We start from the raw sequence: 56,201 nt of genomic DNA, 5'->3' as shown, positions 1-56,201 counted from the left end.
TTCGGCGCGGATGCGCTGCTCGCTCGCCTGCGGATCGCGTGCGAGCAGCGCGGCGGCCTGCATCACCATGCCGTTGAGGCAGTAGCCGCACTGCGCGGCCTGCGCCTCTTCGAAGGCGGCCTGCACCGGGTGCCAGCTGCCGCGCGAGCCCAGGCCTTCGAGCGTGGTGATGGCGCGTCCCGCCACGCCGTGCGCCGGAATCACGCAGGAGCGCGCGGCCACGCCGTCGACGTGCACGGTGCATGCACCGCACTGTCCCAGCCCGCAGCCGTACTTGGGGCCGTTCAGCCCCAGGTCATTGCGCAGCAGGTGCAGCAGCGTCGCCTCGCGCGGCACACCTTCGATCGATTGCGCCCGGCCGTTGACCAGCAGGCGCAGCGGCTCAGCGCCGCAACTGGCCGTCACGGGTGTACATCTCCAGATCGACGAAGGTCGAGCCGTTGTGGTTCTTCGCGCTGTACTCGACGGGGAAGTCGCCGAAGCGCGTACTGCCGATGCTCTCCAGGCCCGCGATGAAGTTGTCGCGCGTGAGCGCCTTGCCCGCGCGGCGCAGGCCCTCGACCATCACGCGCGCGACGATGTAGCCCTCCAGCGCGGTGTAGCTGTCGATCTTCTCGCCGAACTCGGCGCGGTCGCGCTGGTAGTCGGCCACGATGGGCACGCGCTGCGCCTGCGGCGGCGGCACGATGCTGGCCGTGACCAGGCCCGCGAGCTTGCCGTCGAGCCGCTTGGCCGAACCGGCCGCATCGGTGATGCCGACCGACAGCGTGTACAGCGGCGAGCCCACGGCGCTGGCGCGGTAGTCGCGCATGAACACTTCCACCATCCGCCCGGCCATGATCATCACGACCGCGCCCGGCTTCGTCTCCGCAAGGCCGGCGACGACCTGCTTCGCGTCCTCGGCCGCGATGGCCAGCGGGAAGGTCTTGAGCACCTTCACCTTGTAGTCGGCCGCGAGTTCCTCGCAGGTGGCGAGGTTCGACTTGCCGAAGGCGCTGTCCTGGTAGACCACCGCGATCGACTGGATGCCGATGGTCGAGAGGTGGCTGATGATCTTGCGCAGCTCCAGGTCGTAGCCCGCGCGCACGTGGAACAGGTAGCGGTTGACCTTGGTGCGGAACGACGTGGTGCCCACCAGCGGCGCGAACATCGGCACGCCGGCCTTCTCCGCGAGCGGCATCGCGGCAGCGAGATTGCCGGTGGCCACGTAGCCGGTGAGCGCGAAGACCTTGTCCTCGTCGATCAGCTTCGCGGTGTTCACGGCCGTCTTCGCGGGGTCGTACGCGTCGTCGTAGGTCACCAGCTCGATCTTGCGGCCGTTCACGCCGCCCGACTTGTTGACCCGGTCGAAGTAGAGCTTGATGCCCGCGCGGTAATCGATGCCGAAGTCCTTGGCCGGTCCGCTGAACACGGCCGACTGGCCGATGCGGATGGTGGTGTCGGTCACGCCGGTCGTGCCGTTGTCCGCGCGCGCCGGCCGCAACAGGCCGGGGCCGAGCGCCAGGGCGGCGGCGCTCGCCACCATGGCACGCCTTGAGATCGAGGGCTTCATGCGTCGTGGGTCCCGTGTTCCTGTTGCTCTTTCGGAGTCTTGAGGCGATGCGCGCTCAGGCGGTCTGGATGTCTGCCGACTGGATGCGCTTGACGCCCCTGGCCGTCATCTGCTTCCAGGCCGCGGCCAGCGAGCCGTTGAGGTCGATGCCGCGCGTGGCGTCCTCGATCACGTAGGCCTCGAAGCCGGCCTTGCGCGCATCCATCGCGGTCCAGGCCACGCAGAAGTCGGTGGCCAGGCCGGTGACGAACACGGTCTTGATGCCGCGCGCCTTCAGGTAGCCGGCCAGGCCCGTGGCCGTCTTGTGGTCGGCTTCCTCGAAGGCCGAGTAGCTGTCCATGTCCTTGTGGAAGCCCTTGCGGATGACGAGCTGCGCGGTGGGCACCTTCAGGTCCTTGCCGAGCGCCGCGTCGTCGGTGCCCTGCACGCAATGGTCGGGCCACAGCACCTGCGTGCCGTAGCTGAGCTTGGTGGTCTCGAAGGGCTTCTTGCCGCTGTAGGTGCTGGCGAAAGATGCATGGCCCGCCGTGTGCCAGTCCTGCGTGACCACGATGTTCTCGAAGGCCGGCGCGAGCGCGTTGATCACCGGGATCACCTCGTTGCCGCCCTTCACCGCGAGCGTGCCGCCGTCGAGAAAACAGTTCTGCACGTCGACCACGATCAGCGCCGCCTTGGCGCCGGGCTTGATCTTGCCGGCCGCGAAGGCGTTGAAGGCGACACTGCCGAGGCCACCGGCCAGCCCGAGGGCGGCGGCGGATTTCACGAGGGTTCTGCGATGCATGGCGTGGACTCCTGGTAGGACTGGAAGGGGAACTTGAATCAGGACAAGAGAAACTTTCCAGGAACACCACGGAACCGGCTTTGCCGGGCCGTCGGTGTTGCCCCCTGCAAGGGGGTTGGCGAAGCGACACGAAGTGCGCGAAGACTGGGGGTGTGCTTCATGCTAGACGCTGAGGTAGGCACGGCGGACTTCGTCGTTCGCCGCCAGCTCGGCCATCGTGGCGTGATAGCGGATCTGCCCCTTCTCGAGCACATAGGCGCGGTCGGACACCAGTTCGGCGAAGTGCATGTTCTGCTCCGACAGCAGGATGCTCACGCCCTGCGCCTTGAGCTCCAGGATCATGTTCGCCATCTGCTCGACGATCACCGGCGCCACGCCTTCGGAAGGTTCGTCGAGCAGCACGAGGTAGGGGTTGCCCATGAGCGTGCGCGCGACCGTGAGCATCTGCTGCTCGCCGCCGCTCATGCGCCCGCCCGGGCGGTTAGGCATCTCGCCGAGGTTGGGGAAGAGCTTGAACAGCCGCTCGGGCGTCCACAGCGGCGCGTCGCTGCCGTCGGCCCAGCGGCGCGCGGCCTGCTTGCCGACCTCGAGGTTCTCCATCACCGTGAGGTCGGTGAACACGCGGCGGTCCTCGGGCACGAAGCCCAGGCCCAGGCGCGCCGCGTGGTGCGGCTCGCTCTTCGAGATGTCGTGACCCAGGAAGCGAACGGCGCCGCGGCGCTTGGTGAGCATGCCGATCAGCGCCTTCAGCGTGGTCGACTTGCCCGCGCCGTTGCGGCCCATGAGCGCGACCACTTCGCCGCGGCGCACTTCGAGATCGACGTCGTAGAGGATCTGCGCGGCGCCGTACCAGGCGCACAGGGCCTTGGCCTGCAGGAGGGGTTCATGTGTGCTCATCAAATTGCCTCCGTGCTTCGCACTGCGGTGCTGGCTTGCTTGGGGCGGCCCGGCGCTTCGCTCATGCGGCTTCTCCAACGGCTGCGGCCTTCTTCTCGAATGTCTTGCCGGTGCCGAAGTACACCTCCTGCACCTTGGGATGGTCGCGGATCTCCAGCGGCTTGCCCTGCGCGATGAGGCGTCCGCGCGCGAGCACGATCATGCGGTCGGCGTACGCGAACACCACGTCCATGCTGTGCTCGGTGAAGAGCACGGCCATGCCGCGCTGGATGACGAGTTCCTTGGTCAGCGCCATGAGCGAGTTGCGCTCCTTGGGCGCCATGCCGGCGGTGGGCTCGTCCATCAGCAGCAGCTTGGGCGAGTTGGCCATCGCGATGGCGAGCTCGACGCGTTTCACGTCGCCGTATGCGAGCACGCTGCAGGGCCGGTCGGCCTGCGACTTCATGCCGACCTGGTCGAGCAGCGCCAGCGCTTCCTCGCGCTTGTGGTCGGCGGCGCGGCGCCACGTGGAGAAGAGCTTGCGGTCATGCGACAGCAGCGCCATCTGCACGTTCTCGACCACGGTGAGCGAGGCGAAGGTCTCGGCGATCTGGAAGGTGCGGCCCACGCCCATGCGCCAGATCTCGCGCGGCTTGCGGCCCACGAGTTCGTGGCCGTCCAGCGTGATGGAGCCCTGGTCGGCCTTGAGCTGGCCGTTGACCATGTTGAAGGTTGTCGACTTGCCGGCGCCGTTGGGCCCGATCAGCGCGAGCAGTTCGCCGGGCGGCAGCTCGAAGCTGATGCCGTCCACCGCCTTCACGCCACCGAAGGACTTGCCGAGGTTCTCTACCTTGAGGAGCGTTCCGGTCATGCCTTCACCTCCTCGAGCTTGGCCTTGGCTTCGGTCCTTGCAGCTTCGTCTTCCTTCGGCGCGCGCCAGCGGTCTGCAAGCTGCTTGATGGAGCCCGCGATGCCCTGCGGGAACAGCAGCACCAGGATCAGGATGATGGCACCCAGCATCGCGCGCCAGTAGTCGGTGTTGCGCGCCACGGTGTCGTGCAGCCAGGTGAAGGTGACGGCACCTACCACCGGCCCCGCGAGCGTCTGGATGCCGCCGAGCAGCACCATCACGAGGCCGTCGACCGACTTGCCGACCGACAGCGTCTCGGGCGAGATGCTGCCTTTCGAGAACGCAAAGAGCGCACCCGCCAGGCCCGCCACGGTGCCCGCGATGATGAACGCCACCCACTGCATGCGCTTGACGTCGATGCCGATGGCATCGGCGCGCAGCACCGAGTCGCGGCCCGCGCGCATCGCGTAGCCGAAGGGCGAGAACAGCACGCGCCGCAGCCACCACACGCCCGCACCCACGAGCACCAGCGTGAGCCAGTAGTAGGCCCGCTTGTCGGAAAGCCACTCGGAGGGCCACACGCCGGTCAGGCCATTGCTGCCGCCGGTGAAGCTGTCCCACTGGTAGGTGATGGCCCATGTGATCTGCGCGAAGGCCAGCGTGAGCATGGCCAGGTACACGCCCGACAGCCGCACCGCGAACCAGCCGTAGACGAAGGCGCCGAGCGCGGCCACCAGCGGCGCGACGATCAGCGCCAGTTCCATGGGCAGGTGCAGCGCACGCACCAGCAGCGCCGCACCGTACGCGCCGAGGCCGAAGTACGCGGCGTGGCCGAAGGAATGCATGCCGGCCGGCCCCATGATGAAGTGCAGGCTGGTGGCGAACAGGGCCGCGATCATCAGGTCGATCATCAGCACCGTGGTGTAGGGCGAGTTCACCGTGAGGAAAGGCACCACGGCCAGCAGCAGCGCGAACGCGGCGGCCGCCACCATGTAGGCGTTGCCCGGGCGGCGCAGCGGTTCTTCCTGCATGCCCACGTAGCGGCTCGGCGCCTGCGGACGGCCGAACAGGCCCCAGGGGCGCCACACCAGCACGATGGCCATCACGAGGAAGTCGACCATCAGCGTGAGCTTCGAGAACGAGACGTCGATGCCGAAGATCTGCACCACGCCGAGCCAGATGCACACGGCCTTGATCTCGGCGATGAGCAGCGCGGCCATGTAGGCGCCGGGCAGCGAGCCCATGCCGCCCACCACCACCACCACGAAGGCGGCGCCGATGGTGTTCAGGTCCATCTCCAGCGTGGCGGGCTCGCGCGGCAGCTGCAGCGCGCCGCCGAGGCCCGCGAGCAGGGCGCCGAGCGCGAACACCGCCGTGAAGAGCCAGGCCTGGTTGACGCCGAGTGCGCTGACCATCTCGCGGTCTTGAGTTGCGGCGCGCACCAGCGTGCCGAAGCGCGTGCGGGTGAGCAGCAGCCACACGAGGCCCAGCACCACCGGGCCGACGACGATCAGGAACAGGTCATAGGAAGGAAACTGACGCCCGAGGATCTCGACCGAGCCCTTGAGGCCGGGCGCGCGCGGACCGAGCAGTTCGTCGGGCCCCCACAGCCAGAGCACCGCGTCCTTGATGACGAGGACCAGCGCGAAGGTGGCCAGCAGCTGGAACAGCTCCGGCGCCTTGTAGATGCGGCGCAGCAGCACCACCTCGATGATGGCGCCGAGCACGCCCACCGCCAGCGCGGCGATCAGCAGCGCGGGCCAGAAGCCCAGGCTCGAGCCCAGCTTGTCGACGAGCGTGTACGCGAGATAGATGCCCACCATGAAGAACGAACCATGGGCGAAGTTGACGATGCGCGTCACGCCGAAGATCAACGACAGACCGGCCGCCACGAAGAAGAGCGAGGACGCGCCGGCCAACCCGTTGAGCAACTGAACAACAAAACCTGAAAAACTCATCAAGGATCCTTTGCTCGCCCCCAGGCTTGCCCACTTCGTGTGGCCGCCACCCCCTACCGGGGGCTATACCAGCGGCCCGGCAGAGCCGGTTCCGCGGTATTCCTGGAATGGTCCGCTTTCAGTGAAGATGTTGGTCTGTTGCGCGATCAGTCCGCAGGGCGCATCTTTTTCACTTCGTCATCGCTCGGCTGGAACTTGGCGCCGTCGAGGTAGACATAGTCGACCATCACGCCCTTGCCGCCGTCGTTCTTGGTCTTGCCCACGTACGCGCCCATGGTGGACTGGTTGTCCTGCGCGCGGTAGCTGATCTTGCCGAAGGGCGTGTCGACCTGCAGGCCCTTGAAGGCGGCCACGAGCTTCTCGGTGTCGGTGCCGCCGGCCTTCTTGATGCCGGCCGCGATCGAGTGGATGGCGCTGTAGCCGACCACCGAGCCCAGGCGCGGGTAGTCCTTGAACTTGGCCTGGTAGGCATCGAGGAAGGCCTTGTGCTCGGGCGTCTTCACGCCGTTCCAGGGATAGCCGGTGACGATCCAGCCGTTGGGCGCCTCGTCCTTCAGCGGGTCGAGGTACTCGGGCTCGCCGGTCAGCACGCTCACCACCTCGCGGTCCTTGAAGAGGCCGCGCGTGTTGCCTTCGCGCACGAACTTGGAGAGGTCGGCGCCGAAGAGCACGTTGAAGATGGCGTCGGGCTTGGCATCGGCCAGGGCCTGCACCACGCTGCCCGAATCGACCTTGCCCAGCGGCGGCGCCTGCTCGGCGACGAACTCGACGTCGGGCTGCGCAGCCTTCAGCAGCGTCTTGAAGGTAGCGACCGAAGACTGGCCGTATTCGTAGTTGGGGTACACGAGCGCCCAGCGCTTCTTCTTGAGCTTGGCGGCCTCGGGCACCAGCATCGCGACCTGCATGTAGGTCGAGGGGCGCAGGCGGTAGGTGTACTTGTTGCCGTTGCTCCAGACGATCTTGTCGGTGAGCGGCTCGGCGGCGAGATAGAAGAACTTCTTCTGCTTGGCGAAGTCGGTCAGCGCCAGGCCGGTGTTCGACAGGAAGGCGCCGGCCAGCACGTCGATCTTCTCGCGCGAGATGAGCTCCTCGGCCACGCGCACGGCGTCGCCGGGGTTGGCGTTGTCGTCGCGGCTGATGAGCTCGATCTTCTTGCCGTTGATGCCGCCCTTGGCGTTGATCTCGTCGACCGCGAGCTCCATGCCCTTCTTGTAGGGCTCGAGGAAGGCGGGCTGCGCCTTGTAGCTGTTGATTTCGCCGATCTTGATCACGCCCTGCGCGTGCGCGGGAACGAGGGCCGTGGCCAGCGTGACGACGGACGCGGCGCAGAAGACATGGCGCAATGGATTCATCGAGAAGCTCCTAGGGGTTAAGGCAGAAAGAATTCGAGTTGTACGGGCGCGGGGCTTTGGATGGACGATGCGGCGCGTCTCAGCGCAGGCCGTCTTCGCCCTTGATCTCGGAGACCTGCAGGCCGCCGATGCGCGGCAGCGGACGGCCGCTGTCGGTGACGGCCACCGCCACCACGATCTCGTTGGCGCGCGGCGCGTCGCTCACGCGGGCTTCCACCGCGTCGAAATGGCTGCGCACGAAGGCGGCGTCCTTGTGGCCCAGCGGCACGTCGATGGCGGTGCCCAGCGTGCCCTGCTTCTTGGCCGAGGGCACGAGCGCCGCGCCCTTCTCCACCGCCACGCGCAGCGGCGCGCCCAGCTTGGGATGCAGGATGGCGGCGGCATGTTCGAGCTCGCCACGCTCGCCCACGATGGCGGCCTTGCCGTAGCTCTGCGCCTGGCCGGGCTCGATGCCCAGCGCCTTCACGGCCTTCTGGCCCAGCAGCGCACCGAGTTCCTCGCCGATGGCGATCAGGTCGTCGAGGTTCTCGCTGTAGCGGCCGGCGTAGGGGTTCTCGATCACGGCGATGGCGACGGCGCGGCGCGTGGGCGGCGTGATGTCCTTGCCCATTTCGCGGCGGGTTTCATCGACCTGTACTACGAGCTTGCGGATGTTGGCGGTCATGTTCTGTGTTCCTTGTCTCTGTATGGATGCTGCGGCTCAGCGCAGGCCATCCCATTTGCTGATGTCTTTGGCGAGCAGGCCACCGACGCGTGCGTGGACGCGATACCCGGTGCTCATCGCGAGGATGAAGACGATCTCGTCGGCCGCCGGCGCGCCGGGCACGCGCACTTCGATGGCGTCGAACTGGCCGCGCACATAGCTGGCGTTGATGTTGGTCAGCGGCACATCGAGCGCGGCGCCGGGCGGGCCGACCTTCTTGGTCGAAGGCACGATCGAGAGCGCATTGCCGGGCTGGCCGGTCTTCTCCTCGGCCTTGCCCGCGGTGTAGGCGGCGCGGCTGCCCTTCCAGCCGAGCAGTTCGCGCATCGCGTAGCCGCCGGGCACGTGCCACAGCGCGCCGTGCTCCAGTTCGCCGTCGGCGCCGACGATGGCACCCTTGCCGTAGGTGGCGATCTGCTCCAGCGGCACGTCCATGGCGGCATGCAGCCGGTGCGCCATGTCGACGCCCACCGGGTCGAGCAGCGCCATCATCGGCAGGATGTCGGGCTCGTAGCGGCCGGCGAACGGATTGGTCAGCACCGCGCCGATGGCACCACGCACCAGCGGGGTGTCGGCACGCGGTCCGAACTCGTGGTGAATGTGCTCGACCTGGGTGAAGACGCGGCGTATTTCGATCATGAAAAAGAACCTTGCTTTTCGTTAAGCAAATACTGAACCAACTGATTTCGGCAGCTCTGTGTCGAGCGCCTTCGAGCATAAGGGCTCGACGAGTTTCCACTGCCCCTGGCAAACGAGTAGAGCAGCCCAGACGAGCCCTCCTTTTTGCAGGACCTTGGCGCAAACCACGCCCGTATCGAGTGCGCTGCGCACCTGCGCGGGGGCCAGCTCGGGCACGTCGACGGTGACGAGCGTGTCGCCCAGGTCGCTGTCGTCCTTGCACTCGTTCGCGGGGCGGCGCGCGATGGCCTCGTCGTCCACGTCGACGGCGTTGGCGATCACTGTCGCGGCGGCATCGGCCTGCGCTGCGGTGGCGGCCAGCACCGTCACGCTGTCGGCGATGCCCAGCGAGAAGCTGCGCCCGCGCCAGCCGCTGGTGGCGACGCCGCGCACGGGCTGGTCGGCGCGCAGCTCGAACTGGCCGTCGGTGGTGAGGATGCCGCCTTCGCCGGCAAGATGGCTGCGCAGGTCGAAGCGCGCGATGTCGGCGAACACGCCCACGCGCGCGGACTGCCCCGGCGCGAGGTGCAGCGCGATGTCGCCGCCGTTGTTGATCCACGCGCGTTCGATGCCGGGGCGTTCGTAGAAGGCGATGAGCTCCTGCGCCACCGAGCCGGCCACTGCCGCCATCGGCGTGATGAACATCGGCGAGAACGCAGCGCAGGCGTCCCACATGCGGCGCGCCACCACGTTGCGCGGGCGCATCCTGTCGGTGACGGGCAGGCGCAGCAGCGGCAGCTCGCGCACCAGCTCGTCGAGCACGTGGACGAAGCGCGCCCATGCCGCATCGTGCGCAGCGGCCACGGCATACGGGTCGCCGTGCGCCTCGGCCACGATGTCGATCGGGCCGTGGTTGAAGTGCCAGCGGCTCTTGTCGAGCGCACTGCGTTGGGCGGACATGATCAGCCCAGCATCGGGGCGTGGCCCAGGGGCCACGGGTTGGCGTCGTCCACCGCGAGCCATTGGCGCGCAAGCGGTGCGCCGTCTTCTTGCCATGCACCGCGCGCGAGCGCCTGTTCGAGCGGGAAGATGTGTTCGACGTGACCGCCGAGCGCCTCGTAGTCGTCGCGCCGCATGCTGAACTCGATGGGTGCGACGATGGCAGGCGTGGGCACGGTGCCGAAGCTGTTGTCGGGCATGCGCATGACGTCGGCCATCACGGTGATGCCGCCGCCTGGCCACACATAGGCCGGCGCGCCGCCGCAGGTGACGTTGACCAGCGCGCGCTTGATGGCGCGCGTGAGCAGCACCGGGTTCTCGGTGACCCCCGCGCGCAGGCTGCCGCCCGCACCACCGAGGAACAGCACCGTGCACAGCGACGGTTCGCAGTTCTCGCCGATTCGATCGACGATGCGCTTCACCTCGGGCGGCATCGGCTGCTCGACGGGCTTGAGCGCGTCGTCGAGCACGTACCACTGCGCATGCTCGCCGGTGGTCGACGTCATGAGCAGGCGCAGGCCCGGGCGCGCGACGCCCTCTTCCCAGCCTTCGATGATCGCGAGCGGATCGGCGATGTCGGTACCGCCCCAGCCGTTGCCCGGGTTCGCCACCTGGAAGTAGCGCCCCGGCGTGGACTTGCGCCCCAGCATCTGGATGCCCGAGGGCGCCATGTCGAGGCAGCGGCCGGCCTGGTGCTCGGTGAGCACGCCGGTGATGTGGTCATCGACCACCACCACCTCGTCGGCCACGCCGGCGAACTGCCGCGCGAAGATGCCGACCGCGGCCGAGCCGCAGCCCACGCGCATGCGCTGCTCTTCCACGCCGTTGACGATGGGCGCCTTGCCGGCCTGGATGACGAGGGTGGAGCCGCCGTCGATGGTGCACTCCACCGCCTTCTTGTTGCCCAGCAACTGCATCAGCTCGGCCGTCATGCGGCCTTCCTTCTTGCTGCCACCGGTGAGGTGGTGCACGCCGCCCAGCGAGAGCATCTGCGAGCCGTATTCGGCCGTGGTCACGTGGCCCACGACCTCGCCGCGGTAGCGCACGTTGGCCTGCTCGGGGCCGAGGAAGCGGTCGGTGTCGATCTTCACCTTGAAGCTGCAGTAGCTGAAGATGCCTTCGGTGACGACGGTGACCATGTCCACGCCCTGGGCCTTGGAGGCCACGATGAAGGGCGCGGGCTTGTAGTCGGGGTAGGTGGTGGAGGAGCCCACGCCGGTGACGAAGACTTCGTCGGCGTGCAGCAGGTCGCCGTTCCAGTCGGAGGCGGCATCGCCGGCCTCGGCGCCGGGGCGGTCGAAGGGCACCAGCGCGGGCGCCTCGCTCTCGATCGTGCGGCGCAGCAGCACGACGGGATCGACGCGCACCAGCACGCCCTCCTTGTTGGCGTAGCGGTCGCAGGCGCCGCTGCGGCCCTCGGAGATCTGGCACAGCACCGGGCAGGCGTTGCACTCGACCTTGGCGGAGCTCATGCGCTCGTTGCGCAGCGGTGCCTTGCCGAAGGCGCTGCTGCCGGCTTCGGCCACCACGGGCATGTCCATGCCGGGGAGGCCGTCTGTCTTGGTGTGTTCTGTCATCGGGGCGATCTCGTGGGCGTTCGGTGTTGGGCGAAGTGCGAATCCGGGCTGTCGGGGTTTGCAACAAACGTGCCGTCCGCCCGCTTGTGCATCGACTTCCGTTTGTGTAGCATTCCCTACACTTTCATGTTGCATTCACTACATCAAAGGTCAATGTAGCAAACGGGCCCGATGCTTGCAATGGTGTTTTCTAGCGGCGTTCATCGGGGTTTCTCCGACCAACGACAATGGAGGGTTCGGAGCCGGCCGGCGGCTTTCGCCCCAAAGGCGTGCGCGCAGGCTCAGCCAACCTCCCCTGTTACCAACCAACTCTTGAGTTCCGTATGAGTGCATTCAGCGAAGAACGCGTCCTGAGCGTCCACCACTGGACCGATCGCCTGTTCACCTTCACCACCACGCGCGACCCGGCCCTGCGCTTCTCGAACGGTCATTTCACGATGATCGGCCTGAAGGTCAACAACAAGCCCCTGCTGCGCGCCTACAGCATCGTGAGCCCGAACTACGAGGAGCACCTCGAGTTCCTGAGCATCAAGGTGGAAGACGGCCCGCTGACCTCGAGGCTGCAGCACATCCAGGTGGGCGACACCATCATCGTGGGCCGCAAGCCCACCGGCACGCTGCTGATCGACTACACGCTGCCGGCCAAGCGCCTGTACCTGTTCGGCACCGGCACCGGCCTCGCACCGTTCATGAGCATCATCCGCGACCCGGACACCTACGAGAAGTTCGAGCAGGTCATCCTGGTGCACGGCGTGCGACAGGTCGACGAGCTGGCCTACCACGACCTCGTGACCGACCACCTGCCCAAGCACGAGTTCCTGGGCGAGATGATCGAGAAGCAGCTGCTGTACTACCCCACGGTCACCCGCGAGGAGTTCCGCAACCAGGGCCGCATCACCGACCTGATCGAGAGCAACAAGCTCACCGACGACCTGGGCCTGCCGCCGCTGAACGTCGAGGAAGACCGCGTCATGCTGTGCGGCAGCCCCGGCCTGCTGGTGGACCTGAAGCACATCCTGGAAAAGCGCGGCTTCAAGGAAGGCAACACTTCCACGCCCGGCGACTACGTGGTCGAGCGCGCCTTCGCCGAGAAGTAATGTCAATGTCGGCCCCCCGGCTTTTCACGCGCTTCGCGCGTGCAACTCCTCCCCCCGAGGGGGAGGCGCGGTCCGCCTTGGGGCGGCCCGGCGGCGACCGCCTGTAATGGAACGCAAGGCTGCCGTCACCAAGCCGCAGCGCCGCACGGGTGTGCGCGAGGCGGCCGCCCAGGCCACGCGCGACAGCATCCTGAAGGCCGCGACCAAGGTCTTCGCCAAGTACGGCTACGACGGCGGCAGCGTGGAGAAGATCTCCAAGGCCGCGAAGTCGTACGACCGGATGATCTACTACTACTTCGGCAGCAAGGAAGGCCTCTTCATCGCGGTGCTCGAAGGCATCTACCAGCGCATGGACGATGCCGAGGCCGCCATCGCGCTCGACACCTCGAGGCCGGTGGACGCGCTCACCGAGGTCATCCGCTTCGTGCTGGGCTACTACCGCAAGAACCCCGAGTTCGTCACGCTGCTGAACACCGAGAACCTGCACAAGGGCCGGCACATTTCGAAGTCGCTGCGCGCGCGCGAATACTCGTCGCGCGCGGTGGCGATCATCGCGGAGATCCTGGCGAGCGGCGCCTCGCAGGGCCTGTTCCGCAAGGACCTGGTGGCGCGCGACATCTACCTGCTGATCGCGTCCACGGGCTACTTCTACACATCCAACCGGCACACGCTCACCGCCTTCCTCGGCGAGCCGCTGGAGTCGCCCGACGCCATCGCGCACTGGGAAGACTTCGTGATCGAGACGCTGCTGCGCACCGTGCGCGCCGACGCCGACGAGCCGCAGGACGAAGAGAACAACTCCACCCCATCCCACGAGGACACATCGAAATGGCAGAAATCGCAACCGGCGGCAAGTCGGGCAAGGTCGTCATAAGGAACATCGGGCTGCTGCTCTCGGGCGACATCGACAAGCCCATCCTCGATGCCGACACCATCGTCGTGAACGACGGCCTGATCGTCGCGGTCGGCAAGGAAAAGGACTGCGACCTCGAAGGCGCCGTCACCGTCATCGACGCGAAGAAGACCTGCGTAGCCCCCGGCCTGATCGACAGCCACGTGCACCCGGTGTTCGGCGACTGGACGCCGCGCCAGGGCCAGCTCGGCTGGATCGACTCCACCATGCACGGCGGCGTGACGACGATGATTTCCGCCGGCGAGGTGCACCTGCCCGGCCGCCCCAAGGACATCCTGGGCCTGAAGGCACTGGCCATCACCGCGCAGCGCGCCTTCGACAACTTCCGCCCCGGCGGCGTGAAGGTGCTGGCGGGCGCGCCCGTCATCGAGAAGGGCATGGTCGAGAGCGACTTCAAGGAACTCGCCGAGGCCGGCGTGGGCCTGCTCGGCGAAGTGGGCCTGGGCTCGGTCAAGGCCGGCTACGAGGCCAAGGAGATGGTGGCCTGGGCGCGCAAGTACGGCATCCAGAGCACGATCCACACGGGCGGCCCCTCGATCCCGGGCTCGGGCCTGATCGACAAGGACGTGGTGCTCGAGGCCGACGCCGACGTCATCGGCCACATCAACGGCGGCCACACCTCGCTGCCCGAGGCGCACGTGTGCGAGCTGTGCGAGAAGAGCTCGCGCGCGATCGAGATCGTGCACAACGGCAACGAGAAGGTCGCCATCGCCGCCGCGAAGGCGGCGCTGGAACTCAAGTGCCCGCACCGCGTGATCCTCGGCACCGACGGCCCCGCGGGCTCGGGCGTGCAGCCGCTGGGCATCCTGCGCATGGTGGCGATGCTGTCGTCCATCGCGAACATCCCGGCCGAGCTGGTGTTCTGCTTCGCGACGGGCAACACCGCGAAGATCCGCAAGCTCAACTGCGGGCTCGTCGAGGTGGGCCGTGCCGCCGACTTCGTCTTCATGGACCGCGCGCAGCATTCGCCGGCGCCGGGGCTGCTCGAGAGCGTGCAGCTCGGCGACATCCCGGGCGTGGGCATGGTGATGATCGACGGCATCGTGCGCTGCGGCCGCAGCCGCAACACGCCGCCTGCGACCGAGATCCCGGTGGTCGTCTCGGGCGCGCACTGAGCGAACGCCCCTCGCCGCCGCCGGCTGGCTTCAGCCGCCGCGGTGCGAGCGGAAGACGAGATAGCGCGCCGACAGGAAGTTGGCGCCCATGCCCGCAACGCTGCCGATCGCCACGCCGAGCGCCGCAGCCCATCGGCCTTCCACCCAGTGCAGCGTGAGCACGTAGGCGCCGTAGTTGAGCACTGCGCCCGCGGTCATGGTCGCGAGGTAGCCCAGGTATTCGCGCCAGACGGAACGGCCGGATGCGGCGCCGGCCGCGCTCGCAGCGAAGGTGTAGCGGCGGTTGAAGGCCCAGGTGGTCGTCGCCGCCGAGAGGAAGGACACCACGCGCGCCGCGTACCAGCCCAGCAGCGGCGCCAGCAGGTAGAGCACCACCACGTCGACCACCAGCCCGATCACGCCGACCACGGCGAAGGCGAGGAACTCGCGGCCGATCTTCATCGCGGACCGCCCGCCGCGCGGGCCGCACGTTCGCGCACGCTGGGAATCGCGAGATAGCTCAGCCGCTTGGCCTCGCGCCGCCCCAGGGTGATGGCCTGCATGATGACGCCGCACACGAAGGACAGCATCGCCGCCAGCATTGCGCCGGTGGCCAGCACCGCGGTGGGGAGCCGGGGCACCAGGCCGGTGTGCACGTAGGTCATGACGACCGGCACGATCAGCACGATCGACATCAGCGCCAGCAGCGCGCCGATGATCGAGAAGAACTGCAGCGGCCGTTCGCTCACGAACAGCTTGCAGATCGTCTTGAGGATGCGCCAGCCGTCGCGGTAGGTCGAGAGCTTGCTCACCGAGCCTTCGGGCCGCGTGCTGTAGGCCGTGGCTTCCTCCGCATAGGGCATGCGCAGCTCGAGCGCGTGCACGGTGAGCTCGGTCTCCGTCTCGAAGCCCCGCGACAGCGCCGGGAACGACTTGGCATAGCGCCGCGAGAACACTCGGTAGCCCGAGAGCATGTCGGTGAGCCCGCCGCCGAAGAGCTGCGCCACCGCGCCCGTGAGCATGCGGTTGCCGAAGCGGTGGCCGGCGCGGTAGGTGTGTGCGTCCTGGCCGTCGTCCACGCGGCTGCCGACCACCATGTCGAGGTTGTCGCGCACCAGGCGCTCGATGAGGCGCGGCGCGGCGCCCGCGTCGTAGGTGGCGTCGCCGTCGGCCATCACGTAAACGTCGGCATCGACGTCGGCGAACATGCGCCGCACCACGTTGCCCTTGCCGCGCAGGGCAACGTGGGTGACCGTGGCGCCGGCCGCGCGCGCCACGCCTGCCGTGTCGTCGCTGGAGTTGTTGTCGAAGACGTGGATGTCGGCTTCGGGCAGCGCGGCGCGAAAGCCCTGCACCACCTGCTCGATGGCCAGCGCCTCGTTGTAGCAGGGGATCACCACGGCGACGCGCAGGCCGCCGCCGACATGGCCGCCGGGGCCTTGCCGGATGCTGTTGGAGATGTCTGCGGCGTCGTTCATGGTGCGGCGGGAAGGATACGGTAGACCCGGCTGCCGTCCTGCTGATATTGCACGGCGAAGTACTTGTCGAAATCGACGCGCGCGGTGAACACCGGCACCACCGTATCGGGCAGCACCACCGCGACGAAGCCCATGCCCGAGAGCTTGCGCGCGAGGTCGCCGCCCGACAGCTTGCCGAAGTCGGTATAGCGCCAGGGCCCGAGCGTGTCGCCCCAGATGGGGTTGGGGCCGTAGTAGATCGCCTCGTTCAGCGCGATCTGGTAGACGCGGCCCTTGGCGGTACGCCGCAGGTAGTCCATGACCGCATAGCCCGGCACGTGCTTGCGCAGCACGGCTTCGCGGGCCTCGGGGGTGGTCGCGATCAGCGCGACCTTGGTGGCCGTCTGGCGCACGGAAACCGCGGCCAGCACCGCCAGCAGCAGCACGATCGCCCAATCGCCCACGCGGGCGGGGGTGCGCGCAGTGACGACTGCGGGAGGCACGTCGGCCGCCGGAGCCCTGGCCCCCGCCAGGCGGCGAAAGCCCGCGACGATCCAGCCGAACACCACCTGCCAGCCGACGGCCGCGATGGCCGCCAGCAGCGGGAACGAGGCCGTCAGGTAGCGCGGATAGCGCGAGGTCACGACCCAGACGATCACCGAGTACAGGCAGAACCAGCCGGCCGCGCGCACGGCGGCGGAGCGCTTCCACAGCGGGCTGAACGGCGCGAAGAACACCGACCACAGCAGCGCGTTGGGCAGCTCGGCATGCACGCGCACGTCGGCCACCTGCTGCACATAGTCGGCCGGCGTCCATTCGGTGAAGCCGAACACGCGCGCGCCGATGGGGTTGAAGGGGTCGCCCGTCATGATGGCGTTGCGCGCGTACCAGTACACGCAGGGCAGCAGGAAGCAGGCGAACACCAGCGCCCAGGCCTTGAGGCTGCGCTCGTGGCGGAAGACGAAGGGCGCCACCAGCGGCAGGAAGATCAGCGCCTGGTACTTCGAGCCGGCCGCCAAGCCCAGGCAGAAGGCCGCGACACCGAGCCAGCGGATGCCGCCGTGCGCCGGCTTGCCGACCTCGGATTCGCGCCACCACCACAGCGCCACGCAGGCCGACAGCACGAAGAGCGCCACGCCCATGTCGATGAGCGCGTTGGAATAGTCGCCGAGCCCCAGCCAGATGGCCGCGCCGATGCATGCGGTGAGCCGGTTGGCGTGCAGCATGCCGAGGCGGTAGATCATCACCACCGACAGCGCGCCGGCCAGCCCGTTGAGGAAGTGCGGCAGCACGTCGTCGCCCAGCTGCAGCGCGCCGGCATACAGCAGGTTGTAGTTGTACGGGAACCAGGGGTAGCGCAGCCAGTCGTGGATGCCCAGCGAGCCCTGCTCCGCGACCTGCCGCGCATAGGGCAGGTGGTACATCAGCTCGTCGAAGGCGATGGGCGGCGCGAGCGGTGCGGCCAGCGCGGGCAGCACGACCAGCGCCAGCGCGATCGCCGCGACGCGCTCGACGTAGCTCCATGGCGCCGCCGGCGGGTTCGCAAGCAGCAGCGCGCGCCGCTCGCGCAGCCATGCAGGCAGCTGGAGCGCCGCGGCCACCACGCCCACGGCGACGACCGCCGCGGTCGCGCCGGTCCTGAAGGCGCCGAAGATGGCCAGCGCCTGGAAGGCGCAGATGAAGATTCCCACGCCCAGGGCCACGGCCATGGCGGCCTCGAGCCCCGCGTCGCGGCGCGGGGGCGGCGCGAGGCGGCCCAGCAGCGCGCGTCCATAGCCCCAGCAGCCCGTCACGAAAACCGCCAGGGCCGCGTAGTGCGCGGCTGCAAACATCAGCTTCTGAATAACGACTCCCGGTGCCGGACGGCCGCGCCGGCCGGCAGGTTCAAAGGTTGGGCGCGAGCAGGCGCTCGAGGTCGGCTTCGCTTTCCTTGCGCCGCGCAGCCTGGTCCTGCAACTGGTCGTATCCGATCTTGCCGACGTTGAAGTACGTCGAATCGGGGTGGCTCAGGTAGAACCCGCTCACGCTGGCGGCGGGCATCATAGCGAGGCTTTCCGTCAGGCTCATGCCAATGTCCGCGCAGTTCAGAAGGTCGAACATGGGCTTCTTCACGCTGTGGTCGGGGCAGGCCGGGTAGCCGGGCGCGGGGCGGATGCCGCGGTACTTCTCCGCGATCATGTCGTCGTTGCTCAGGCCCTCGTCGCTCGCGTAGCCCCACAGGTCGGTGCGCACGCGGTGGTGCAGCGCCTCGGCGAAGGCCTCGGCCAGCCGGTCGGCCAGGGCCTTGAGCATGATGGCGGAGTAGTCGTCGAGGTCGTCGACGAAGTACTTCTCCTTCTTCTCCACGCCCAGGCCGGCGGTGACGGCGAACATGCCGACGTAGTCCTTCACGCCGCTGCCCTTCGGTGCGACGAAGTCGGCCAGGCAGCGGCTCGGGCGCATCACGCCGTCGATCTCGTGTTTCTCGGTCTGCTGGCGCATGCCGTACCAGGTGAGCGCCACCTCGCTGCGCGACTCGTCGGTGTAGAGCTCGATGTCGTCGTCGTTCACCGTGTTGGCGGGCCAGAAGCCCACCACGCCGCTCGCGCTGAGCCAGCGGCCCTCGATGAGCCGCTTGAGCATGCGCTGGCCGTCGGCATACACGCGCACGGCCTCGGTGCCGACGATCTCGTCCTTCAGGATGGCCGGGAAGGGGCCGGCCAGGTCCCAGGTCTGGAAGAACGGGCCCCAGTCGATGTACTTCGCGAGCTCGGTCAGGTCGAAATTCCTGAACACGCGCCGGCCGATGAACTTGGGGCAAGGGGGCAGGTAGTTCGCGAAGTCGATGGGCGTCTTGTTGGCGCGCGCCTTCGCGAGCGGCCACAGGGGCACCTGCTTCTTGTTGGCGTGCTGCTCGCGCACCTTGACGTAGTCGGCGTTGATCTCCTCGATGTAGGCGGCCGCCTGGTCCGACAGCAGCGACTGCGCCACGCTCACGCTGCGCGAGGCGTCGGGTACGTAGACCACGGGGCCCTCGTAGTGGGGCGCGATCTTCACGGCCGTGTGCACGCGGCTGGTGGTGGCGCCGCCGATCAGCAGCGGGATCTTGCGGATGCGGAAGTGGTCGTCCTTCTGCATCTCGCCGGCCACGTACTGCATCTCCTCGAGGCTCGGCGTGATGAGGCCCGACAGGCCCACGATGTCCGCGCCCTCGACCTTCGCCTTCGCGAGGATCTCGTGGCACGGGACCATCACGCCCATGTTCACCACCTCGAAGTTGTTGCACTGGAGCACGACGGTGACGATGTTCTTGCCGATGTCGTGCACGTCGCCCTTCACGGTGGCGATGATGATCTTGCCCTTGGAGCGCACGTCGCGCCCTGCCGCCTCGTCCTGGCGCTTCTCCTCCTCGATGTAGGGAATGAGGTGCGCCACGGCCTGCTTCATCACGCGCGCCGACTTCACCACCTGCGGCAGGAACATCTTGCCCTGGCCGAACAGGTCGCCCACGACGTTCATGCCGTCCATCAGCGGGCCTTCGATCACGTGCAGCGGGCGGCCGCCCTTGGCGAGGATCTCGCGGTAGGCCTCTTCGGTGTCCTGCGTGATGAACTCGGTGATGCCGTGCACCAGCGCGTGCGACAGGCGCTGCGCCACCGGCACGGGCTGCTCGGGCGTGCCGCGCCATTCGAGCTTCTTGCTGTCGTCCTTGGCCGCGCCCTTGGCGCTCTCGGCGATCTCGACCAGGCGCTCGCCGGCGTCGGGGCGCCGGTTGAGCACCACGTCTTCCACGCGCTCGCGCAGCGTGGGCTCGACCTCGTCGTACACGCCCACCATGCCGGCGTTGACGATGCCCATGTCCATGCCCGCCTTGATCGCGTGGTACAGGAACACGGTGTGGATCGCCTCGCGCACCGGGTCGTTGCCGCGGAAGCTGAAGCTCACGTTCGAGACGCCGCCCGACACCTTGGCGCCCGGCAGGTTCTGCTTGATCCAGCGCGTGGCCTCGATGAAGTCGACCGCGTAGTTGTCGTGCTCCTCGATGCCGGTGGCGATGGCGAAGATGTTCGGGTCGAAGATGATGTCCTCGGGCGGGAAGCCCACCTCGTCCACCAGGATGCGGTAGGCGCGCTCGCAGATCTCGATCTTGCGCGCGTAGGTGTCGGCCTGGCCCTTCTCGTCGAAGGCCATCACCACGGCGGCGGCGCCGTAGCGCTTCACCAGCATGGCCTCGTGCTTGAACTTGTCGACGCCCTCCTTCATGGAGATGGAGTTGACGATGCCCTTGCCCTGGATGCAGCGCAGGCCCGCCTCGATGACCTCCCACTTCGAGCTGTCGACCATCACCGGCACGCGTGCGATGTCGGGCTCGCTGGCGATGAGGTTGAGGAAGCGCACCATCGCGGCCTTGCTGTCGAGCATGGCCTCGTCCATGTTCACGTCGATCACCTGCGCGCCGTTCTCGACCTGCTGGCGCGCCACGGCCAGCGCTTCTTCGAACTGGCCGTTGAGGATCATGCGCGCGAAGGCCTTGGAGCCCGTGACGTTGGTGCGCTCGCCGATGTTGACGAACAGCGTGCCTTCGCCGATGGAGACCGGCTCCAGGCCTGAGAGCTTCATGGGAGGCGGCATTGGGGAAGACATGGTTGGACTCGGAGGCAAAAGCGGTTATTCGTGCGCGGGTTGGGGGAGTCTATCGCCCTCGCCTGCGCCGCAGGTGCTGCAGGAGTAAGTCCGATTCATGAAAGGGAAAGTCCGGATCGATCCTGCCCGGTCGGTTTCGCAGAATGAAAAGTGCACGCTCGTTCGTTTTTGCGTGCCCCCAAACCGATCAACCCACAAGGGAGTTCCGATGATTCGACTGGCGAAGAGGATTGCGGCTTCGAGGACAAGGACGACGGACAGCAAGGACGGCACGGTCCGGCGGATGGCCGGCGCGCTGCTCGTGGGCGGCATGCTCGCGCTCGCGCCCCTGGCGCAGACGGCGCAGGCGGCCGGCACCAGCGCGCAGACGGCCTATCCGATCGTGCTGGTGCACGGCATGCTGGGCTTCGACACCATCGCCGGCATCGACTACTGGTACGGCATTCCGGGCGAGCTGCGCGCGCAGGGCGCGAAGGTCTTCGTCGCCGAGGTGGCGGCCACCAACAGCAGCGAGGTGCGCGGCGAGCAGCTGCTCAAGCAGGTCAAGGACGTGCTGGCGCTGACCGGCGCGAGCAAGGTCAACCTGATCGGCCATTCGCACGGCGGCCCCACGGCGCGCTACGTCTCGGGCGTGGCGCCGCAGCTGGTGGCCTCCGTCACCACGGTGGGCAGCCCGCACAAGGGCAGCAAGGTGGCCGACCTGCTGGGCAACACGCTGCCCGAAGGCAGCCTGAGCCGCGCGGTCGTGGTGAGCGCGGTGAACGCCTTCTCCAGCCTCATCGGCATCCTTTCGGGCAACAACACGCCGCAGAGCGGCCTGGGCGCCCTCGAGTCGCTCAACACCGCCGGCTCCGCGAAGTTCAACGCCAAGTTCCCCGACGGCGTGCCCACCACCGCCTGCGGCAACGGGGCCGAGCTGGTCAATGGCGTGCGCTACTTCTCCTGGTCGGGCACGCAGCCGCTGACCAACGTGTTCGACGCCTCGGACTACCCGCTGTCGCTGCTGAGCGTGGTGCACGGCGAGGCCAACGATGGCCTCGCCTCGGCCTGCAGCTCGCACCTGGGCACCTACCTCGGCAGCTACAGGCAGAACCACCTGGACGAGGTCAACCAGATGCTCGGGCTGCGCGACCTGTTCTCGGTGAGCCCGGTGACGCTGTACGTGAACCAGGCGGCGAAGCTGAAGCAGCTCGGCCTCTGAGGAGACGATGCCCCGCAAGCTCCTGTGGCCGCTCGCGACGGCGTTGGTGGTGGCTGCGGGCGCGGCGTGGTGGCTGGCCGGGGGCGAGGAGGCACCGGCTCCCGCGGTCGCATCCGCGGCCCTGCCGGCCGCGTCGTCCGCCCAGCCGGCCGTTTCCACCGCCGCGTCCGGCACGAGCCCCCACGCCCCCGATCCGCTGCTGACGCCCGCCCTGCTGCGCACCTTCGAGCAGATGCTCGACGGCAGCCAGGCCCGCGACCGGGAAGGCCTGATGGCCGAGATGCGCGCGAAGATCGACAGGTACCTGCCGCCCGAATGGCGGGTGCGCGCGCTGGGCCTGCTGGAGCGCTACATCGACTACCGCATCGCGCTCGAAGCGCTGCCCGCGGCCAGCATCGGAGACCCTGCCAGGCTGCGCCGGATCCTCGATGCGCGCGCCGGCATCCGCTCGCGCTACTTCGCACCCGAGGAGGTGGAGGGCCTGTTCGGCGCCGAGGAGAAATTCGACCGCTTCAGCGTCGAGAAGCTGGAGATCGAGCGCAACGCGAACCTCACGCCCGAGCAGAAACGCCAGGCGCTCGTCAAGACCGAGGAAACCTGGCTCACGCCCGAGCAGCGCGCCGACCGCACGGCCTCCGTCGCGCAGCTGGCCGTGGGCGAGCAGACCGCCGCGCTGGAAGCACGCGGCGCCAGCCCGCAGGAGCGCTTCGAGGAACGCTCGAAGCAGTACGGCCACGAGGCGGCGCAGCGGCTCGCCGCGCTCGACCAGCAGGAGCAGGACTGGCAGAGCCGCCTCTCGCGCTACGCGGCCGCCGACGAGGCCACACGGGCGCAGCTGCAGGCCGAGCTCTTCACGCCGCAGGAGGCGCTGCGCCTGCAGGCCGCGCTGGAGATGCGGGCGGCCGGCACAAGGAAAAAGGCGGCCGCGCCGCCTTGATTTCTGTTCCTTCCCGAACGGCGATCAGGCCGCCACCGGCACCTTCGCCGCGGCCGAAGCCGGCAGGCCGAACACGCGGTCGAAGGCCCAGTTGAAGACGAAGGTGTAGACCAGGAAGAACACCACCAGCCCCAGGTCCATCACCAGCGCCTGCCAGAGCGACACGCCCAGGCCCCAGGCGAACATCGGCACCAGGAAGGCGATCAGGCCGCCCTCGAAGCCGATGGCGTGCGCGATCCGGCGGCGCAGGCTGCGTCCGCGCACGGCCTGGCGCGACTCCCAGCGCTCGAAGAGCGAGTTGAAGACCAGGTTCCAGATCACCGCGATGACCGACGCTGCCACCGCCAGGACGCCCGAATGGCCCAGGCCGGCGTCCGTCATCAGGGCCAGCCCGGCGCTGGCGGCCACGATGGCGATCCCTTCATAGAGGGTGATGTAGACGATGCGGCGCTGGATCCCTTGCATGACTTTCTCTCTGTGTTCGTTGATGCGATGACCGGACTTTATTTGTCATCTGCTGATATAAAAAGTTAACTTATTTCAGTTTTACTGATAGATCGGGCGCCATGGCTTTTTCCAGCGACAACGTCGAAGTCTTCCTGGCCGTGATCGACCACGGCTCCTTCTCGGCCGCCGCGCGGGCGCTGCGCCGGGTGCCGTCGGCGGTGAGCATGGCCATCGCCAACCTCGAGGCCGAGCTCGACCTGCAGCTCTTCGACCGCAGCGGCCGCGAGCCCCAGCCCACGGCCGCTGCGCGCTCGCTGGAGCCGCAGGCGCGGCTGCTGGCGTCGCAGCTCAAGCAGCTGCAGGTGCAGGCGCTCGCCCTCACCCAGGGACTGGAAGACCGGCTCACCCTGGCCATCGCGCCCGAGCTGCTGGCCGCCCCGTGGACGGGCCCGCTGTCGGAGCTGGCGCGGGAGCATCCGCTGCTGCAGGTCGAGGTGCTTGCCGCGCCGCAGGCCGACGCGCTGGCGCTGCTGCACAGCGGCCGCGCGCAGCTCGCGCTGGTGTTCGAACGGCCCAGCCTCGACGGGCGCGAGGGCTTCCAGGAAGTGGGCAGCGAACTCATGGTGGCGGTGATGGCGCCCGACCACCCGGTGCTCGCAGCCAACGGCGGCCGGCTGCGCGAGGACCACCTGACCAACACCCGCCAGATCGTCGTGGCCGGGCGCGACCTCGCCACCAGCGACCCGCGATTCGTCTTCGCGCGCCACGTCTGGCGCTCAGACAACGCGTTGGCCGCGCTGAGCCTGATCACCGCCGGACTGGGCTGGGGCTGGCTGCCGCGCAACTTCGCGCGGCCGCACGTGGCGGCGGGTGCGCTGGTCGAGATTCCCTTCGAGAACCTCAGCAATGGACTCGACCTGTGGGTGGACGTGGTGTGGTCACGTGAGCGCCCACTCGGCCTGGGAGCCCAGCATTTCGTGAATCTGATCGCCAAGGGACGGGCCGCGGCGGGCGAGTGCAGCCCCAAGGTCAGCGGCGAAACTGCCGGCCCGACGAGCTAGACGACTGGTCTAATAGACGCTAGAGTGCGGCCCATGAACGCCGCCGCTCCCACCACCGACGTCCGCCAGCACATCCTCGACGTAGCCCATCCGCTGCTGCTGCGAAAGGGCTTCACCGGCGTCGGGCTGGCCGAAGTGCTGGCCGCGGCGAAGGTGCCGAAGGGCTCGTTCTATCACTACTTCGGCTCCAAGGAAGTGTTCGGCGAGGCGGTGCTCGAGGCCTACTTCGGCGAGTACCTCGGGCGCACCGACGCCCTGCTGACCGAGGGTTCCGGCACCGCCGCCCAGCGCCTGATCGCCTATTTCGACGACTGGCTCGACTCCCAGACCGGCGAGGAAGCGCAGAGCCGCTGCCTCGTCGTGAAGCTCGGCGCCGAGGTCTGCGACCTGTCCGAGAGCATGCGCGCGGCGCTGGCGCGCGGCACCCGCGGCATCACCGAACGGCTCGCCAGCTGCATCGAGGCCGGCCAGGCCGACGGCTCGATCAAGGCGATGCCGCAGGGACAGGACGCCCAGGGGGTCGCCGTCGCGCTCTACCAGCGCTGGCTCGGCGCCAGCCTGCTGGCCAAGATCACGCGCGACCGCTCGTCCCTGGACGCGGCGATGCGCGACACCCGGCAGCAGCTGGGCCTGTCTTCGGACCACTGAAGGAAATCACCAGGCGGGAGGCAAACGCGCTCCCGCTTTTTTTCGGCCATCCACTAGACGACTGGTCTATTAACCAAGGAGCCACGCTACATGTCCCAGCCCGCCACTGTCGACACCGTCAACCGCCGCATCGTCCTCGCCGCCCGGCCGCGCGGCCTTCCCACGCCGGAGAACTTCCGCCTCGAGAAAGCCGCCGTTCCCGTGCCCGGCGAGGGCCAGGTGCTGCTGCGCACGCTGCACCTGTCGCTCGATCCATACATGCGCCAGCTGATGGACGAGGTGCCGCCGCTCTACGCGCCCGCCTCGGTGCAGGTGGGCGAGCCGATGCCGGGCGGCACGGTCAACCGCGTCGTCGAGTCCCGGAATCCGCGCCTGCTGCCCGGGGATCTCGTGCTCGGCAACGCCGGCTGGCAGGACTACGCGCTGTCCGACGGCCAGGACCTGATGCCGCTCGGCGACATGGCCCAGCCCTCGCTCGCGCTGGGCGGGCTCGGCATGCCGGCCTTCACCGCCCACGTCGGCCTGCTCGACATCGGCCAGCCCAAGGCCGGCGAGACGGTGGTGGTGGCCGCCGCGACCGGCGCGGTCGGCTCGGTGGTCGGGCAGATCGCCAGGTTGAAGGGCGCGCGCGTGGTCGGCATCGCCGGCGGTGCTCAGAAATGCCGCCACGCGGTCGAGGTGCTGGGCTTCGACGCCTGCATCGACCGCCACGATCCGGAGTTCGCAGCGCGCCTCGCGGCCGCCTGCCCCCAGGGCATCGACGTGTACTTCGAGAACGTCGGCGGCGCGGTGTTCGACGCGGTGCTGCCGCTGCTCAACATCGGCGCGCGCGTGCCGGTGTGCGGGCACATCGCCGACTACAACAGCGAGGCGCTGCCCCCGGGGCCCAACCGGCTGCCGCTGCTGACGGCGGCGCTGCTGCAGAAGCGCATCCGCATGCAGGGCTTCGTCATCCTCGACCACTACGGCGAGCGCTTCGATGCGTTTCGGCGCGAGATGGACGGATGGGTGGAGGCCGGGAAGATCACGCTGCGCGAGGACCGCATCGACGGCCTGGAGAACGCGCCGGCCGCATTCATCGGCCTGCTCCAGGGCCGCAACGTCGGCAAGCGCGTGGTGCGCGTCGCCGGAGATTGAGACGGACGGGCGGTGCCGTCAGTGCCGGTGCCCGCCGCCGTGGCCGCCGCCGCGGCCTTCTCCATGTCCACCATGGCCGCCCCCGCGATGCCCTCCCCCGCCGGGATGCGGATGCGGCATGCCCGGCGGCGGCCCCGGGCGGAACCCCGGCTGCGGGCGCGGCGGCCTGACGCCGGGATCGATCGGCGGACGAACGCCGGGCGGATGCGGCGGCCGGAACCCGGGACCGGGCGGCGGGCGGAACCCCGGACCGGGAGGGCGGAAACCGTGCCCCGGCTGCCACGGATGCGGCTGCCATCCCGGACGCACCGGCGGCGGCGGACGCCAGCCCGCCACGGGCGGCGGGGGCGGCCGGTTGCCCCACCAGCGCCGGTCGCCGTACCACGGCCGGTCGCGGTAGTAGTCGGCCCAGTAGCTGCCGATCGCGAAGCCGATGATCGGCACGCCGATCAGCGCGCCGTACGTGGCCAGCGGCACGCGCTGCTCCTGGTAGGCGTAGTCGATGCTGCGCGCCCAGACCCAGCCGCGCCCGCCGTCGGGCAGCACCACGTCGCACCAGCCGTAGCCGCTCGTGCAGCCGACCACCTCGAGCGGCTGCCCCGGCCCGAGCCGCGCCACCAGCGGATAGTCGCCCGAGGGACCCGCGCGCAGGTTGACCCCGCCGCGCGTGAAAGCCTGCTGCGCCTGCGCCGCGAGCGGAAGCGCCAGGGCCAGCGCGCCCACGGCAGCCCAGCGATGTGCGAGTGAGTTCATCGCCCCAGCCTAGGCCGGGGGCTCCAGCCCGTCAATCAGCGCACACCTGATTCCAGAAACACCGAGGAACCGGCTCCGCCGGCCCGCAGACGTCCCCCCCCGGAAGAAGGCCGCGCAGCGCCATGAGGTGCACGAAGCCTGGAGGAGAGCCAGAAGGAGAGCCAGAAACACCGCGGAACCGGCTTCGCCGGGCCGCAGGTGTTGCCCCCGGAAGGGGGTTGGCGCAGCGACACGAAGTGCGCGAAGCCTGGGGGAGAACCAGCTACGCCGCTTCCTTGTAGAAACCAGCCGCGCTGCTGCCCAGCACCCGCCCGGCCATCGGCTCGACCGCCTTGCCGATCGCCGCGATGTGGTCGGGCGTGGTGCCGCAGCAGCCGCCCACGATGTTCACCAGCCCTTCCGATGCGAACTCGTGCAGCAGGCGCGAGGTGACCTCGGGCGTCTCGTCGAAGCCGGTGTCGCTCATCGGGTTGGGCAGGCCGGCGTTCGGATAGCAACTGATGAAGGTGTCGCCGGCCACGCGCGCCAGTTCCTGGATGTAGGGGCGCATCAGCGCCGCGCCCAGTGCGCAGTTCAGGCCGATGGCCAGCGGCTGTGCGTGGCGCACGCTGTGCCAGAACGCGGTGACGGTCTGGCCACTGAGGATGCGCCCCGACGCGTCGGTCACCGTGCCGCTGATGATGAGCGGCAGGCGCTGGCCGCTGTCGTGGAAGTACTCGTCGACCGCGAACAGCGCGGCCTTGGCATTGAGCGTGTCGAAGATGGTCTCGACCAGGATCACGTCGGCACCGCCTTCGACCAGCGCCGCGGTCTGCTCGTAGTAGGCCGCGCGCAGCTCCTCGAAGTTGACGTTGCGCGCGCCCGGGTCGTTCACATCGGGGCTGATGCTCGCCGTCTTGGGCGTCGGGCCGAGGGCGCCGGCCACGAAGCGCGGCTTGTCGGGCGTGCTGAACTTGTCGCAGGCCGCGCGCGCGAGCCTGGCGGATTCGAGGTTCATCTCGCGCGCGAGATGCGCCATCTTGTAGTCCTCCTGCGCGATGGTGGTCGCGCCGAAGGTGTTGGTCTCGATGAGGTCGGCGCCGGCCGCGAGGTAGCCCTCGTGGATGTCGCGGATCACGTCGGGCCGCGTGAGCGACAGCAGTTCGTTGTTGCCCTTCACGTCGCGCTCGAAGTCCTTGAAGCGCTCGCCCCGGTACTGCTCCTCGGTGAGCTTGAAGCGCTGGATCATCGTGCCCATGGCGCCGTCGAGGATGGCGATGCGCTTGGCGAGGATGCCGGGCAGGGCCTGGCCGCGGGTGTAGACGAGGGGCTTCATAACCTCATATTCTCGCTCGCCCCCAGGCTACGCGCACTTCGTGTCGCTTCTCCTCCCCCCTACCGGGGGCAACGCCAGTCGCCCGGCAAAGCCGGTTCGACGGCGTTCCACCTGAACACCCAAGGCCGTTGACGTCAACGGCCTTCGACGAAGGCCAGCACCGCCTCGATCATCCGCCGCACGTGCGGCTGCACGCCCGCCGCCACCTCGGGCAGGTAGTCGAAGGGCAGCTTCTCCTGCATGTAGCTCGACTGCGTCATCTCCAGCTGCACCGCGTGCACGTTCTGCGCGGGGTTGCCGTAGTTGCGCGTGATGTAGCCGCCGGTGAAGCGGCCGTTGAGCACGCCCGTGTAGCCGGTGGCGCTCTCGGCGATGCCCAGCAGCGTCTGCGCCAGCGCCGGGTCGCAGCTGATGCCCTTGCCGGTGCCCAGGTTCAGGTCGGGCAGCTTGCCGTCGAAGAAGCGCGGCAGCACCGAGCGGATCGAGTGCGCGTCCCACAGCGCGGCCACGCCGTGCTGCGCACGGATGCGGGCGAGTTCCTCGGCCAGCCTGGCGTGGTAGGGCTGCCAGATGGCGTCGCGGCGCTCGGCGATCTCGGCCTCGCCCGGCACGTCGGCAGGGTTCGCGTACAGCGGCGTGTCGTCGAAGGTGTCGACCGGGCACAGGCCCGTCACGCTCTGGCCGGGGTAGAGGCTCGCGCCGTCCGGCGGACGGTTCAGGTCGATCACGTAGCGCGAGTGCGTCGCCACCAGCACCGAGGCGCCCAGCTCGTCGGCGAAGTCGTAGAGGCGCTCGAGGTGCCAGTCGGTGTCGGGCACCTGGCGCGCCTCGTCGGTCAGGCGCGCGGCCAGCGCGGGCGGCACGTGCGTGCCGACGTGCGGCATCGAGATCAGCAGCGGGCGGGTGCCCTGGCGGAAGCGGAAAGGCGGTTCGGCGGTTGTGAAGGCCATGGTGGGGTCGATCAATCCTGGAGTAGTTGGGTGCGCGCGGCCACGAAGGCGGCGGCGGCTTCGTCGTGCAGCGCGTGGCGTCCGGCCGAGACGCGCGGGCGGCCTGCCACCCAGACGCTGTCGATGGCCGAGGTGCGGTGGCTCGCGAAGACGTGGGCGGAAAGCATATCGGGCGCGGACAGTCCCTGCAGCGCGATGTGCGAGGCATCGAGCACCGCGAAGTCGGCCTGCTGCCCTGCCGCAAGCCCGCCCGTGGCGCGGCCCGAGGCCCTCGCGCCGCCCTGCACCGCCTCCAGCGTGAGCGCGGTGGCCACATGCGGCTGCGCCGCGCTGGCGCCGACGTTGCGCTGGCGTCTGGCCAGGCGTTGGCTGTATTCGAGCATCAGCAGTTCCTCTGCCGCGTTGACGCTGGCGTGGCTGTCGGAGCCCACGCCCCAGGCGCCGCCGTGGCTGCGCCACTTGGCGAAGTCGAAGATGCCGTCGCCCAGGTTCGCCTCGGTGGTCGGGCACAGGCCCGCGACCGCGCCGCTGCGGGCCGCGTATTCGTACTCGGCGTCGTTCATGTGCGTGGCATGCACGAGGCACCAGCGCTCGTCCACCGGCGCGTGGTCGAGCAGCCATTCGACGGGGCGCAGGCCGCTCCAGGCCACGCAGTCGTCCACTTCCTTGGTCTGCTCGGCGATGTGGATGTGGATGGGCGCGGTGCGGTCGATGGCCTCGAGCCCCGCGACGGCCTCGCGCAAACCTTCCGGCGGAACGGCGCGCAGCGAGTGCGGCGCGAGGCCCAGTCGCGCGCCCTGCGCGTCGCACTGCGGCTTGAGCGCTTCGAGCAGGCGCAGCATCGATTCGGTGGAGCGCACGAAACGGCGCTGCCCCTCGGTGGGCGGCTGCTCGCCGAAGCCGCCGGTCTGGTAGAGCACCGGCAGCAGCGTGAAGCCGATGCCCGCCTTCTTCGCCGCGCGCAGCAGCGCCAGGCTCAGCGTGGCGTCGTCGGCGTACGGGCGGCCGTCCACGTCGTGGTGCACGTACTGGAACTCGCACACGCCGGTGTAGCCGGCTTCGAGCATCTCGGCATAGAGCCAGGTCGCGATGGCTTCCATGTGCTGCGGGCCCAGGCGCGCGGCGAAGCGGTACATCAGCGTGCGCCAGCTCCAGAAGCTGTCGTGCTGCTCGGCGCGGTGTTCGGTGAGGCCCGCGAAGGCGCGCTGGAAGGCGTGCGAATGCAGGTTGGGCATGCCGGGGATCACGGGGCCGGTGGCGGCCTGCGTGTCGACGGGGCGCTGCGCGCCGGGCTGCACCTGCGTGAGCCGGCCCGCGTCGTCCCACGCCAGCAGGACGTCTTTGGCCCAGCCCTCGGGCAGCAGCGCATCGGCCGCGAAAAGAGTTTGTGTCATGCGTTGCCTCCAATGGCGATGCGCCCCTGCCGCACCACGGTGCGCACGGGCTGCTGTCCGAACCAGTAGGCGAGCTCGGCCGCTTCGCGCACGTTCCACAGCACGAAGTTGGCGGGCATGCCGGGGGCGATGGCGCCGTGCATGTCCTGCAGGCCCAGCGCGCGCGCGGCGTGCACGGTGACGCCGTCGAGCGCCTCGGGCACCGTGAGGCGGAACAGCGTGCAGGCCATGTTCACCATCAGCAGCAGGCTCAGCGCGGGCGAGGTGCCGGGGTTGTGGTCGGTGGACACCGCCATCGGCACGCCCGCGGCGCGCAGCGCGGCGATGGGCGGCAGGTGGGTGTCGCGCAGCGTGTAGTAGGCGCCCGGCAGCAGCACGGCCACGGTGCCCGAGCGGCGCATCGCCTCGATGCCCTCGGCCGACAGGTGCTCGATGTGGTCGCACGACAGCGCGCCGTAGCGCGCGGCCAGAGCGGCGCCGCCCATGTCCGAGAGCTGCTCGGCATGCAGCTTCACCGGCAGGCCCAGCGCCTTCGCGGCCTTGAAGACCTGCTCGGTCTCGGCCAGCGAGAAGGCGATGCGTTCGCAGAACACGTCCACCGCGTCGACCAGCCCTTCGGCCGCGAGCGCGGGCAGCATCTCGTTGCAGACGAGGTCGATGTAGTCGCCACTTCCATTGGCTCGACCCGCGTACTCCGGCGGCAGCGCATGCGCGCCGAGGAAGGTGGTGCGCACCGTCACGCCATAGGCCTCGCCCAGGCGCCGCGCCACGCGCAGCTGCTTGCGCTCGTGCTCCAGGGAGAGGCCGTAGCCCGACTTGATCTCGATGGCGCATACGCCGTCGGCCAGCAGCTGCTCGAGCCGCGGTGCGGCCTGCGCGAAAAGCGTGTCTTCATCGGCCTCGCGCGTGGCGCGCACCGACGAGACGATGCCGCCGCCGGCCTTCGCCACTTCCTCGTACGTGGCGCCTGCCAGGCGCATCGCGAACTCGTTGGCGCGCTGGCCCCCATAGACCAGGTGCGTGTGACAGTCGACCAGCCCCGGAGTGACGAGTGCGCCGCCGCCGTCGTGCGGCTTCAGTCCGGCGAATTCAGCCGGCAGCGCGCTTCGGGCGCCGACCCAGCGGATCGCGCCCTGCGCCACCACGATGGCGCCTTCCACGTTCGCATCGGTGGCGAGGCGGATGCCGCTCCAGAGGCCGTCGGCGGAGGGAAATTCGTTGATGACGGGTTTCATCGTCGTTCCTGTTGTTGCGCCTGCAGGTTACGCCGGCAGGATGCGCACCGCGAGCAGCCGCGCGTCGGCGCCTTCGGGCGTCGCATGCCAGGCCCGTGTCGCATCGGACCACTGCAGGCCCTCGCCTTCGCTGCAGGCTTCATCGTCGAGCCGCCATGCGCCGCGCAGCGCCAGCAGCACGCCATGCGGCGCGGCCTCGATGGCCGTGGCGCGGTCCAGCACGCGCACGTCGGCGCGCCACTGGCCGCGCCGCGTCATCACGTTGAAGTCGTTGGAGGCGCCGCCGAGCAGCGTGCAGTCGATCGGCTCGTCGCCGCTGAAGGCGAAGGGCTGCAACGGAACGTCGAGCCGGTGCTCGATGCGCCCGTCGTGCGTGAAGAGCCGAACGCCGTCGCCTTCGAGCAGCGTGATGCTGCGGTCCACGCCCGCGAACACCGAGAACGGCCCCGCCGCCGCGATGGTGGCGATGCTCACGCGCCAGCCGAAGCTGTCGAGCCCTGCGCCCTGCGGCCAGCTGGCGACTTCCTGCGTGGTGCCACCGCCGTTCTTCCATGGCGTGGCGGGCAGCGAGGCGCGCGAGAACCGGAACACGCTGCTCATGAGCGCCCCTCTTGCTCCTTGCCCCTCTGGGGGAAGGTTGGGATGGGGGCAGTGCCCAACGAGCGCTGTGATTGGCTAGAGGCCGTCGTGCCCCCACCCCTGCCCTCCCGCAGCGGGGGAGGGAGAAAGACAAATTCCATCGCGCCGCTCATCGCACCATCCCGCCCTGGCGCAGGCGCTGCTCGAAGTGCCTCAGCACCAGCGTCATCGTCCCGGTGAGCACGAAGTACACGACCGCGATGGCCAAGTACACCTCCAGCGAGCGATACGACACGCTGATGATCTTCTGCCCCTCGTGCATCACGTCGTGAATCGTCAGCAGCGACACCAGCGCCGAGTTCTTGATCAACGCGATGAACTCGTTGCCCAGCGGCGGGATCATGCGCACCACCGCCTGCGGCAGCACGATGTGGCGCATCGCGAGGCCGGGCGTCATGCCCAGCGATTGAGCAGCCATGGTCTGGCCCTTGTCGATCGACTGGATCGCGCCGCGCACGATCTCCGACACGTAGGCGCCCGAATACACGCCGAGCCCCAGCACGCCGCACACGAAGGCCGGCAGCAGGATGCCGAAGTGCGGCAGGCCGAAGAACAGGATGAACAGCTGCACCAGCAGCGGCGTGCCACGAATCGCCGCCACGTAGGCCGTGCATGCGCCGTAGAGCCAGCGCCGCTTCGGGTTCAGCCGGCCGATGCCGACCAGCAGGCCCAGCACGCAGCCCAGTGCGAGCGCGCAGGCGGTGATCTCCACCGTGACCAGCGCGCCGCGCAGCAGGTCGGGCCAGCCCTGCCAGACTGGCGAGAAATCGAGATCCATGGCGGGCTTACTTGGCAGCCGTGCTGAACCACTTCTTCACGATCTGGTCGTAGGTGCCGTCGGCCTTCAGCTTCTCGATCGCGCCGTTCACCGCCTTGGTCAGCTCGGGCGTGTCCTTGCGGATGGCCATGCCGTATTCCTCGGTGGTGATCTGCTCGGGCAGCACCTTCAGGCCGCCGCGCGTGCGCACGTACTGGTAGGCGGCGGGCTTGCCGGTCACGGCGGCGTCGGCGCGGCCGATGTCGACGAGGTTGAACATCTCCTGGTTCTTCTCGACTTCCATCAGTTGCACCTGAGGGAATTTCTCCTTGGTGTAGCTCACCGACTTGGTGCCCACCTGCACGCTGACCTTCTTGCCGTTGATGTCGGCCGGCGTCTTGATCGCCGTGTTGCCGTCCTTCACCATCACGACGAGGCCGCCCGCGTAGTAGGGCACGGTGAAATCGACCACCTTCCTGCGCTCGTCGGTGATGTAGATGGCCGAGACGGCCATGTCGAAGCGCTTCGAGATGAGCCCCGGCACGAGGCCCTTGAAGTCGATGTCGATCCACTCGACCTTGCGGCCCAGCGTCTTGCCGATGGCCTCGACCAGTTCCACGTCGAAGCCGGTGCGCTTGCCGTTCTCCACGAACTCCATGGGCGGGAAGGTGGCGTCGGTGGCCACGCGCAGCGGCTCGCCCTGTGCGTGCGCGGCGCCCGCGAAACCGAGGATGGCAAGGCCGGAAAGAGCGGCGGCGACGATGGTGCGGCGGGTGTTCATGGCAGGGGACTTTCGTGGTGGGAATGAAGGAAGAAGAAAGAAAAAGGCAACGCGGCTACTGCAGCGCCCGCGAGATGCGCGCCGCCGTGACGACGGTCATGTGCAGCAATGCAGCTTCCATGCCCTCGACGCGCGTGAGCGGCGCCATCAGCGTGATCGCGCCGCGCAGGCGCCGGCCCGAAGAGAGCACCGGCGCGCTCGCACCCCACACGCCGGCGTCGACCTCGCCGTGGGTCACGGCATGGCCGGCCTCGCGGATGGCGTCGAGTTCGGCGGCGCGCTCGGCGCGGCGCTCGGCGCTTTCGCCGAGGCCGTCGAGCAGGGCGTCGCGCTGGTCGACCGGCATGTGGGCCAGCAGGCACTTGGCGCTGGCGCCGTCGCGGGCAGGTACGCTGCGGCCGCGGTCGAAGGAGCAGCGCAGCGACTGTTCGCTGTCGATCATCTCCAGGCACACGACGCGGTCGTTCACCGCCGTGACCAGCGCCACGCTCTCGTGGCTTTGCTGCGCCAGCAGGCGCATGTCGGCGCGCGCGGCGATCACGAGGTCGGAGTTGCCGTCGAAGCCGGTGGCCAGCTGCACGCTGACCGGGCCCGGCGAGTAGCGGCCGTCGGACTCCATCACGAAGCCCCAGCGGCGCAGCGTGGCGATCTGCCGGTACAGCGTGCTCTGCGACAGGCCGGTGGCCCGCACCAGCTCGGCCGCCGTCATCGCCGCCTTGCTCTGCGCCAGCACCGACAGCACCAAGAGCGCGCGGTCGTTGGCGGGGGCGTCGGTCGGGGGCGTCATGCGATCGGTCGGAGGAATGGAACCGGCGTGCAGTATCTTGCCCGCCGTTCCCACTTCCAAGCCCATATTCCCAGAGAGTGGGAATGGGCCTGCTTTTTCTTTCTACCTTCGGCTTAAGGTCGCGCCCTTCTTCATGGCGGCGCCCGCCCTCACTTCACCATCGGCAGCTTCAGGCCCTGCTTCTTCGCGGTGGCCACGGCGATGTCGTAGCCCGCGTCGGCATGGCGCATCACGCCGGTGGCGGGGTCGTTGAAGAGCACGCGCTCGATGCGTTTTGCAGCGGCGTCGGTGCCGTCGCAAACGATCACCACGCCCGAGTGCTGCGAGTAGCCCATGCCCACGCCGCCGCCGTGGTGCAGGCTGACCCAGGTGGCGCCGCCTGCCGTGTTGAGCAGCGCGTTGAGCAGCGGCCAGTCGCTCACCGCGTCGGTGCCGTCCTTCATCGCCTCGGTCTCGCGGTTGGGGCTGGCGACCGAGCCGGTGTCGAGGTGGTCGCGGCCGATGACGATGGGCGCCTTCAGCTCGCCCTTGCGCACCATCTCGTTGAAGGCCAGGCCCGCGATGTGGCGTTCTCCCAGGCCCAGCCAGCAGATGCGCGCCGGCAGGCCCTGGAAGGCGATGCGTTCGCGCGCCATGTCCAGCCAGCGGTGCGTGTGCTTGTTCTCGGGGAACAGCTCCTTGATCTTGGCGTCGGTCTTGTAGATGTCCTCCGGGTCGCCCGACAGCGCCACCCAGCGGAACGGGCCCTTGCCCTCGCAGAAGAGCGGACGGATGTAGGCCGGCACGAAGCCGGGGAAGTCGAAGGCGTTCTTCACGCCCTCGTCGAAGGCCACCTGGCGGATGTTGTTGCCGTAGTCGACAGTGGGGATGCCCATGGCCTGGAAGTCGAGCATGGCCTGCACGTGCACGGCGCATGACTTCGCGGCGGCCTTCTTCAGCGCATCGTGCTGCGAGGCGTCCTTCATGGCTGCCTGCCACTGCGGCACGCTCCAGCCGGCGGGCAGGTAGCCGTTGATGAGGTCGTGCGCGGAGGTCTGGTCGGTCACGAGATCGGGCTTCAGGCCGCCGGCCTTCGCGCGCTTCACCAGCTCGGGAAGGACCTCGGCCGCGTTGCCCAGCAGCGCGATCGACACGGCTTCCTTCGCGTCGCAGTGCTGCTTGATGAGCTCGAAGGCGTGGTCGATGTCGCGCGCCTGCTTGTCGACGTAGCGGGTGCGCAGGCGGAAGTCGATGCTCGACTGCTGGCACTCGATGTTCAGCGACACCGCGCCGGCCAGCGTGGCCGCCAGCGGCTGCGCGCCGCCCATGCCGCCCAGGCCGGCCGTGAGGATCCACTTGCCCGCGAGGCTGTTGTTGTAGTGCTGGCGGCCGGCCTCGACGAAGGTCTCGAAGGTGCCTTGCACGATGCCTTGGCTGCCGATGTAGATCCAGCTGCCGGCGGTCATCTGGCCGTACATGAAGAGGCCTTTGCGGTCGAGCTCGTTGAAGTGCTCCCAGTTGGCCCACTTCGGCACGAGGTTGGAGTTGGCCAGCAGCACGCGCGGCGCGTTCTCGTGCGTCTTGAAGACGCCCACCGGCTTGCCCGATTGAATCAGCAGCGTCTCGTCGTCGTTCAGTTCCTTCAGCGAAGCGAGGATCTGGTCGAAGCAGGCCCAGTCGCGCGCGGCGCGGCCGATGCCGCCGTACACCACCAGGTCCTGCGGGCGCTCGGCCACCTCGGCGTCGAGGTTGTTCTGCAGCATGCGGAAGGGGGCCTCGGTGAGCCAGCTCTTGCAGTTGAGCTCGCTGCCGCGCGGGGCGCGGATCACGCGCGTGGGATCGTGGCGCGGGTCGGTGGCGGTGTTCAGGGCGAATTTGTCGGGAGCGTTCATGGCGGGTTCTCCTAATCGGGGTGTGTTTTACGAGTGGCTGGGCAGGATGTCGAGCAGCGCGGCCGGCAGATCGGCCTTCAGCGCCCACTGGCGCATGGCTTCGATGTCGGGGGCGAGGTAGCGGTCGGTTTCGAGGAAGGCGACCTGCTGGCGGATGGCGGCGAATTCGGCTTCGACCAGCGGCGAGCTCCTGAGCTTGCGTTTGAGTTCAATGCCCTGGGCGGCGGCCATCGCTTCGATGCCCACCACCACGGCCGTGTTGTTGACCATGTCGGCCAGGCGGCGACCTGCGAAGGTGGCCATCGACACATGGTCTTCCTGGTTGGCCGAGGTCGGCAGGCTGTCGACGCTGGCGGGGTGCGCGAGCGACTTGTTCTCCGAGGCGAGCGCCGCGGCCGTGACCTGCGCGATCATGAAGCCCGAGTTGAGGCCGCCGTCGCGCACGAGGAAGGGCGGCAGGCCCGACAGGCCGCTGTCGAGCAGCAGCGCGAGGCGGCGCTCGGAGATCGCGCCGACTTCGCTCACGGCCAGCGCCACGATGTCGGCCGCGAAGGCGACGGGCTCGGCGTGGAAATTGCCGCCCGAGATGACCTCGCCGGTGTCGGTGAAGACCAGCGGGTTGTCGGATGCGGCATTGGCCTCGATGACCAGCACGCGCGCGGCGTGCGCGAGGTTGTCGAGGCAGGCGCCCATCACCTGCGGGATGCAGCGCACGGAATACGGGTCCTGCACGCGGCCGCAGTCGGCGTGCGAGGGGACGATCTCGCTGCCTTCGAGCAGCGTGCGCACCGCGCCCGCCACCGCGATCTGGCCCGGTTGGCCGCGCGCGGCGTGGATGCGCGCGTCGAAGGGCTTGATGGAGCCCTGGATGGCTTCGAGCGACAGCGCCCCCGACATCAGCGCCGAGGCGAACACGTCTTCCGCACCGAAGAGGCCCGCCAGCGCGAGCGCGGTCGACACCTGCGTGCCGTTGAGCAGCGCAAGGCCTTCCTTGGGGCCGAGCACGAAGGGCTCGAGGCCGATGTGCTTCATCGCCTCGGCGCCGCTGACCACGCGGCCGTCGGGCAGCGTCGCCTCGCCTTCGCCGATGAGCACGCAGGCGAGGTGGGCCAATGGCGCGAGGTCGCCCGAGGCGCCGACCGATCCCTTGGCGGGGATGCGCGGCATCACGCCCGCGTTGAACAGTGCCAGCAGCGCATCGGCCAGTGCCGGCCGCACGCCGGAGTGGCCGCGCGCCAGGCTCACGGCCTTGGTCGCGAGGACCATGCGCACCACCGGCGCGGCCAGCGGCTCGCCCGTGCCCACGCTGTGCGAGAGCACCAGGTTGCGCTGCAGCTCGGCGAGGTGGTCGTTGCCGATGCGCGTGCTCGCGAGCTTGCCGAAGCCGGTGTTGATGCCGTAGACGACCTGGTCGTTCTCGACGATGTGGCGCACGGCGGCCTCGGCGCGCTGCATGCCTTCGCGCACCGATGCGTCAAGCGCGAGCTTCACGCCGCCGGCCTGGATGCGGCGCAGCGTCGCGAGGTCGACCTGGCCGGGCACGAGGATCAGGGTGGCGTCTGGATGGGCGGTGTGTTTGCTTGGCATGTGAACCTGTCTATACAAGTAGTTGCGAGTGAAAGCTGAGTCGATGGCGACGACAAAAAAAGACCTACGGCCCTTCGCGGAACACCGCGGAACCGGCTTTGCCGGGCCGCACGTGTTCCCCCCGGCGAGGGGGTCGGCAAAGCGACGTGAAGTGCGCGAAGACTGGGAGAGAGTTCATTGCGTCAGCCGAAGCTGGGGTTGCCGTCGGCCTTGAAACGGCTGCCCAGGCTGTAGCGCGAACCGGGGTGCAGACAGCGCACCCACGTCACGGGAACGTTGCGCGACCAGGTGCGGCGCGTGAGCAGCAGGCAGGGGTCGGTGGGCGTCATCGCGAGGCGCTCGGCCTGCTCTGCGTTGGGCAGCACGGCGTCGACCACGTGCTCGATCTGGTCGAACGGCACGTTGCGCACCAGGTACTCGCTGGGCGGCATCGCGGTGAAGTCCTGCTCGAGGTAGTCGGGCACCACCTGCGGGTTGACGTAGCGCTCCTCCAGCTGCACCGGCGTGCCGTTCTCCAGGTGCAGGCACACGCTGTGGAACACCGAGTCGCCGGCGCGCTTGTCGAGCCACGCGGCCACGTCGGTCGAGGCGGCCAGGCGCTCGACCGCGATCATCTCGCAGCGGTAGTCGTGCCCGCGCTGGCGGATCTCGCTGGCGATGTTGGCGATCTGCAGCAGCGTGGACTGCGGCTTGTTCTCCGCCACGAAGCTGCCGACGCCGGCCACGCGCACGATGCGCCCCTGCTCCACCAGCTCGCGCAGCGCGCGGTTCACCGTCATGCGCGCCATGCCGAACTGCGCGACCAGCTCGTGCTCCGACGGCAGGCGGTGGCCGGGCGGCCACGTCCCGTCCTGGATCTTGCGGGAGATGTGATCCATGACTTGCGCGTAGAGCGCGAGGGTCGGCAGGTCGCGTTTCATCGTGTCTTCGTCAGTGCTCCGCCGCGGCCATCGATTCGGCGCGGATCTCTTCGGTCAGGCGTGCCTTGATCTCCATGAACTCCGGCGAGGTCTTGATGGTGTAGCTGCGCGGGTGCGGGAAGTCGACCGCGATCTCGGTCTTGATGCGCCCGGGCCGCGCGCTGAACACCGCCACGCGGTTGGCCATGAAGATCGCCTCGTCGATGTCGTGCGTGACGAACAGCACCGTCTTCTGCGCCGACTCCCAGATGCCCAAGAGCAGCTCCTGCATGAGCACGCGAGTCTGGTTGTCGAGCGCGCCGAAGGGCTCGTCGAGCAGCAGCATCTTGGGGTCGTTGGCCAGCGCGCGCGCGATGGCGGTGCGCTGCTGCATGCCGCCGGAGAGCTGCTTCGGGAAGTGGTTCTCGAAGCCGCGCAGGCCCACCTTGGCGATGAAGAACTCGCTGCGCTCCTTCTGGTCTGCCTCGCTCATGCCGCGCTCGCGCAGGCCGAAGCGGATGTTCTGCGCCACGGTGAGCCACGGGAAGAGCGTGTAGCTCTGGAACACCACGCCGCGGTCGGCGCCGGGGCCCTCGATGCGCTGGCCGTCGAGCAGCACCTGGCCGCTGGTCGGGAAGTCGAGCCCCGCCACGATGCGCAGCAGCGTCGACTTGCCGCAGCCCGAGGGGCCGAGGATGGTGACGAAGTCGTTCTCCTTCACCTCGAAGTCGATCGGCTGCAGCGCCTGCGTGCGCTGGCCCTTGGTGCCCGTGAAGACGCGCGAGACGCCCTGGATGGAAAGCTGATTGCTCACAGCGCGTCCTTCGTCTGCGATTCATTCGGGGAGTGCCGCGGAACCGGCTTTGCCGGGCCGCAGGCGCTGCCCCCTGCAAGGGGGTTGGCGAAGCGACACGAAGTGCGCGAAGACTGGGGGTTGTTCATAGTGACGCCCATGCAAACAAGCGGCGGTTGATTGCCTTGAAGGCGAAGTCCGAAAGCAGGCCGATGACGCCGATCACGATGATCCCGAAGATGATCTGGCCGGTGTTCAGCAGCGCCTGGCTGTCGGTGATCATGTGGCCGATGCCCGAGGAGGAACCGATCAGCTCCGCCACGATCACGTAGGTCCATGCCCAGCCGAGCACGAGGCGCAGCGTCTCGGCGATGCCCGGCGCGGCGCCCGGGATGAGCACCCGCGCCACGATGCCGCGGCTGCTGGCGCCCAGCGTGTAGGCGGCCTCCACGAGGTCGCGCCGCGCGCCGCCCACGGTGACGGCCACCATCAGCACGATCTGGAAGAAGGAGCCGATGAAGATCACCAGCAGCTTCTGCATCTCGCCCAGGCCCGCCCACAGGATGAGAAGCGGGATGAAGGCCGAGGCCGGCAGGTAGCGGCAGAAGGAGACGAAGGGCTCGAAGAAGGCCTCCACGGCCTTCCAGGTGCCCATGGCGATGCCCAGCGGCACCGCGAACACGGCCGCCAGCAGGAAGCCGCCGAACACGCGCCACACGGTCATGCCGATGTCGCCGATGAAGCCGTACTCGGTGAAGAGCAGCCAGCCTTCCTTGACCATGGTCGGCGGGCTCGCGAGGAAGGTCGGCGGCACGAAGCCTCCGAGCGTGGCGATGGCCCACACGAGCACGAAGACGACGAAGAACGCGAGCCCCAGCAGCACGCGCGCCCGCGTGCCGATGGGCTCCAGCGGCGCGAGCGCGCGGCGGCGGGCCGGCGTGGCGACGGGCGCCGCGGCCTTGGCGGCCTGCTGCGGCGCAGGCGCCGCGACCGCTGCGGCGGAAGGCATCTGCTGCATCTGGGCCACGTTCTTACTTGACGAAGCTTGCATCGAAGGTGGCCGAGAAATCTTCCGGCGCCTTGCGGATCACGCCGGCTTCCAGAAGGATGGGCGTGGCCTCCTTCATGAAGCTGGTGAGCTCGCCCGCGAAGAACTTCTGGTTGGCCGCCTTGTCCTGCCAGCGCAGGAAGGCCGCCGACTTGGCGAACTGCTCGCCGCTCTGCTTCACGGCGGAGCCCATGAGTTCGTTGGACTTCTCGGGCTCGGCCTTGATCATGTCCAGCGCGTCGAAGTACGACTTGGTGAGCGCGGCGGCGGCCTTGGCATTGGCCTTGAGCCAGGTGGGCGCACAGCCGACGGTGTCCATCACCATCGGGTAGTCGAGCGTGGTGGCCAGGATCTTGCCGGCGGCGGGATTGGCGCGCACCGTCGAGAGGTAGGGTTCGTAGGTCATGGCTGCGTCGTTCTGGCCGGCCACGAAGGCCTGGGCCGAGGCCTGCGGCGACAGCGTGGTGGTCTTCACGTCCTTCAGCGACATGCCGTTCTTGCTGAGCATCCAGGCCAGGCCGAAGTAGGGCGCGGTGCCGGGCGCGTCGACGCCGATGGTCTTGCCCTTGAGGTCGGAGAACTTGGCGATGTCGCCGCGCACCGCGAGGCCGTCGGCGCCGTAGGACTTGTCCATCTGGAAGATCTGCACGATCGGCACGCCGTTGGCGTTCCAGGCCACGTGCGTCTCGACGGTGGTGGCCGCGCACTGGATGGCGCCGGAGGCCAGCGCGAGGTGGCGGTCCTTCTGCGGGATCATCTTGAGTTCGACGTCGAGCCCGTTCTTCTTGAAGATGCCGGCCTTGTCCGCCAGCGAGAGCGGCGCGAAGCCGGTCCAGCCGGACATGCCGAGCGAGATCTTCGTCAGATCCTGGGCGGCGGCCGTTCCGGCCATGCCCGCCGCACATGCGCCCGCTGCAACCAGCGAGGCGAACTTCACAACTACCGTCTTGACCATGGGTACTCCTGGGGTCTGTTCTTGGGGAAAGGCTCGGCGGTGCCGCCCGATGGCCGGGTCACGCACGCCTCGCATTGTTGCCAGGCGCCCCAACTTGTATATACAGGATAACCCGAAAGCTCGTTTCTGGTGCATTTGCCTGGGAAATGCACCTTTTTGCTGTCTAGACAAGAAGGGCGCAGGACGGCGGCAACCATTGCAAAGCTCGTGCCACAGTCATATCGGCGGCACTGGGGGACAATCGACGGCCGCCCTCCTCCCTCTTCTTTTCCGACCTCCCCCGCCCGCCGCCTGTGTCTTCCCTCGCCCCCCGCCCCATCGACATCTCCGGCAGCAGCGCCCCCTCCGACATCCTCCACGAGGTCTTCGGCTACGCGCAGTTCCGGGGGGCCCAGCAGGACATCGTCGACCACGTGGTGGGCGGCGGCGATGCGCTGGTGCTGATGCCCACGGGCGGCGGCAAGTCGCTGTGCTACCAGATCCCGGCCATCGCCCGGCAGCGCGCGGGCAAGGGCGTGGCGATCGTGGTGTCGCCGCTCATCGCGCTGATGCACGACCAGGTGGGTGCGCTGCACGAGGCCGGCGTGAGCGCGGCCTTCCTCAACTCCACACTCGACTGGGAAGAGACGCAGGACGTCGAGCGCCGCATGCTGCGCGGCGAGATCACGCTGCTGTACGCGGCGCCCGAGCGGGTGAACACGCCGCGCTTCCTGTCGCAGCTCGATTCGCTGAAGGAGCGCGGCAAGCTCTCGCTCTTCGCCATCGACGAGGCGCACTGCGTGAGCCAGTGGGGCCACGACTTCCGACCCGAGTACCGCGCGCTCACCGTGCTGCACGAGCGCTATGCGGGCGTGCCGCGCATAGCGCTCACCGCCACGGCCGACGCGCTCACCCGGGCCGACATCGTCGAGCGGCTGCAGCTGGAGGACGCGCGCCAGTTCGTCTCCAGCTTCGACCGGCCGAACATCCGCTACACCATCGTCGAGAAGAAGGACGCCACCACGCAGCTGCTGCGCTTCATCGAACGCGAGCACGAGGGCGACGCGGGCGTGGTCTATTGCCAGTCGCGCAAGCGGGTGGAGGACGTGGCGGTGCAATTGCGCGACGCGGGCATCAACGCCCTGCCCTACCACGCGGGCCTGGACGCCGCGGTGCGCCAGCAGCACCAGGACCGCTTCCTGCGCGAGGAAGGCATCGTGATGGTCGCGACCATCGCCTTCGGCATGGGCATCGACAAGCCCGACGTGCGCTTCGTCGGCCACCTCGACATGCCCAAGAACATCGAGGGCTACTACCAGGAGACCGGCCGCGCCGGCCGCGACGGCGGCCCCGCCGACGCCTGGATGGCCTACGGCCTGCAGGACGTCGTCAACCAGCGCCGCATGATCGACGAGAGCCCCGCCGGCGAGGAGTTCAAGCAGGTGATGCGCGGCAAGCTCGACGCGCTGCTCTCGCTGGCCGAGGCCAGCGACTGCCGGCGCGTGCGCCTCCTGGGCTACTTCGGCGAGAAGAGCACGCCCTGCGGCAACTGCGACAACTGCCTGAACCCGCCGCAGGTGTGGGACGGCACCGATGCCGCGCGCAAGCTGCTGAGCACGATCTACCGCGTGCAGCAGTTGAGCGGCATCAGCTTCGGCGCCGGGCACATCATGGACATCCTGCGCGGCAAGAGCACCGAGAAGGTCAAGCAGTTCGGCCACGAGCGCATCAGCACCTTCGGCATCGGCGCCGAGTTCAGCGAGGTGGCGCTGCGCGGCGTGCTGCGCCAGCTGATCGCCACCGGAGCGCTGGCGGTGGACGCCGAGGCCTTCAACACGCTGAAGCTCACCGAGGGCTCGCGCGCCGTGCTCAGGGGCGAGACGCCGGTGACGCTGCGCGAATCGGTGTCGTCGCCCGCGGAGCGCAAGCCCCGGCGCGAGAAGGCCGCCAAGGGCGCGCCGCCGCCGGCCGCGGCCAAGCTCGACGAGGCGGGCCGCAAGCGCTTCGACGCGCTCAAGGCATGGCGCGCCGAAGTGGCGAAGGAACACAACCTGCCGGCCTACGTGATCTTCCACGACGCCACGCTGGCCGCCATCGCCGAGCGCGCCCCCGCCTCGCTCGAAGACCTGCAGGGCATCAGCGGCATCGGCACCAAGAAGCTCGAGGCCTACGGCAGCGAGGTGCTGCGCGTCTGCGAGAACTTCTGACGGCCTGAAGAACAGAAAAAGGGGCGCCGCGATGGACACCCGCCAGATGCGCTGCGTGATCGCGATCGCCGAGGCGGGCAGCCTCACGAAGGCGGCCGAGCGGCTGGGACTGGCACAGCCGGCACTCACGCAGACGCTGAACCGGCTCGAGAAGGAGCTCGGCACGCCCCTCTTCACGCGCACGCGCCGCGGCGCCGCGCTCACCGATGCGGGGCAGGCTGTCATCGACGACCTGCGCGCCAGCCTGGCCTACGGCGATGCGGCCACCGAGCGTGCACGCGCGATGGGCGCGGGCCGCGCGGGACGGCTCACGATCGGCTTCGTCACGCATGCGGTCTACGAGGTGCTGCCGAACGCGCTGCGCCGGCTGCGCGCCGAACATCCGCAGCTCGACGTGGTGCTTCGCGAGATGAGCAATGCCGAGCAGGTGGCGGCGCTCGAAGGCGGACGCATCGACATCGCGCTGCTGCATCCGCCGGTGTCGGTCACGGCCCGGGTGCACGAACTGCGGCTGGGCGAGGAGCCGCTGATCGCCGCGCTGCCCGCCGCCTGGGCGATGGATGACGACGGCTGCGTGTCGCTCGCCGACGTCGCGCGGCACGGCCTGGTCTGGTTCCCTGAGCAGCAGATCCCCGCACTGCGCGCGCAGCTGCTGGGCGCACTGCGGCGCGCCGGCCATGAGACGCGCGTGGTGCAGGACGCCAACCGCACGCTGACCGTGCTCTCCTGCGTGGCCGCGGGGCTGGGCTGGTCGCTGCTGCCGCGCTCGGTGCGCGCGCTGCAGCACGAGGGCGTGCGCTATGCCGAAGTGCGCGACGGCGCGGGGCTGCCGGCCTTCGAGCTGTCGGCGCTGTGGCTGGCGCGCTCGCGGCCCACCTTCGCCGACGCGTTCGCCGCCATGCTGCGCGGCTGAGGCGGCGGCCTCAGCCCACTCAGTCCAGCTGGATCCTGTTGTCCTTGGCGAGCTTGGTCCACTTGGCGATCTCGGCACGGCGGAAGCTGTCGAGCTCGGCCGGCGTCGAGCCGATCACCTCCGCTCCCAGGGCTTCGAGCCGGCCGCGCACTTCCGGGTCCTTGAGCGCGGCGGCGAATTCCTTCGACAGGCGCTGCGCCACCGGCGCGGGCGTGCCGGCCGGCACGAACACCGCGTTCCACTCGTAGACCTCGTAGCCGGGCAGGCCGGCCTCGGCCACCGTGGGCAGCTGCGGCAAGGCGGGCGAAGGCGCCTTGCCGGTGACCGCGAGCGCGCGCAGCTTGCCGTCCTTGATGAAGGGCATGCTGGAGGCCAGGCTCGCGAAGAACACCGGCACATGCCCCGACATCACGTCGGTGAGCGCGGGCCCGCCGCCCTTGTAGGCCACGTGCGTCATCTGCACGCCCGCCATCGATGCGAACAGCTCGCCCGCCAGGTGCTGCGCCGAGCCGTTGCCCGACGAGGCGTAGTTGATGGCGCCCGGCTTCGCCTTGGCCTGCGCGATCAGGTCCGAGACGTTCTTGAACGGCGCCGACGGGTTCACCACCAGCACGTTGGGCACCCTCACCAGCAGCGACACCGGCGCGAGCTCGCGCAGCGTGTCGAAGGGCATCTTGCGCAGCGCCGGGTTCTGCGCGTGGTTGGACGCGTCGAGCAGCACGGTGTAGCCGTCGGCCGGGCTCTTGGCGACGAGGTCGCCGCCGATGGCGCCGCCCGCGCCGCCGCGGTTGTCGATCACCACCGGCTGGCCCAGCTTCGCCGAGAGCTTGGGCGCGATGATGCGCGCCACCGCGTCGACGGTGCCGCCGGGCGGATAGCTCACGACCAGCCGCACGGGCTTGGACGGCCACGCCTGGGCGTGCGCGCCCAGACTGCCCAGCAGCAGGGCAGCACCGGCGAGTGCGAGCGGAACGGCGCGCAGCAGCCTCGCTCGAGTGATTTCGCGGGTGATTTCATTGGTCATCGGTGATGTCTCCTGTCTTGAACTTGAAAAGCCGCGCCGGCGTGTCGACCAGGATGCGGCGGCGCTCGGCGGCGTCGGGCACCCAGTCGGCCAGCGCTGCATGGGCGGCGGTGTAGTTGGCGATCTCGCGGTGCTGGGTATGCGGCCAGTCGCTGCCCCACACGAGGCGCCCGGCGCCGAAGGCCTTCAGCAGCGCCTGCGCGGCATCACGCGCGTGGGCTTCGGTGGCCGTGGGCCAGTTGCGGTAGGCGGCGGAGAGCTTGACCCAGATGCGCCCGCAGTCCGCGGCGCGCAGAAGCCAGGCGAAGCCTTCGTCGTCGGCGGGTGCCGATGCGGGACGGCCGAAATGGTCGACCACCAGCGCGCACCCGGCATCGAGCACCGGTTGCGCGGCCAGCGCGAGATCGCGCGATTCGCGATGCAGCTCCACATGCCAGCCCAGCGCATGCACGCGGGCGAAGAGCCGTTGCCAGTCGGGACGGGCGAGATCGGGCAGCGGCATGCCCACGATATTGAGGCGGATGCCGACGACGCCGGCTTCGGCCATCGCCTGCAGCGTGGCGTCGTCCACCATCGGATCGACCACCGCGACGCCGCGCAGGCGCTCCGGGGCAGCGCGCAGCGCGTCGATCAGGAAGCCGTTGTCGGTGCCCAGGAAGCTGGGCTGAACCACCACGCCGTGCGAGACGCCGTGCGCGCCGAGCAGCGCGAGGTATTCGGCCAGCGTCGCGTCGTAGTCGGGTGCATGCCGCCGCGCCGCGGCCAGCGGCAGGCCGCGCACGAACACGTGGGCGTGGCCGTCGATGGCGGTGATGGGAGCGGAAGGCACTGCGTCGTTGTCTCTGTCGGATTCTTCGTGCGTCCGCCGCAAAGCGGACGTGGGCGAGTATCCGGAGCACGGCGCCTTCCGGGAACCTGTCTCCCGGTTGTGTTTGGATAAGCGCGGCTTATGACGCCGTTCAGTTCACCGTGGCGGGAAGCGTGATGGGCACCGGCCGCGTCAGCAGGTCGACGTACAGCTCGAAGAAGCGCGCGTTGTCGAACTTCTTCACCACGGTCATCTTCTGCAGCGTCGGGCCGGGCGGCTGCGACGAATAGCCGATGGAGCGGCCGTTGTCGGCGGCGCCCGGCTTGGCGATCACGTCGACGTAGCGGTCCACCGTCTGCGTGGCATAGCTCGAATCGATCAGGTAGGCCAGGGTGAGCGTATCCCAGATGTTCTGCGTGTAGTTCGGATTGGTCTCGAAGCCGTTCTTGCCGTCGAAGCCGTAGCCGTTGAGCTTCTGGAACACGTCGGTCACAGCCGTGGGCTTGGCCGGGTGGGCGATGCGGTCGTAGATGGGCTTGGTGAGGAACACGGTGTCGGTCACGTCCAGCGGCACCACCACCTGCGGGATCGGCAGCCGCACCACGAACTGCGCGGCATCGGGGTCGAACCACCAGTTGAACTCGGCGGCCTTGGTGGTGTTGCCGGGCACGTCGATGGCGCCGCCCATGTAGATGATCTTCTTGATGAGCGGCACGATCTCGGGGTTCTGCTTCACCGCGAGCGCGATGTTGGTGAGCGGGCCGATGGCCAGGATGGTGATCTCGCCGGGGTTGGCCTTCACGGTGTCGACGATGAAGTCGACCGCCGTCTTGCGCTGCACGACCGTGTGCTTCGCGAAGCCGTCCGGCGAGGGCTTGAGGTCGGCGTCGGTCTTGGGCTCGGGGCCGCCCCAGGCGCCGAGGTAGCCGTCGCCGCCGGCACCGGCGGCCATCTCGGCCTGGACGTCGGCATAGGTGTGGTTCAGCGCGTAGTTCGCGCCCGAGTAGATGCCGATGCGGTCGCCCACGCCCAGGCGCTCCACCGACATCAGCGCGTCGGCCACGCCCTGCTTCAGCCACTGGTTGCCCGAGACCACGCTGATGCCCATCACGCGCACCTTGCCCTCGGCCTGCAGCTGCGCGGCCATCACGCCGAGCTGGCCGTCGTCGCTCATGGTGTTGTAGTCGCTGTCGATGATGATCTTCTGCGGGCCGGCGCCGCCGCCTCCCGATCCTCCGCCCCCGCCGCCACCGCCCCAGCCCGGGCCCGGGCCGAGGCCGATGCCCGAGCCTCCGTTCCCGCCGCCTCCGCAGCCCGCCAACGTCGTGATGACGGCGATCAACATCGCCCCGATCCATTTGCGCATCGTCTCTCTCCTGGTACTAGGAAGTTGGTTCTCAGGCGGGGCAAATCCCGCCGCTCCGAGATACAAACGTTTGCGCAAAGCTTTGCGCAAACGTTTCACCCACTCTACGGCGCGAGCGACAGGGGTGGCAAGCACCGGCGCTAGGGGTTTTCCGCGAGCCCGAAGGAGAGCCCGGGCCGCCTTTCAGAACAAGAACGGCTCGGGGCTGCGCAGAGCAGTTCGTGGGCGGGCAGCTTGGGGGCGGCTCAGGCCGGATCGGACAGGCCGATCAGCCTGTTCTCGCGAAGCGGCGAGCGGCCCGGCAGATAGGGCAGCTCCGCTTCGGGCTCGGCCGCCTTCTCCAGGCCCTGGACGGTCGTCTTGGCGGAGACGGCGCAGGAGCCCGAGCTGCGCAACGCGAGCGCCGCAGCGAGGCGCGCCTCGGCCTTGTCGCCGAGCTGGTGGTTGAAGTCGTCGGCCACGACGCACCCGGCATTCGGTGCCATGCCGTCGCCGTAGTCACCGTAGCCCTGCTGGTTCACGCCCTTGAACTGGATCGCGAAGTAGGTGGTGCCGCAGTTGTCCTGCGGATAGAAGCCGTAGGGCTTGCCGCAGGTGGTGCCGCCGACGAGGTTGACGGTGACGCCCACGCCGCGCAGGCTGTTGACGACGGACTCGCTCGCCGAGCAGGTGTCGGGGCCGGTGAGCACGGTCACGCGCGACAGGCCCAGCGTGGGCAGCGGCTGCCCGCTGCGGCTGGTGCTGACGAAGGGCGTCAGGGTCTGCGCGACGGAAAGCCGGAACGGGTTCTTGTCGTTGAACACAAGCTGCTCGAAGGTCTTGCCCGCGGTCACGGACGGCGAGGCGATCATGTAGGCCAGCCGGCTCGCGATGAGCAGCTGCCCGCCGCCGTTGTAGCGCATGTCGAGCACCAGGTCCTGGATGCCGGCGCCCTGCTTGAAGCTGTTGACGGCGTTGATGAGCTGCGTCTCCGACGTGGTGATGTGGTCGTTGAACAGCAGGTAGCCCACACGGCCGCTGCCGGTGTCGATGACCTGCACGTTCTGCACCGGCACGCTGGTGACATTGGCGGCCGTCAACTGCACCGGCGATTGCGCGACGCCGTTCACTTCGAAGGTGAAGGTGTGCGATTCGCCGACGGCCTTGGGCGACAGCGCCCCATTGATCGCGTTGACGTTGGCCGTGCCGGTGCTGTTGACGACGTCGACTCCGTCGATGTTGAGGATCTTCGCGCCGCGTGCCAGGTTCTTGCCGGCGGCCGGTGAGCCCGGCTCGACGAGGGCGATGCGGATGTCGCGCGGCGGCGAGCTGCGGATCGCGGCCGTCTCCATGCCGTAGCCGGCGGAGACGCCGCCCTGCGTGAGCTGGCGGTAGGCCTCGGTGTCGTAGGTGAAGTGGAAGCGGTCCTTGGCGCGGCCCGAGGGCGTGGTGGCCGTCGTCTTGAGCACGTTGAACCAGGTGATGGGCGTGGCGTAGTCGGCGGCCTTGAGGGTGGTGGGCACTTCGCCGTACCAGAGGTAGGTTTCGTCGATCCAGCCGCGCACCCAGCTCTTCTCGTTGTCGAGCGTGCCGCTGCGGTCGGGGTACGCGCCGCCGGTCTCGGGGTTGATGCCGGTGCGCGGCGACGCGCACAGGCCGGCCACCGTGGCCGAGGCGACGATGCCGCTGCCGGAACCGCTGCCATTGCCGCCATCTCCGCTCGCAGGCGGGGGCGTCGTGGTGGCGCCGGGGATCAGGCCGATCGGCAGGCCGCCGCCGCCCCCGCCTCCTCCGCCGCCCCCGCAGGCCGACAGCAGGGCTGCCGCCGCGAGCACGGCGCCGGCGGCGGTCCATGCGCCAGGACGCGGCAATCGCCGCGCGTCGTCGATCTTGCGAGACTCCAGCATGCGTTCTCCTCCTCGTGTCCGTGTCCGCACCGGCGGACGGATGTTCTCTTTCTGCGCGGCGGCGGCGGACGCCGCCACAGGGTGCCGCTACTGCACGAAGCCCATGCCGCGCGACTCGCGCACTTCGGGCTTGATGCGATGCTCGGCTTCGAGCTGGTCCAGAAACTCGCTCGCGGAGAACTCCACCGCGAGGATATCGGTCTGCCGTTTCACCGCCGCGAAATCGCCGGGGCACAGCTGCCCCAGCGCCGCAAGCCGCGAGCGCATCGATGCCGTCATGAGCGCGGCATCGCCGGCGAGCGCCTCGGTGACGAACATGCGCTCGCGCTGCGCGGCCGTGAGCGGCATGAACTTGATCTTGAAGGTGAAGCGCCTCAACGCCGCCTGGTCGAGCCGGTCGAGCAGGTTGGTGGTGCACACGAAGATGCCGTTGAAGCGCTCCATGCCCTGCAGCATCTCGTTGACCTCGGTGACCTCGTAGGTGCGCTGCGCGCCGCGGCGGTCCTGCAGGAAGCTGTCGGCCTCGTCGAGCAACAGCACGGCTTTCTCGGCCTCGGCCTCGCGGAACATGGCGGCCATGTTCTGCTCGGTCTCGCCGACGTATTTGCTCATCAGGTCGCTGGCCTGCTTCACGATGAGCGGACGGCCCACCGCCTTGGCGATGTGCTCCGCCAGCGCCGTCTTGCCCGTGCCGGGGGCGCCGTAGAAGCACAGCGAGCCGTGGCCGCGCGCCTTCAAGGCCTCGACGATCCGCGGGATCTCGAAGCGGGTCTCGACGTTGAGCATGTCGAGGTCGTAGGTGGTGACGCTGCGGCGCTCGCCGCGGCCGGAGTCGGCGGTGCCGAGCGCCAGATCGGCATTGCGCAGCTGGCGCTCGATGAGCGCTTCCGTCGAGGCGCCTTCGGCACCGGCCAGTCCGGCGAAGCGCACCGCGGTGCGGATCTGCGCGGGCGTGAGCCCCTTGCGCTCCGCGAGCTTGGCGGTGAAGGCCTCGGACACGACGACGCCTTCGAGCGTCTTCTTCACGAGCTGCTCGCGCGCGCCGGGCGGCGGCGACTTGAGCTCGAGGTGATACGCGAAGCGGCGGCGGAAGGCCGGGTCGATCTGCTCGATGCGGTTGGTGACCCACAGCGTGGGCACCGGATTGGCCTCGAGGATCTGGTTGACCCAGGCCTTGCCGCTCACGCTGCCGCTGGTGGGCGCGGGGATCTGCTCGGCGCGCGCCATGAACTGCGCGGCCTCGGTGCTGATCGGCGGGAACACGTCCTCGACCTCGTCGAACAGCAGCGCGGCCTGCGCGCTGCCCTTGAGGAACACCTGCGCGATCTGCAGCGAGCGGTAGCGGTCGCGGCCGCTCAGCGAATTGCCGTCGCGGTCGGCGTACTCGACCTCGAAGAGCTCGAGCCCTGCGGCCTGCGCCACGACCTTCGCGAGCTCGGTCTTGCCGGTGCCGGGCGGGCCGTAGAGCAGCACGTTGACGCCCGGCTCCTTGCGAGCGACCGCTGCGCGCAGCAGCGTGACGAGCATCTGCACGTCTTCCTGCACGAAGGAGAAGTCCTGCGGCGCGAGCGCGCTCTTGGCGGAGGGGCGCGTGAAGACGGCCATCAGCTCGTTGTGGTCGCGGTACTCGCGCATGAGCACCGGCGGCAGCTTCTCGCTGACCTTCATGAGGTCGGCGAGGTCGGTGATGTTGTGCTCGGAGATGAGGTTCTCGACCAGCCCGATGCGCTCGAGCCTGGAGCCCGCGCGCAGCGCCTCGCCCACGTCGCTCGCACTCACGCCGGCGATGTCGGCGATGGCGGCGTAGGCTTCGGGCGCGTTGTTGACCTTGAATTCGACCAGCAGCGAGCGCAGGTCGCGCTGGTAGCGTGCGAGCGTGCCGTACAGCAGCAGCGCACGCTCGGCCTTGTTGAGCTGAAGCAGGCCCGCGAGCGCGTCGATGTTCTTCTCGACCAGCGTCGACTGCTTGCGAAGCGCATGCGTGAGCCAGTCGCGCGTGACGGCCAGCACCGAGAGCAGGTCCTTCGGCTGGTCTTTCGCGTATTCGTCGAGATAGAAGAAGAGCGTGCCTTCCTCGTACGGGCCGCGCCACACGCCGTGGCGCTCCAGCAGCGTGCGGCCGTCGAGGTCTTCGACGCCCTTCCAGGCTTCATTGCCCGCGCAGCGCCGTCCGAGGAACTCGCGAAGCCGCTGCAGCACGGCAGCGGGCCATACGAGATGCCGCCCGGTGAGCGAGAGCAGGCCGTTGATGTCGCGCCGCACGTTGAAGCGCGGGCCCTGCTTGGCAGCGAGCGTGAGCACGAAGTGCGAGCACATGAGCTCGAGCACCGGGGCTTCCTTGAGTCCGGGCGACGGCAATGCCTGCCCGCGTACCGCAGCAGCCACCACATCGACACCCGCACGCTTGGCCATCAGGCAACCTCCAACGAGGACAATTTCGGACAGACCATAACGCAGACTTTTGGCTTCGGGAAGACCGTGAAACGGGAAAAACCCTGATGGTTGCGATTCCAGCCACAATGCGCGCCATGGTCGGAATCCAGGAAATCGAACGCGCCGCGGCGCGCCTCCAGGGGCAGGTGCTCAACACGCCGTGCGTGGAATCACGCACCCTTTCGGAAATCGTCGGCGCCCAGGTGTTCCTGAAATTCGAGAACCTGCAGTTCACATCCTCGTTCAAGGAGCGGGGGGCGTGCAACAAGCTGGTCGATCTTTCCGAGAACGGTACACGCGGAGTGATCGCCATGTCTGCGGGCAACCATGCGCAGGGTGTGGCCTATCACGCGCAACGCCTCGGGCTGCGGGCGCTGATCGTGATGCCGCGGTTCACGCCAGGCGTGAAGATCGAACGCACGCGCGGCTTCGGCGCAGAGGTGGTGCTGCACGGCGACACGCTGGAAGCCGCCCGCACCCATGCATTCGAGCTTGCGCAGCGCGAGGGACTGACTTTCGTGCACCCCTACGACGACGAAGCGATCATCGCCGGCCAGGGCACCGTGGCGCTGGAGATGCTCGATGCCGTGCCCGATCTCGACGCGCTGGTGGTGTCGGTCGGCGGCGGCGGGCTGATCGCTGGCATGGCGGTGGCCGCGCGCGAACGCAAGCCGGACATCGAGATCGTCGGCGTGCAGACCACGCGCTTTCCGGCGATGGTCAACGCAGTCAAGGGTACACATCACGCGCAGGGCTCGAGCACCATCGCCGAAGGCATCGCGGTCGGTACGCCCGGCGTGCTGACGCAGCAGATCATCGCGAGCAAGGTCGACGACCTGCTGCTGGTGGACGAAGGCGACATCGAGCAGGGCGTGCTGATGCTGCTGGAGATCGAGAAGACCCTGGTCGAAGGTGCAGGCGCCGCCGGGCTCGCCGCGCTGATCCGGCACCCGGAGCGCTTCCGCGGCAAGCGCGTGGGGCTGGTGCTGTCGGGCGGCAACATCGATCCGCTGCTCTTGGCGGCCATCATCGAGCGAGGCATGGTGCGGGCCGGGCGGCTGGCGCGCATCCGGGTGAGCGCGCGCGACGTGCCGGGCTCGCTGGCCCACATCACGGCCACTGTGGCCGAAGCGGGCGCTAACGTCGACGAGGTTCACCATCAGCGCGCCTTCACCATGCTGGCGGCGCAGAACGTCGATGTCGAGCTGGTGCTGCAGACCCGTGGACGCGCCCATCTGGCCAGCGTGCTGGCCGCGCTGAAGGACGCCGGGTTCGAGGCCGAAGAGCAGCATTGAGCTGCAAGATCAAGCCCGGAATGCTCCATTCGGGGGCTCGCATCCCCCTAGACCGGCTGCCGGCGGCCCGCCGGTAAAATGCCATCAGTTTGTCAATTGCGTATTCGAGGAATTTCCCGATGTCCAATCCCACTCCCGTCGAGCCGAGCCATGGCGCGGCCGTCGAACAAGACGCTGTCGAGTCGGTCGTTCACCTGATGCCGCTGGTGCTTCCGCTGGCCGGCGGCGTGCTGATGCTGCTGCTGGCATCCATCGCCGTCTACATGGCCTGAAGCTGACGCGCGTTAGCGCCTTTGTCCGCGGGCGGTGCGGCCCGCGCCGACGCAATCTCCCGAAGCGAAACGTTTTCTCAAACGGACCTTCGTGCCTGAGCCGGCACGGCGTCCCGTTCGGAAAGACGATTTTTCAACTTAGGAGATTTTCCGATGAACGCACCCACGATGAAGGGCCTCACCATTCAGGCGCCCTCATACGTCAAGAACGCAAAGCTGATCGCCTGGGTGGCCGACATGGCCGCGCTGTGCAAACCCGAAACCATCCACTGGTGCGACGGAAGCAAGGAAGAGTACGACCGCCTCTGCCAGCAGCTGGTCGACGCAGGTACCTTCAAGAAGCTCAACCCTGCCAAGCGGCCCAACTCGTTCCTCGCGCTGTCTGACCCGAGCGACGTGGCGCGCGTGGAAGACCGCACCTACATCTGCTCCGAGCAGAAGGAAAACGCCGGCCCCACCAACAACTGGATGGCCCCGGCCGAGATGCGCGCGACCCTGCAGCCGCTGTTCGATGGCTGCATGAAGGGCCGCACGATGTACGTCGTGCCCTTCAGCATGGGACCTCTGGGTTCGCCGATCGCCCACATCGGCATTGAGCTTTCCGATTCGCCTTACGTCGCGGTCAACATGCGCATCATGACCCGCATGGGCAAGGCCGTTTACGACGTGCTGGGCGCCGACGGCGAATTCGTGCCCTGCGTGCACACCGTGGGCGCCCCGCTCGAGGCTGGCCAGAAGGACGTGGCCTGGCCGTGCAACAAGACCAAGTACATCGTCCACTATCCCGAGACGCGCGAGATCTGGAGCTATGGCTCCGGCTACGGCGGCAACGCGCTGCTGGGCAAGAAGTGCTTCGCGCTGCGCATCGCTTCCAACATGGGTCGCGACGAAGGCTGGCTGGCCGAGCACATGCTCATCCTGGGCGTGACGAATCCCGAAGGCAAGAAGTACCACGTGGCGGCAGCGTTCCCCAGCGCCTGCGGCAAGACCAACTTCTCGATGCTGGTTCCGCCGGCGGGCTTCGAAGGCTGGAAGGTCACGACGATCGGCGACGACATCGCATGGATCAAGCCGCAGGCCGACGGCACCCTGCGCGCGATCAACCCGGAGGCCGGCTACTTCGGCGTTGCGCCGGGCACCAACATGCTGACGAACCCCAACTGCATGCGCAGCCTGGACCAGGGTGTGATCTTCACCAACGTCGCACTGACGGACGATGGCGACGTCTGGTGGGAAGGCATGGAGCAGGACGCGCCTGGCAAGGCACTGCCGGCTCACCTGATCGACTGGCAAGGCAAGGACTGGACGCCGCAGATCGCCAAGGAAACCGGCGCGAAGGCGGCCCATCCGAACGCCCGCTTCACGGTCGCCGCGACCAACAACCCCGCGCTCGACGAGGCATGGGACGACCCGAAGGGCGTGACCATCGACGCTTTCATCTTCGGCGGACGCCGCTCGAACACCGTGCCGCTCGTGACCGAAGCCCGCAACTGGGTCGAGGGCGTCTACATGGCGGCGACCATGGGCTCCGAGACGACTGCTGCCGCAGCTGGCCAGCAAGGCGTCGTGCGCCGCGATCCCTTCGCGATGCTGCCCTTCATGGGCTACAACATGAGCGACTATTTCCAGCACTGGCTCGACCTGGGGATGAAGCTCGAGGCGTCAGGCGCCAAGCTCCCGAAAATCTACACGACCAACTGGTTCCGCAAGGGCGCCGACGGCAAGTTCGTCTGGCCCGGCTATGGCGAGAACATGCGCGTTCTGAAGTGGATGATCGATCGCGTCGAAGGCAACAAGACCGAGGGCGTGGAGCACATCACCGGCATCAGCCCGCGCTACGAAGACCTCAACTGGACTGGCTTGAACTTCAGCGCCGAGCAATTCGCCACAGTGACCAGCATCGACAAGGCGGCTTGGCAGGCTGAGCTTAAGCTGCATGCCGAGCTGTTCAAGCAGTTGGAGCACCATCTGCCGAAGGAGCTGCCGGAGACGAAGGCGGCTATCGAGCAACGCCTGGCTGCTTGATAACCAGCTGCTTCAAAACAAAAAAGCCCGATGGAGAGTCCATCGGGCTTTTTTTTATTTTCCGCGGGCTTTCAGTGGAGTAACTCGATTCAGCCAATCTATTGTCCTCAAAGACGCCGGACTGGATACCTGGATGCGCCAGACAGCCTGTCTCGAGACGATCCGATCAAGGCAACATTGAACTGGATTGCTTGGCGGATGGTGTCTTTGAGAGCTGATTGCCGTAGGTGCAGCCAGATAAAGGGTTCGATTCTTCGCAATTGCTAGCACTCGGCACCGACGGATTTAGCCTCTCAGCTAGCCCGAGATATGTTGGAGGAGTTGGTAGCTGCGGGAGGTGCCGAAGTG

49 protein-coding genes (1 of these 49 running past the window's edge) are annotated in these 56,201 nt (G+C 68.6%); 13 read left to right on the top strand and 36 right to left on the bottom strand.

Translation table 11 applies throughout. From position 1 onward, the window contains the following. The 11 genes from ACTJLF_RS17260 to ACTJLF_RS17210 form a co-directional block, all read right to left on the bottom strand. Positions 1-405, bottom strand: partial view of a (2Fe-2S)-binding protein gene (locus ACTJLF_RS17260; protein ID WP_440883577.1) — the 5' portion only. It extends 96 nt beyond the left edge of the window; 405 of the gene's 501 nt are visible here — the first part of the coding sequence; the start codon lies at positions 403-405; its stop codon lies off the left edge, out of view. Next, a complete protein-coding gene (locus ACTJLF_RS17255) occupies positions 383-1,552 on the bottom strand; it encodes an ABC transporter substrate-binding protein (protein ID WP_416492615.1) in 1,170 nt (389 codons plus the stop codon). The genes ACTJLF_RS17260 and ACTJLF_RS17255 overlap by 23 nt, the downstream gene beginning before the upstream one ends. A 55-nt stretch (positions 1,553-1,607) precedes the next feature. Next, the gene (gene pncA / locus ACTJLF_RS17250) at positions 1,608-2,333 is read right to left on the bottom strand and encodes a bifunctional nicotinamidase/pyrazinamidase (protein ID WP_019658422.1); all 726 of its coding nucleotides are present in this window, start codon (positions 2,331-2,333) and stop codon (positions 1,608-1,610) included. 162 nt (positions 2,334-2,495) lie between these two features. Then, on the bottom strand, positions 2,496-3,230 hold the full coding sequence (locus ACTJLF_RS17245) for an ABC transporter ATP-binding protein (RefSeq protein WP_126184188.1): 735 nt from the start codon (positions 3,228-3,230) through the stop codon (positions 2,496-2,498). 61 nt (positions 3,231-3,291) lie between these two features. After that, entirely contained in the window at positions 3,292-4,080 is a 789-nt protein-coding gene (locus ACTJLF_RS17240; RefSeq protein ID WP_132751848.1) for an ABC transporter ATP-binding protein, read from the bottom strand. Continuing rightward, on the bottom strand, positions 4,077-6,017 hold the full coding sequence (locus ACTJLF_RS17235; protein ID WP_019658425.1) for an ABC transporter permease: 1,941 nt from the start codon (positions 6,015-6,017) through the stop codon (positions 4,077-4,079). Before ACTJLF_RS17235 ends, ACTJLF_RS17240 begins: the two co-directional genes overlap by 4 nt. Positions 6,018-6,163: 146 nt before the next feature. Further along, positions 6,164-7,369 carry an ABC transporter substrate-binding protein gene (locus ACTJLF_RS17230; protein ID WP_019658426.1) on the bottom strand — a complete coding sequence of 402 codons (1,206 nt, stop codon included), beginning with the start codon at positions 7,367-7,369 and terminating at the stop codon, positions 6,164-6,166. Between the two features lie 79 nt (positions 7,370-7,448). Continuing rightward, positions 7,449-8,033, bottom strand: a complete 585-nt coding sequence (locus tag ACTJLF_RS17225) for an amino acid synthesis family protein (protein ID WP_126184190.1) — start codon at positions 8,031-8,033, stop codon at positions 7,449-7,451. A 36-nt stretch (positions 8,034-8,069) separates the two neighbouring features. Further along, entirely contained in the window at positions 8,070-8,711 is a 642-nt protein-coding gene (locus tag ACTJLF_RS17220) for an amino acid synthesis family protein (RefSeq protein ID WP_019658428.1), read from the bottom strand. 21 nt (positions 8,712-8,732) lie between these two features. Further along, a complete protein-coding gene (locus tag ACTJLF_RS17215; RefSeq protein WP_132751847.1) occupies positions 8,733-9,650 on the bottom strand; it encodes a UPF0280 family protein in 918 nt (305 codons plus the stop codon). Positions 9,651-9,652: 2 nt separating this feature from the next. Then, positions 9,653-11,266: a 6-hydroxynicotinate reductase gene (locus ACTJLF_RS17210; protein ID WP_440883576.1), complete on the bottom strand. Its 1,614-nt coding sequence runs from the start codon at positions 11,264-11,266 to the stop codon at positions 9,653-9,655. A 323-nt stretch (positions 11,267-11,589) separates the two neighbouring features. On the opposite strand from ACTJLF_RS17210, the gene ACTJLF_RS17205 reads away from it, so the two are divergent. From ACTJLF_RS17205 to ACTJLF_RS17195, 3 genes are all read left to right on the top strand, one after another. Then, on the top strand, positions 11,590-12,363 hold the full coding sequence (locus tag ACTJLF_RS17205) for a ferredoxin--NADP reductase (protein ID WP_019658431.1): 774 nt from the start codon (positions 11,590-11,592) through the stop codon (positions 12,361-12,363). A gap of 106 nt (positions 12,364-12,469) precedes the next feature. Beyond that, the gene (locus ACTJLF_RS17200) at positions 12,470-13,237 is read left to right on the top strand and encodes a TetR family transcriptional regulator (RefSeq protein ID WP_126184192.1); all 768 of its coding nucleotides are present in this window, start codon (positions 12,470-12,472) and stop codon (positions 13,235-13,237) included. Continuing rightward, the gene (locus ACTJLF_RS17195) at positions 13,192-14,391 is read left to right on the top strand and encodes an amidohydrolase family protein (RefSeq protein ID WP_132800293.1); all 1,200 of its coding nucleotides are present in this window, start codon (positions 13,192-13,194) and stop codon (positions 14,389-14,391) included. Before ACTJLF_RS17200 ends, ACTJLF_RS17195 begins: the two co-directional genes overlap by 46 nt. Positions 14,392-14,421: 30 nt before the next feature. Here the strand turns inward: ACTJLF_RS17195 and ACTJLF_RS17190 are convergent, their stop codons facing one another. Genes ACTJLF_RS17190 through metH form a run of 4 tightly spaced genes read right to left on the bottom strand, consistent with a single transcriptional unit; the run spans position 14,422 to position 20,450 of the window. Continuing rightward, positions 14,422-14,832, bottom strand: a complete 411-nt coding sequence (locus tag ACTJLF_RS17190; protein ID WP_126184193.1) for a GtrA family protein — start codon at positions 14,830-14,832, stop codon at positions 14,422-14,424. Continuing rightward, the gene (locus tag ACTJLF_RS17185) at positions 14,829-15,848 is read right to left on the bottom strand and encodes a glycosyltransferase family 2 protein (RefSeq protein ID WP_354425823.1); all 1,020 of its coding nucleotides are present in this window, start codon (positions 15,846-15,848) and stop codon (positions 14,829-14,831) included. Before ACTJLF_RS17185 ends, ACTJLF_RS17190 begins: the two co-directional genes overlap by 4 nt. Next, the gene (locus ACTJLF_RS17180; RefSeq protein WP_440883575.1) at positions 15,845-17,659 is read right to left on the bottom strand and encodes an ArnT family glycosyltransferase; all 1,815 of its coding nucleotides are present in this window, start codon (positions 17,657-17,659) and stop codon (positions 15,845-15,847) included. Before ACTJLF_RS17180 ends, ACTJLF_RS17185 begins: the two co-directional genes overlap by 4 nt. 52 nt (positions 17,660-17,711) lie before the next feature. After that, positions 17,712-20,450 carry a methionine synthase gene (gene metH / locus ACTJLF_RS17175; RefSeq protein WP_080647970.1) on the bottom strand — a complete coding sequence of 913 codons (2,739 nt, stop codon included), beginning with the start codon at positions 20,448-20,450 and terminating at the stop codon, positions 17,712-17,714. Positions 20,451-20,733: 283 nt separating this feature from the next. Between metH and ACTJLF_RS17170 the strand changes: the two genes are divergently transcribed. Beyond that, positions 20,734-21,651, top strand: coding sequence for an esterase/lipase family protein (locus ACTJLF_RS17170; RefSeq protein ID WP_019658438.1), 918 nt, complete (start codon positions 20,734-20,736; stop codon positions 21,649-21,651). A 7-nt stretch (positions 21,652-21,658) separates the two neighbouring features. Further along, positions 21,659-22,588: a lipase secretion chaperone gene (locus ACTJLF_RS17165; RefSeq protein WP_440883574.1), complete on the top strand. Its 930-nt coding sequence runs from the start codon at positions 21,659-21,661 to the stop codon at positions 22,586-22,588. 24 nt (positions 22,589-22,612) lie between these two features. Here the strand turns inward: ACTJLF_RS17165 and ACTJLF_RS17160 are convergent, their stop codons facing one another. Continuing rightward, positions 22,613-23,053 carry a PACE efflux transporter gene (locus ACTJLF_RS17160; protein ID WP_019658440.1) on the bottom strand — a complete coding sequence of 147 codons (441 nt, stop codon included), beginning with the start codon at positions 23,051-23,053 and terminating at the stop codon, positions 22,613-22,615. A gap of 101 nt (positions 23,054-23,154) precedes the next feature. Here ACTJLF_RS17160 and ACTJLF_RS17155 point away from each other — a divergent pair, with 101 nt between their 5' ends. The 3 genes from ACTJLF_RS17155 (at position 23,155) to ACTJLF_RS17145 (ending at position 25,881) form a co-directional block, all read left to right on the top strand. Next, positions 23,155-24,096 carry a LysR family transcriptional regulator gene (locus ACTJLF_RS17155; RefSeq protein WP_440883573.1) on the top strand — a complete coding sequence of 314 codons (942 nt, stop codon included), beginning with the start codon at positions 23,155-23,157 and terminating at the stop codon, positions 24,094-24,096. A 33-nt stretch (positions 24,097-24,129) separates the two neighbouring features. Further along, entirely contained in the window at positions 24,130-24,744 is a 615-nt protein-coding gene (locus ACTJLF_RS17150; RefSeq protein WP_132800307.1) for a TetR/AcrR family transcriptional regulator, read from the top strand. A gap of 90 nt (positions 24,745-24,834) precedes the next feature. Next, positions 24,835-25,881: an NADP-dependent oxidoreductase gene (locus ACTJLF_RS17145; RefSeq protein WP_440883572.1), complete on the top strand. Its 1,047-nt coding sequence runs from the start codon at positions 24,835-24,837 to the stop codon at positions 25,879-25,881. Positions 25,882-25,899: 18 nt separating this feature from the next. On the opposite strand, the gene ACTJLF_RS17140 is transcribed toward ACTJLF_RS17145, so the two are convergent. The 15 genes from ACTJLF_RS17140 to ACTJLF_RS17070 form a co-directional block, all read right to left on the bottom strand. Further along, complete coding sequence (locus ACTJLF_RS17140; RefSeq protein ID WP_440883571.1) at positions 25,900-26,634, bottom strand: SH3 domain-containing protein; 735 nt, start codon at positions 26,632-26,634, stop codon at positions 25,900-25,902. Positions 26,635-26,896: 262 nt separating this feature from the next. Next, positions 26,897-27,949 carry a homocysteine S-methyltransferase family protein gene (locus tag ACTJLF_RS17135; RefSeq protein WP_440883570.1) on the bottom strand — a complete coding sequence of 351 codons (1,053 nt, stop codon included), beginning with the start codon at positions 27,947-27,949 and terminating at the stop codon, positions 26,897-26,899. Positions 27,950-28,083: 134 nt separating this feature from the next. Further along, the gene (hutG, locus tag ACTJLF_RS17130; RefSeq protein WP_440883569.1) at positions 28,084-28,899 is read right to left on the bottom strand and encodes an N-formylglutamate deformylase; all 816 of its coding nucleotides are present in this window, start codon (positions 28,897-28,899) and stop codon (positions 28,084-28,086) included. Between the two features lie 11 nt (positions 28,900-28,910). Then, a complete protein-coding gene (locus ACTJLF_RS17125) occupies positions 28,911-30,293 on the bottom strand; it encodes a formimidoylglutamate deiminase (RefSeq protein WP_132751837.1) in 1,383 nt (460 codons plus the stop codon). After that, complete coding sequence (hutI, locus tag ACTJLF_RS17120; RefSeq protein ID WP_440883568.1) at positions 30,290-31,528, bottom strand: imidazolonepropionase; 1,239 nt, start codon at positions 31,526-31,528, stop codon at positions 30,290-30,292. Before hutI ends, ACTJLF_RS17125 begins: the two co-directional genes overlap by 4 nt. Before the next feature lie 27 nt (positions 31,529-31,555). Then, positions 31,556-32,128, bottom strand: a complete 573-nt coding sequence (locus tag ACTJLF_RS17115; RefSeq protein WP_354327320.1) for a HutD/Ves family protein — start codon at positions 32,126-32,128, stop codon at positions 31,556-31,558. A 148-nt stretch (positions 32,129-32,276) separates the two neighbouring features. Then, entirely contained in the window at positions 32,277-32,945 is a 669-nt protein-coding gene (locus ACTJLF_RS17110; RefSeq protein WP_026346849.1) for an amino acid ABC transporter permease, read from the bottom strand. A 7-nt stretch (positions 32,946-32,952) separates the two neighbouring features. Further along, complete coding sequence (locus ACTJLF_RS17105; protein ID WP_354327319.1) at positions 32,953-33,705, bottom strand: transporter substrate-binding domain-containing protein; 753 nt, start codon at positions 33,703-33,705, stop codon at positions 32,953-32,955. Between the two features lie 55 nt (positions 33,706-33,760). Continuing rightward, positions 33,761-34,492: an IclR family transcriptional regulator gene (locus tag ACTJLF_RS17100; protein WP_440883567.1), complete on the bottom strand. Its 732-nt coding sequence runs from the start codon at positions 34,490-34,492 to the stop codon at positions 33,761-33,763. 149 nt (positions 34,493-34,641) lie between these two features. Further along, positions 34,642-36,363 (bottom strand): urocanate hydratase, encoded by a 1,722-nt coding sequence (gene hutU, locus ACTJLF_RS17095; protein WP_126184207.1) that lies wholly within the window; start codon positions 36,361-36,363, stop codon positions 34,642-34,644. Positions 36,364-36,390: 27 nt separating this feature from the next. Continuing rightward, positions 36,391-37,950 carry a histidine ammonia-lyase gene (gene hutH, locus ACTJLF_RS17090; RefSeq protein ID WP_440883566.1) on the bottom strand — a complete coding sequence of 520 codons (1,560 nt, stop codon included), beginning with the start codon at positions 37,948-37,950 and terminating at the stop codon, positions 36,391-36,393. A 182-nt stretch (positions 37,951-38,132) separates the two neighbouring features. After that, entirely contained in the window at positions 38,133-38,870 is a 738-nt protein-coding gene (gene hutC / locus ACTJLF_RS17085; protein WP_019658455.1) for a histidine utilization repressor, read from the bottom strand. A gap of 10 nt (positions 38,871-38,880) precedes the next feature. Next, positions 38,881-39,663: an ABC transporter ATP-binding protein gene (locus tag ACTJLF_RS17080; RefSeq protein WP_126184210.1), complete on the bottom strand. Its 783-nt coding sequence runs from the start codon at positions 39,661-39,663 to the stop codon at positions 38,881-38,883. Positions 39,664-39,787: 124 nt separating this feature from the next. Beyond that, positions 39,788-40,693 carry an ABC transporter permease gene (locus ACTJLF_RS17075; RefSeq protein WP_440883565.1) on the bottom strand — a complete coding sequence of 302 codons (906 nt, stop codon included), beginning with the start codon at positions 40,691-40,693 and terminating at the stop codon, positions 39,788-39,790. Next, positions 40,674-41,645 (bottom strand): ABC transporter substrate-binding protein, encoded by a 972-nt coding sequence (locus ACTJLF_RS17070; protein WP_019658458.1) that lies wholly within the window; start codon positions 41,643-41,645, stop codon positions 40,674-40,676. Before ACTJLF_RS17070 ends, ACTJLF_RS17075 begins: the two co-directional genes overlap by 20 nt. Positions 41,646-41,938: 293 nt before the next feature. On the opposite strand from ACTJLF_RS17070, the gene recQ reads away from it, so the two are divergent. After that, a complete protein-coding gene (recQ, locus tag ACTJLF_RS17065) occupies positions 41,939-43,831 on the top strand; it encodes a DNA helicase RecQ (RefSeq protein ID WP_019658459.1) in 1,893 nt (630 codons plus the stop codon). 31 nt (positions 43,832-43,862) lie between these two features. After that, the gene (locus ACTJLF_RS17060) at positions 43,863-44,744 is read left to right on the top strand and encodes a LysR family transcriptional regulator (RefSeq protein ID WP_019658460.1); all 882 of its coding nucleotides are present in this window, start codon (positions 43,863-43,865) and stop codon (positions 44,742-44,744) included. Between the two features lie 19 nt (positions 44,745-44,763). Here the strand turns inward: ACTJLF_RS17060 and ACTJLF_RS17055 are convergent, their stop codons facing one another. The 5 genes from ACTJLF_RS17055 to ACTJLF_RS17035 all read right to left on the bottom strand — a co-directional run bounded on the left by ACTJLF_RS17055 (position 44,764) and on the right by ACTJLF_RS17035 (position 52,240). Next, positions 44,764-45,768: a tripartite tricarboxylate transporter substrate binding protein gene (locus tag ACTJLF_RS17055; protein ID WP_440883564.1), complete on the bottom strand. Its 1,005-nt coding sequence runs from the start codon at positions 45,766-45,768 to the stop codon at positions 44,764-44,766. Beyond that, positions 45,758-46,597, bottom strand: a complete 840-nt coding sequence (locus ACTJLF_RS17050; RefSeq protein WP_440883563.1) for an amidohydrolase family protein — start codon at positions 46,595-46,597, stop codon at positions 45,758-45,760. The genes ACTJLF_RS17055 and ACTJLF_RS17050 overlap by 11 nt, the downstream gene beginning before the upstream one ends. A gap of 130 nt (positions 46,598-46,727) precedes the next feature. Next, a complete protein-coding gene (locus ACTJLF_RS17045) occupies positions 46,728-47,942 on the bottom strand; it encodes a nucleoside hydrolase (protein ID WP_440883562.1) in 1,215 nt (404 codons plus the stop codon). 245 nt (positions 47,943-48,187) lie between these two features. Beyond that, entirely contained in the window at positions 48,188-49,828 is a 1,641-nt protein-coding gene (locus ACTJLF_RS17040; RefSeq protein WP_440883561.1) for a S41 family peptidase, read from the bottom strand. An 87-nt stretch (positions 49,829-49,915) separates the two neighbouring features. Continuing rightward, a complete protein-coding gene (locus ACTJLF_RS17035) occupies positions 49,916-52,240 on the bottom strand; it encodes an ATP-binding protein (RefSeq protein ID WP_145760351.1) in 2,325 nt (774 codons plus the stop codon). Positions 52,241-52,356: 116 nt separating this feature from the next. On the opposite strand from ACTJLF_RS17035, the gene ACTJLF_RS17030 reads away from it, so the two are divergent. From ACTJLF_RS17030 to ACTJLF_RS17020, 3 genes are all read left to right on the top strand, one after another. Then, on the top strand, positions 52,357-53,556 hold the full coding sequence (locus tag ACTJLF_RS17030; RefSeq protein ID WP_026346853.1) for a threonine ammonia-lyase: 1,200 nt from the start codon (positions 52,357-52,359) through the stop codon (positions 53,554-53,556). 119 nt (positions 53,557-53,675) lie between these two features. Then, a complete protein-coding gene (locus tag ACTJLF_RS17025) occupies positions 53,676-53,828 on the top strand; it encodes a hypothetical protein (protein ID WP_019658467.1) in 153 nt (50 codons plus the stop codon). A 153-nt stretch (positions 53,829-53,981) separates the two neighbouring features. Continuing rightward, entirely contained in the window at positions 53,982-55,853 is a 1,872-nt protein-coding gene (locus ACTJLF_RS17020; RefSeq protein WP_440883560.1) for a phosphoenolpyruvate carboxykinase (GTP), read from the top strand. Positions 55,854-56,201: the final 348 nt, after the last annotated feature.

The organism is Variovorax sp. 22077, assembly GCF_052044195.1.
Classification (GTDB): domain Bacteria; phylum Pseudomonadota; class Gammaproteobacteria; order Burkholderiales; family Burkholderiaceae_C; genus Variovorax; species Variovorax atrisoli.
This window is presented reverse-complemented; position numbering and strand designations above follow the sequence as displayed.

What these genes read in the sequence shown, in the direction of transcription:
- ACTJLF_RS17195 (WP_132800293.1), top strand. Translation starts at nt 13,192, where the DNA reads ATGGCAGAAATCGCAACCGGCGGCAAGTCGGGCAAGGTCGTCATAAGG.
- pncA (WP_019658422.1), bottom strand. Translation starts at nt 2,333, where the DNA reads ATGCATCGCAGAACCCTCGTGAAATCCGCCGCCGCCCTCGGGCTGGCC.
- ACTJLF_RS17180 (WP_440883575.1), bottom strand. Translation starts at nt 17,659, where the DNA reads ATGTTTGCAGCCGCGCACTACGCGGCCCTGGCGGTTTTCGTGACGGGC.
- ACTJLF_RS17215 (WP_132751847.1), bottom strand. Translation starts at nt 9,650, where the DNA reads ATGTCCGCCCAACGCAGTGCGCTCGACAAGAGCCGCTGGCACTTCAAC.
- ACTJLF_RS17240 (WP_132751848.1), bottom strand. Translation starts at nt 4,080, where the DNA reads ATGACCGGAACGCTCCTCAAGGTAGAGAACCTCGGCAAGTCCTTCGGT.
- ACTJLF_RS17145 (WP_440883572.1), top strand. Translation starts at nt 24,835, where the DNA reads ATGTCCCAGCCCGCCACTGTCGACACCGTCAACCGCCGCATCGTCCTC.
- ACTJLF_RS17115 (WP_354327320.1), bottom strand. Translation starts at nt 32,128, where the DNA reads ATGAGCAGCGTGTTCCGGTTCTCGCGCGCCTCGCTGCCCGCCACGCCA.
- ACTJLF_RS17055 (WP_440883564.1), bottom strand. Translation starts at nt 45,768, where the DNA reads ATGACCAATGAAATCACCCGCGAAATCACTCGAGCGAGGCTGCTGCGC.
- ACTJLF_RS17075 (WP_440883565.1), bottom strand. Translation starts at nt 40,693, where the DNA reads ATGCAAGCTTCGTCAAGTAAGAACGTGGCCCAGATGCAGCAGATGCCT.
- ACTJLF_RS17210 (WP_440883576.1), bottom strand. Translation starts at nt 11,266, where the DNA reads ATGACAGAACACACCAAGACAGACGGCCTCCCCGGCATGGACATGCCC.
- ACTJLF_RS17225 (WP_126184190.1), bottom strand. Translation starts at nt 8,033, where the DNA reads ATGACCGCCAACATCCGCAAGCTCGTAGTACAGGTCGATGAAACCCGC.
- ACTJLF_RS17170 (WP_019658438.1), top strand. Translation starts at nt 20,734, where the DNA reads ATGGCCGGCGCGCTGCTCGTGGGCGGCATGCTCGCGCTCGCGCCCCTG.
- hutU (WP_126184207.1), bottom strand. Translation starts at nt 36,363, where the DNA reads ATGAACGCTCCCGACAAATTCGCCCTGAACACCGCCACCGACCCGCGC.
- ACTJLF_RS17155 (WP_440883573.1), top strand. Translation starts at nt 23,155, where the DNA reads ATGGCTTTTTCCAGCGACAACGTCGAAGTCTTCCTGGCCGTGATCGAC.
- hutC (WP_019658455.1), bottom strand. Translation starts at nt 38,870, where the DNA reads ATGAAACGCGACCTGCCGACCCTCGCGCTCTACGCGCAAGTCATGGAT.
- ACTJLF_RS17125 (WP_132751837.1), bottom strand. Translation starts at nt 30,293, where the DNA reads ATGACACAAACTCTTTTCGCGGCCGATGCGCTGCTGCCCGAGGGCTGG.
- ACTJLF_RS17160 (WP_019658440.1), bottom strand. Translation starts at nt 23,053, where the DNA reads ATGCAAGGGATCCAGCGCCGCATCGTCTACATCACCCTCTATGAAGGG.
- ACTJLF_RS17205 (WP_019658431.1), top strand. Translation starts at nt 11,590, where the DNA reads ATGAGTGCATTCAGCGAAGAACGCGTCCTGAGCGTCCACCACTGGACC.
- ACTJLF_RS17190 (WP_126184193.1), bottom strand. Translation starts at nt 14,832, where the DNA reads ATGAAGATCGGCCGCGAGTTCCTCGCCTTCGCCGTGGTCGGCGTGATC.
- hutH (WP_440883566.1), bottom strand. Translation starts at nt 37,950, where the DNA reads ATGCCAAGCAAACACACCGCCCATCCAGACGCCACCCTGATCCTCGTG.
- ACTJLF_RS17235 (WP_019658425.1), bottom strand. Translation starts at nt 6,017, where the DNA reads ATGAGTTTTTCAGGTTTTGTTGTTCAGTTGCTCAACGGGTTGGCCGGC.
- ACTJLF_RS17150 (WP_132800307.1), top strand. Translation starts at nt 24,130, where the DNA reads ATGAACGCCGCCGCTCCCACCACCGACGTCCGCCAGCACATCCTCGAC.
- ACTJLF_RS17255 (WP_416492615.1), bottom strand. Translation starts at nt 1,552, where the DNA reads ATGAAGCCCTCGATCTCAAGGCGTGCCATGGTGGCGAGCGCCGCCGCC.
- ACTJLF_RS17040 (WP_440883561.1), bottom strand. Translation starts at nt 49,828, where the DNA reads ATGCTGGAGTCTCGCAAGATCGACGACGCGCGGCGATTGCCGCGTCCT.
- ACTJLF_RS17110 (WP_026346849.1), bottom strand. Translation starts at nt 32,945, where the DNA reads ATGGATCTCGATTTCTCGCCAGTCTGGCAGGGCTGGCCCGACCTGCTG.
- ACTJLF_RS17135 (WP_440883570.1), bottom strand. Translation starts at nt 27,949, where the DNA reads ATGAAGCCCCTCGTCTACACCCGCGGCCAGGCCCTGCCCGGCATCCTC.
- metH (WP_080647970.1), bottom strand. Translation starts at nt 20,450, where the DNA reads ATGTCTTCCCCAATGCCGCCTCCCATGAAGCTCTCAGGCCTGGAGCCG.
- ACTJLF_RS17030 (WP_026346853.1), top strand. Translation starts at nt 52,357, where the DNA reads ATGGTCGGAATCCAGGAAATCGAACGCGCCGCGGCGCGCCTCCAGGGG.
- ACTJLF_RS17220 (WP_019658428.1), bottom strand. Translation starts at nt 8,711, where the DNA reads ATGATCGAAATACGCCGCGTCTTCACCCAGGTCGAGCACATTCACCAC.
- ACTJLF_RS17245 (WP_126184188.1), bottom strand. Translation starts at nt 3,230, where the DNA reads ATGAGCACACATGAACCCCTCCTGCAGGCCAAGGCCCTGTGCGCCTGG.
- ACTJLF_RS17045 (WP_440883562.1), bottom strand. Translation starts at nt 47,942, where the DNA reads ATGCGCAAATGGATCGGGGCGATGTTGATCGCCGTCATCACGACGTTG.
- ACTJLF_RS17200 (WP_126184192.1), top strand. Translation starts at nt 12,470, where the DNA reads ATGGAACGCAAGGCTGCCGTCACCAAGCCGCAGCGCCGCACGGGTGTG.
- ACTJLF_RS17185 (WP_354425823.1), bottom strand. Translation starts at nt 15,848, where the DNA reads ATGAACGACGCCGCAGACATCTCCAACAGCATCCGGCAAGGCCCCGGC.
- ACTJLF_RS17105 (WP_354327319.1), bottom strand. Translation starts at nt 33,705, where the DNA reads ATGAACACCCGCCGCACCATCGTCGCCGCCGCTCTTTCCGGCCTTGCC.
- hutI (WP_440883568.1), bottom strand. Translation starts at nt 31,528, where the DNA reads ATGAAACCCGTCATCAACGAATTTCCCTCCGCCGACGGCCTCTGGAGC.
- ACTJLF_RS17140 (WP_440883571.1), bottom strand. Translation starts at nt 26,634, where the DNA reads ATGAACTCACTCGCACATCGCTGGGCTGCCGTGGGCGCGCTGGCCCTG.
- hutG (WP_440883569.1), bottom strand. Translation starts at nt 28,899, where the DNA reads ATGGCCTTCACAACCGCCGAACCGCCTTTCCGCTTCCGCCAGGGCACC.
- ACTJLF_RS17100 (WP_440883567.1), bottom strand. Translation starts at nt 34,492, where the DNA reads ATGACGCCCCCGACCGACGCCCCCGCCAACGACCGCGCGCTCTTGGTG.
- ACTJLF_RS17060 (WP_019658460.1), top strand. Translation starts at nt 43,863, where the DNA reads ATGGACACCCGCCAGATGCGCTGCGTGATCGCGATCGCCGAGGCGGGC.
- ACTJLF_RS17070 (WP_019658458.1), bottom strand. Translation starts at nt 41,645, where the DNA reads ATGGTCAAGACGGTAGTTGTGAAGTTCGCCTCGCTGGTTGCAGCGGGC.
- ACTJLF_RS17165 (WP_440883574.1), top strand. Translation starts at nt 21,659, where the DNA reads ATGCCCCGCAAGCTCCTGTGGCCGCTCGCGACGGCGTTGGTGGTGGCT.
- ACTJLF_RS17025 (WP_019658467.1), top strand. Translation starts at nt 53,676, where the DNA reads ATGTCCAATCCCACTCCCGTCGAGCCGAGCCATGGCGCGGCCGTCGAA.
- ACTJLF_RS17035 (WP_145760351.1), bottom strand. Translation starts at nt 52,240, where the DNA reads ATGGCCAAGCGTGCGGGTGTCGATGTGGTGGCTGCTGCGGTACGCGGG.
- ACTJLF_RS17020 (WP_440883560.1), top strand. Translation starts at nt 53,982, where the DNA reads ATGAACGCACCCACGATGAAGGGCCTCACCATTCAGGCGCCCTCATAC.
- ACTJLF_RS17230 (WP_019658426.1), bottom strand. Translation starts at nt 7,369, where the DNA reads ATGAATCCATTGCGCCATGTCTTCTGCGCCGCGTCCGTCGTCACGCTG.